Genomic DNA, 46743 nt, shown 5'->3' on the forward strand with positions numbered 1-46743 from the left:
ACTCCATTCGGGATTGCGTCCGGGGAGGGGGAGGGGGAGGGGGAGGGGAGGCAGCCGACTTGGGTGGCGTTCACCCCGTACGAACTAGGCCACCCCCACTGCCCCGTACCGAACCCGCGCCAGAGCCACTGCTCCGGCGACCGGCGCCACGTCGAGCAGACGCAGCGTCAGATCGGGGTGTGTGGCGCCGAGTCGGTTCCGCAGCCGGTCCGCGAGCAGGGGCTGGCCGAGGACCACGCTGCCGGCGGCCACCACGGTCTCGCCGACCGCGCCGCGTGCCCGAAGTCGGCTGACGAGGGCGGTCAGGTGGGCCGCGGCGTCGTCCACGACCGCGAGCGCGGACACGGAGCCCGCCTCGGCGGCCCGGAAGACAGCGGGTGCCGCCGGGCCCCAAGTGGCCGGAGTGGGCGAGTCGTTGACCGCTCTCGCCAGCGCCGGGGCGTCGGCGACGCCGTAGTGCGCGAGCAGTTCGGCCAGCAGGCCGTCGTCCGGACGCCTCTTGTCGTGCGCGGCCAGCGCCGCCTTCGCGGCCTCCCTTACGATCGCCGGCGCGCTGCCCTCGTCGCCGAGCACCCAGCCCCAGCCGCCCGCGAACAGGACCGTGCCGTCGGCGGTGGTGCCCACCGCGATGGAGCCCGTGCCGGCGATGACGCCGACCCCCTCGGTCAGTCCGGCGGCAGGGACCAGCAGGGCCCCGTCGTTGACCACCGTCGTGCGCACCCCGAGTGCCTCGAAAGCTGAGGTGAGGTGGGAGCAGTGCTCCTGCGTGTCGCAGCCCTGCGCGCCGACCCCGAGGGCGGCGATCTCGGCGCCCTCGGGCAGTACCGGCCGGACCCGGTTCAGCAGCCAGCGCGCCGCCTGTTCGACCGGAGCGGCCTCCCAGTCCGTGGACGGGACCTCGACGTCCACGAGCACCGTGCCGTCCGGCGCGGTCATCCGGATCGCGAGTTTGGTGCCGCCTATGTCGGCGCCGACGAGCACCTTCATGTGGCCGGACCCCCGGTCACCTTGATGTCGGAGTTGTGGAAGACGAACTCCTCGATGTCCAGGCCGCGGACCTCGGCGACCGCCTCCACGAGGATCTGCGCGACCAGGATCTCCATGACGGCGCGCTGCGCGGCGGGCAGCCGTGGCACCCGCACCGGATGCAACAGAGGCCGCTGCGCAAGGCGTTCGGCGGTCACGAGCACCACCGGGTGACCGGCGTCGACCAGGGTGTCGGCCACCTCGTGCTCGCGTTCGTCGCCGAACAGGACATGCACTCCACCGCCGGCCGACTCCATCGCGCCGTGCAGATACTGACGGGTGCTCATCCCGGTCGAGGGAATGCGCACGACCTCGCGGAAGAGCAGGGCGGACGCCTCGGCCGAGCCCACCGCGGGACCCGCGCCGACGAAGTCCGCCGAGGTGGCCGTGGTGAACAGCGGTGCCAGTGCCCGTACTTGCTCGGTCAGTTCCTTCTGCGTCGCGGCGAACAGCGCGCCGAGCCTGGCCCAGCCCTCGTCGACCGTGCCGCCGTCCCAGGCGTCGGCGAGCATGCCGAGCGCGGCGATCGTCGCGGTGAAGCCGATCGTGGACGCGTAGCTGTCCGGCACGCTGCCGATGTCCAGCACACCGGTCGCCGCGTCGGCGATCGGCGAGGGGGTCATGTTCACCACGGCGTACCGCAGCGACGGGTCGACGGACTCCAGCAGGGCGAGCGTCTCCGCGCTGCGTCCGCTCTGGGACACGCCGAAGACGGGGTGGCGGCTCCTGGGGAACGGCAGCGGATGGTCGCCCGCGCCCAGCCGCCAGGAGTGCACGCCCCGGCTGCGCAGGGACCACACCGGGGCGCACGCGGCGGCCAGACTGGCGCCGATGCCGACGAACACCGGTCCGGGACCGGAGAGCAGGCCGGCCGCGCCCATCGAGGCCACTTGGGGGCCCAGCCTGGCGATCGCGGCCTCCAGTTCCTCCGGCTGGGTCGCGCGGGCCGTTCGATAGGCGAGGTATCCGTCGCTCATGTCTGCTCCGTTCCGTCGTGGGTGCGCGTGGTCGGGTCCCACCGGGGTGGGATCGGGGGCACCTCAGGTGCGCTGCTCGCCACCCGGACGGGTGCGCCCAGGTCGACGGACTCCTCGACGGCGAGCATCACGTCGAGTACGTGGTACGCCAACTCGCCGCTGGCTCGCGGCCGTTGACCCGCGCGCAGGGCGCGGGCCAGTTCGAGGACGCCCACCCCGCGGTCGCTGGGGACCCCGACGGCGGACACCTTTGTCCAGGGGGCGCCGCGCTCGGTGGAGGTCAGCAGCCGGGTGTCGCCGTCGAACCCGCTGACCGGTACCTCCATGACGCCCTCGCTGCCGGTGATCTCGAACAGCTGGCGGCGCACCGGCGAGTCGAAGCTGTAGACGGACGTGCCGATCGTCCCCGAGGCGAACGTCGTCAACACGCTGACGTGGGTGGGTACTTCGACCGGGAACGTCGTCCCGGCGTGCGGCCCGGACCTGATCACCCGCTCGGCGCGCGGGCTCTGCCCGGTCGCGGACACCGACACGATCGGGCCGAGCAACTGGACCAGGGCGGTGAGGTAGTAGGGGCCGATGTCGAAGAGCGGGCCCGCCCCCTTGGCGAAGAGGAACTGCGGCCGTGGGTGCCACAGGTCGGGCCCGGGCCCCTGCATGAGGGTGAGCACCGTCCTGGGCTCGCCGATCGCGCCCTCGGCCAGCAGCCGGTGCGCGGTCTGCACACCGGGGCCGAGCACGGTGTCGGGCGCGTTGCCGACCACCACCCCAGCGGCGGCCGCCGCGTCAAGCACCGCACGGGCGCTCGCCCGGTCAAGCGCGAGCGGCTTCTCGCCCCAGACGTGCTTGCCGGCCGCGATGGCGGCCAGCGCGACCTCGGCGTGCGCGGCGGGCACGGTCAGGTTCACCACCAGGTCCACGTCCTCGCGACGCAGCACCTCATCCGTGCCGCCCCACGTCGGTACGCCGTACTTCTCGGCCTGCGTCCGGGCGCGATCGGGCACCAGATCGGCCACGGCGATGACGGCGAGGTCCGGGTAGCCGGAGAGGGTCTTCAGATACTGGTCGGAGATGTCTCCGGCGCCGACTATCGCGACCCGCACGGGCCCGTTCACGCGGCGGCCCCGGCGAGAAAGTGCGTGGCGTTGCGCTCGACCAGCGGCCATACGTCGCTGTGGTGGGCGACGACCTCGACGACGGGCAGCTCCACGCTCGCCGCCGTCAGCGCCAGCACCTCGTCCATCCGTCCGGCCGTGTCGACGCCGAGCACCGGACGGTCGTTGCCCGGTTCCCGCTCGTGCACCACGTGCAGATAGCGCACCCGGTCGCCCAGACGTGGCAGCAGCTCGAACACATCGGCGCCACCGACCCCGGCCCAGTACACGTCGACCTCCAGCACCACCGCCGGATCGAGGCGCGCGACGAGCAGGTCGTAGACCGGAATCCCGTCGACGCGCTGGGCGAACTCGAAGTCGTGATTGTGATAGCCGATCCGGATACCCCGCTCGGCGGCGGTCTCGGCGGCCGCGTTGAGCGTGTCGGCGAGCCGTTCCACGCCCGCCCGGTCGGCGATGCTGCCCGCGTCGACGTACGGCGTGATGACACAGCCGATACCGAGGGCCTGTGCCGCGTCCAGGATGTCCGTGACCTCGTGCCGGAGCACCGAAGCGTGGGCGGTCGCGGCACTCAGCCCGGCGTCGCGCAGCGCGGTTCCGAGCCGGTCGGGGTCGGAGAGGATGTCGTACGGCTCCGCATGCGTGAAGCCGAAGCTCGCCAGTCGCGTGAGGGTGCGGTCGAGGTCGGCGGGTCCGATGTCCTCACGCACGCTGTAGAGCTGGATCCCCAGCGGGGGTGCGGTCGTCATGTGCCGGCCTTTCCGTGGTCGTGCTCGTGGTGGTCGTGTCCGCCGGGGTGGCAGTGGGCGTTGGAGGCGGGGATGTCGACGGTGGGGTTGCGGTCGAAGAAGCCGTACGGCTTGAGCGCGAACCCGGTGGTGTCGACCGGCATCACCGGCCAGTCCTCGGGCCGTGGGAAGTGGGTGAGTCCGAAGGTGTGCCACAGGACGATGTCGGTGTCGTCGACGGATCGATCCGCGGCGGTCCAGTCGGGCAGTCCGGCGCCGCCCTTGTGCATGTTGACCAGGTCGCCCGAGGGGTAGTTCTCGTCGGGCGCGTAGGGCGTCACCCACAGGTGCCGGGTGGCGTACGTGGCCCGCCGGTGGATGTCGGAGTCCGCGTCCGCGAGGAGCAACGGGCGTCCCTCCGGGTGGAGTTGGTAGGCCACCGGGTTGCCCAGCCGGTTGGTGACCGACGGGTTGGTCACCAGCCAGGAGCGGTTGCGGGTGTTGTCGGCGAGGCGCTGGGCGCCCAACTCCGTGCGCAGCCGGGTGACCGACTGGGTGAAGCCGGTGCCGGTCGGGTTGTCCGGCCCGCGCGGCACGGCCACGGACTCCACCTCGTCGACGGCGTTGTCGGTGCCGTCGACCGTCATGTCCAGCCGGGCGCTGAAGAGATGCTGGTGGTAGGGGGCGCCGAGGCCGGGGGCGAGTTCGGAGGCGTACGCGTAACCGGGGCCGGGGTAGCTGGAGGTGAAGACGACCCCGGTCGCCTTGACCTCCAGCTCGATGGCGCCGTCGAGGGAGAAGTACCAGTAGAAGCCGTAGTCGTAGTTGCCGACCGTGGCGAAGAAGGAGACCACCAGCCGCCGGTTGCGGCGGGATTCGGTGGAGCCGTTCCAGTTGTCCGTGTGCTTCCAGAGGATGCCGGTGTCCTCCTCGTGGACGCAGATCGCCTGCGGGATCGTGCGTACGCCGCCGGAGGCGTCGGCGAGCACCGCGTCGAGGTAGGTGATGTCGCCGACGCAGTCGCAACCCAGTTCAAGGGAGTTGGCGAAGCCGCCGAGCAGGTACTCGCCGCAGTCGAAGAAGTTCTGGAACCAGCGCTGCGGGCTCGGGTCGCCGTACGGGACGACCATCTCGGCGAGCGAGGCACGGTAGACCACCGGGCGCCGGCGCCCCGCGTCTTCGATGGCGATGTTGTGCAGCACCAGGCCCTCGCGCTGGTCGAAGCCGACCTGGAGGGACCAACCCGCCCACTCCAGGACGCCGTTGTCGTCGACGGTGAAGCTGGGTCCCTGCGGCTGGGTGATCTCGATGGGCTTGAGACCGGCGCGCGGCGGAAGGCCGACCCAGGCCGGGTCGTGGAAGTTGCCGTCCTCGTCGGGCACCGGCAGGTCCGCGTGGTCCTCGACGGCCAGGACTTCGTGGCTGACCACGTCCACGACGACGGTGACGCCGTCCACCGGGTGCGCCCAGCCGAGGTCGTCCGGCGTCTTCTGCACGAAGGTGAAGCAGCGCTGGAGACGGCGGCCGTCCTCGCCGGGGCCTGCCACGCCGGCCGACAGCGGGTTGACCCGCAGCTGGGAGAGGTCCGTCAGGCCGCGACTGCGCATCGCCGCGAGCCACCGCTCGTCACGGTGCACGATCTCCTCGACGAGCGCGAACTCGGCCAGGACCACCGGGACATGGCCGTCCACGGTGACATCCAGGGCGCGGGCCGAGACGATCCGGTCCTCGCCCGGACAGACGGTCACGTCGTGCGAGAGCCCGGTGTGGAGGTCGATCAGCATGACGCGGAAGCGGCGCGGCGCGATGTCACCGGCGAGCAGTTCGCGCTTGTCCTGCTCGGCCAGGCCGAAGTAGGAGACATGGGTGTCCGGGCCGAGCAGTCCTTCTCGCTTGAGGAGGGCCGTGCATGCCGTGATCTCGTCGGGGCGTGGTGAGGCGAGCGCCCGGGCCAGGGCCGAGGTGTCGTGGGCGGAGGGTGGCGTTGTCGTGGTCACGGTGGCTCCGCTTCTGCGAAGGGGGTTCGGCGGGGGTGGGTTCGGGAGGGCGCCGGCTCAAAGCCCTGGGTTCCGCATGAAGGAGGTGCGCAGGCGGTAGCGGTCGCCCGCGTAGCGGATCGAGGAGGAGAGCAGCGGGCGCTGGGCGCGGTCGCGGACGATCTGCCGCATGTCGAGGACGGGGGTGCCCGCCGCGATGGCGAGGTGACCGGCGAGCGCCGCGTCGGCGGGGCGCGCCTCGATGGTGGTGTCGGCCTGCGCGAGCTCGAAGCCCGCGCCGGTGATCGTGTCGTAGAGGGAACTGACGGTGAAGTCGACCTCGTCGAAGCCGACGGCGATGTCGGCGGGGAGGAGCGCGAGGTCGACCGCGATCGGCACGCCGTCGAGCATGCGCACCCGCTCCAGGCGGAACAGCGGGGCGCCCGGGGCGATTTGGAAGGCCTCCGCCTCGTCGAAGCTGGCCGGGCCGCTCTCCTGCCGCAGTACCCGGGACGTGGCCAGCAGCCCCATCCGGTGCGCGGTCTCGGAGAACGACTCAAGGGTGTTGGGCCACTCCTTGCGCTCCGCGGCCGCGACGTACCAGCCCCGGCCCTGCGCGGAGCGCAGCACACCCTGCTCGACGAGGGCGTTCAGCGCCTTGCGCAGGGTGACCCGGGAGATGCCGAGCATCCCGCACAACTCGCGCTCGGGAGGCAGCCGCGAGCCGGGCTTGACCTCGCCGACGGCGATCCGGTTCACCAGCGAGTCCCTGGCCTGCATCCACAACGGCTCCGGATACGTACCGTCCAGGGCCGCCTGGGAAAGGGAGGCCTGCGAAGGGGCTGCCGGTCCGGGAGTCACCTGTCCGGGAGTTGCCTGTCCGCGAGTTGCCGGTGCGGGAGTCACCGGCTCGGGCCGCTGCGCGCTCATGGGTTCCGTGCTCATGCCGGGGCCTGGACCTTCTCCCACGTACCGGAGCGCATCGAGGTGTAGCAGGCGTCCAGTACACGGTTGACGACGACGCCGTCCTCGAAGGTCTCGCGGGGTGTGTCGCCGCGGGCGAAACAGTCGACGAAGTGCCGCATCTGCTGGCTGAATCCGTAGGCGCGCGCCTCTTCCGGCACCGGGTACACCCAGCCGGTGTCGGCGTCCGCCTTCTCTACGAGGTAGCCGGCCGGCCGTTCGATGAAGCCCCAGACCGGGGTCGACGAGGTGTCGGTGACCAACCGGCCTGCGCTGCCGACGAGTTCGTGCCGCAACTGCATGCCGCCCTTCTCGATCCACGACGACTCGACGGTGGCCAACTGGCCGCCGGCGAACTTCAGCAGCGCGATCGCCGTGTCCTCACCGGTGGTCCGGTCCGCGTGGGCGAGCGTCGCGCCCCACGCGAAGACCTCGGTGATCGGGTTGTCCTTGCCGAAGAAGTGCCGGGCGGACTCCACGGTGTGGCACCCCATGTCGAGCAGCGCGCCGCCGCCCGCGGTCTCGGCGTCCCAGAAGTGCGGGGCGTGCGGCCCGGAGTGGGCCTCGCGCGCCCGCATGGTCAGCAGGTCGCCGATCGCGCCCGCGGTGACCATGTCGTGGGCCTTGGCGATGTTGGGGGAGAAGACCGAACTCTCCGCGTAGCCGTGCCAGATGCCGGCCTCGCGGACGACGTCCAGGATCTGCGCGGCCTCGGCGCCGCTGCGGGCCAGCGGCTTGGTGCACACCACGCCCTTGCCGGCCGCGGCGACCGCCCGCACCGCTTCCAGATGGGCCTCGTTGGGCACCGCTACGACCACCAGATCGACGTCCGGATCGGCGCACAGGACCGCCATGTGGTCGTAACCGCGTGCGTCCGGGGCCCACTTGGCGGCCAGCGCGGTGGCCCGCGCGAGGTCGCGCGAGCAGGTGGCGACCAGCGCCGCGTCCCGTACGTCCTGGAGCGCGTCCGCGTATGTGTCGCCGATGAATCCCGAACCTATGAGACCGACGCCGATCACGCGTTCCTCTTCCCTCGTTCTGGTCTGCTAGTGGCATGCTGTGGTCTTCTCAATATAGACCACCTAATACCAATCGGCTGCGGTGCTCTTCATCACGCCTCCCTCCGTCTGTCCGCCCGTCATCGCGTCTCCAGCAGTACGTCGAAGGCGTGGTCCAACTTCTCGTCGACCGACCGCAGTTCGGGGTGGGCGTCGTAGTACGCCAGCACCTCCCGGGCGCCCTGCGAGAAGGACACCTCGGGGGCGAACCCCGGTACCAGGGACCGCAGTTTGGAGGTGTCGAAGAGCATCGAGTGCCGGAAGTCGTGCTCCAGCACCTCGTCCCAGCCGGGCACCTCCACGGCGATCGACTCGCTGGCGCGGTGCCGCAGCACGGGCTCGCGCACCCCGGCGGCCGTCGCGAGCGTGAGATGGATCTGGTCCCAGGTGAGGATGTCGCCGCTGACCACGTTGACGCTCTCCCCGACCGCGTGGTCCAGGCCCAGCAGCGCCACGAAGGCCCGCGCGAAGTCGCGCGCGTGCATGAGGGACCACAACGATGTGCCGTCGCCGTGCACCACCACCGGCCGGCCCGCCCGCATCCGCTCGATCGCCGTCCACCCGGCCAGCACCGGGATCACCGTGCGGTCGTAGGTGTGGAAGGGGCGCACGATCGTCAGCGGGAAGTCGGACGAGCGGTGGGCGTCCTCCAGCAGCAGCTCGCAGGCGATCTTGTCCCGCGCATAGCCGAACACCGGTTGGCGGCGCGGACTCGACTCCGTGATCGGCAAGTTGGGCACCGGCCGCCCGAAGACGGAACAGGTGCTGATGAAGACGTACTGTCCCGTGCGACCGGTGAACAGCTCCGGGTGCGCACGCACGTCGTCGGGTGCGAAGCCGACCCAGTTGACGACCGAGTCGAACTCCTCGTCGCCCAGCACCGCCCGCAGTGCCGCCGGATCCCGGACATCCGCGCGCAGTTGCCGCACTCCATCCGCGACCGCGCGGACCGGTTCGGACCGGGTCACGATCGTCACGTCGAAGCCGGTGGCGGCGGCTCGGGCGGCTGCGGCGGAACCGATCATCCCGGCACCGCCGAGGAACAACACCTTCATGTCCGCTCCTCCTTCGCCGCCGGGACGGACCCGCCACGGGAGAGCCCGCTGCCGACCAGGTGGTCGTAGGAGCGCCGGAGCGCCTCGAACGTGTCGATGTTCAGCCGTTCCAGCTCGACAATGTGCCAGCGCAGACCGGACGGTGTGCTCAGAGTGCGGGCCCAGTCGATACCGCCCTCGCCGATCGGCACCATGACGTCGTCCTCGTAGCTGACTGCCGGACCGTCCTTGACGTGCACGAAGCGCGCCCGCTCACCCAGCCGGGCCAGGACCGCAGCCGGGTCCGCGCCGCCCATCACCGCCCAGTAGGCGTCGAGTTCGACCAGCACCCGGTCGTCGAGCAGCTCCAGCAACAGGTCGTAGGCCTGCCGCCCGTCGAACTCCTGCGAGAACTCGGCGAAGTGGTTGTGGTACGCGATACGCATACCGCGCGCCGCCGCCCGTTCCGCGGCCTCGTTGACCCGCTCCACGCCTCGGCGAATCGCCTCGGGCGAGTCGAACTCCTCCCGTTCCATGCTCCATACGAGGACCTCGGCGCCCAACTCCTGGTTGGTGTCGAGCAGTTGCTCGGCGTCCGGACCCGCGGGGAAGGGCGTGTGCGCACTCGTCAGAGTTAGCCCGGCCGAGGCAATCGCGTCCTTGACCCGGCGCGGACCGAAGTGCTCGACCAGGCCGTAGGTCTCGACCCCGAGGTAGCCCAGGTCCGCCAACCGGGCCAGGGTTCCCTCCAGGTCCACTCGTGCCTTGTCGAGCACGGTGTACGTCATGACGCCGATGGCGGCTGTCATGTCTCCTCCTCCGGCCGGCCCCGTGAGCCGGCGCTCGTCGTCTCAGTCACGGCCGGACGCCCACAGCAGGGCCTGGCGGACCAGGGTGCGGACCGGGGGCTCGCCCCAGGAGCGCATGTCGTGGCCGAGCGCGAGGTAGACCACCCGGCCGGTCCCGAACTCCCGGGCGTACAGCACCGGAATGACCTCGCCGTCCGCCCGGTGGCGCTGTGCGAGCACCTTCACGTCGTCGTCCGCCAGCTCGAACTCGTAGTACTCGTCGAAGAGTTCGAAGTCGGTGACCCCGGCCGTGACGGGATGGTCGGCGACGATCTCGATCCGGTGCCGGCCCTCGTGGTGACCCGGGCCGTGTGAGAGGTAGCGGTTGCCGAGCAACTCGAACAGCGGGCGGTCGGCGGGGTCCAGGCCATCGCCCTGCCAGCCCATGATGTTCGCGCCGTGCACTCCGACCAGCCCCTTTCCGGACCGCACGGCATCCGCCAGCGCCCGCTGCTGGTCCGTCGCGAAGTGGCCGCCCGCGGTGTAGAAGAGGTAGACGTCCGACTCGGCCGTCTCCGGCCGTGGATCGACGAAGCGTCCGGTGCCCATGGCCCTGCGGGTGGCGAACCCGGCCTCGACACCGAGCTGCTGGAAGACTCCGGCGGCTGCGATCAGGTCGTGGTGGATGTCGTCGCCGTTCACGACGACCATGGCTCTCGGCGTCGAGAGATGGGACATGGCTCTCCTCGCGGAAATGTGGCGGATGACTGCTTCGGGGGCGCGCGGCGGCTCAGACCGGCTTCAGCCGCAGGGCGACCACCGGGTTGGGCACCGGGCTGAAGTAGGGGTTGTCCGGGCTGGGGAAACCGGTCGCCTTCGCGGTGCTCCAGTTGCCGTAACTGCCCCAATAGAACATCGGGATCCACGGCAGGTTGTCGACGAAGATCCGCTCGATCCCGTTCAGGATCTGCTGCCGCTGAGCGTCCGTGGTGGCCTGCGGATACTGCTTGAACAGCGTCGCGGCCTCGGCGTTGCGGAACCGCTCGATGTTCTGGAAGGTCGGCGTTGCCTTGCCGATCGGGTAGTAGAGGTTCGGATTGATCGTGTCGTTGTAGTACGAGAAGGCGCGCGGCGCGGAGTTGACCGGGTAGCCCATCGTCGAGTCGAAGTCACCTTTGCCGGTGCGGGTGTTGATGTCCGTGACCGTGGTGGTGTCGATGGAGAGCTTGATGCCGATGTCCTTGAGCTGGGACACCAGCACCTGCACCCGGGAGGCGATGTCGGTGTACGCCGACGGGAAGGTGATCGAGAACTCGACCCGCTTGCCACCCTTGCTGTAGTAGCCGTCGCCGCCCTTGGTGTACCCGGCGTCGGTCAGGGTCTTGTGGGCCTTGTCGACGTCCTGGACGAAGTCGACTCCCTTGTACTGCGGGGCGATCGACGAGGTGTACGCCGGCATCGGCAGCCCGGTGACGCTGGTGGCCGGCGGCGAGGCGGTGGCCGCGCCGACCTGCTTGCGGTTGACGCCGTAACTGATGGCCCGGCGCACCGCGATGTCACTGAGCGGCCACCGCTCCAGGTTGGGGATCAGCCCGTCCGTACCGGCAAGCGGCGCCCAGTAGTTGTTGTGCTTGCTGCGGCTCAGATAGGTCTTGTCGGCGTTGGCGATGTACGTGCCGCCCCAGTCGGCCTGACCTTGCACGAGCGCGTTGGTCATCGCCTCGTTGTCCTTGTACGCGACGAACCGCAACGTCTTGATCTGCGCCTTCGGCTGCCAGTAGTCCTCGTTGCGCACGAGCGTGAAGCTCTGCGGCGAGAACTGGTCCAGCTTGAACGGCCCGGTGCCGACCGGAGTGTCGTCGGTGTACTTGGTCGGGTCCTTGACCTTCGACCAGATGTGCTGCGACACGATCGGCGCCGACACCACATTGGTGAAGAACTGCTCCGACGGCTGCGCGAAGGTGAAGACGACCTGGGTCGGCGAAGGCGCGGTGACCGAGGCGATGTCCACACCCAGCAGGTTCAGCCCGGGGTTCTTCTTCAGCATGGTGTACGTGAACACCACGTCGTCGGCGGAGAACGGCTGCCCGTCCGTCCACTTGACGCCCGACTGCAGGTCCATCGTGAGCGTCTTGTTGCCGTTGGACCAGCGCCAACTCTTGGCCAGCCACGGGATGTCGTGGCCGATGTCGACCGTGTTGATCTGGACCAGTGGCTCGTAGATGAAGCCGCCCGAACCCTGCGAGGTGTACGTCAGACCCTGCGCGGTGTTGGCCAGGTACGGGTTGAACACCTTGGTCAGGTTGTCGGACTGACCGGCCACGGTGAGGGTGGCGCTGCCGCCCGAACTGCTGCCCCCGGACGGCTGACAGGCCGACAGTGCGACGGCGCCCGCGCCCGCGAGCGCTCCGGCGAGAAGACCGCGTCTCGTCATGCCTGACGCGAGCGGAGACTGTGAAGTGGTCACGTGCGTCTGCTCCTTGAACGTAGGGACAGCGAATAGAGCTCCGTACGGGCCGGCGGGGAGGCCCCTCGGTTCACGACGTGGGGGAGGCGGGAGAGTCAGGGTCGGCGGGGGAGTCGGGTGCGGCCGGGTCGACCGGAGCGGTCAGGCTCGCGACGGCCTCGGCGTTCTCGGCCCGCCGGGCACGGGCCTCGGCGTCGTCGGCGTACAGCCAGCAACGGGCGGTGTGGCCGGGGGAGATGTCGAAGGACGGGGGAGCGTCTGCCGCGCACCGCTCCATGGCGTACGGGCAGCGCGGGTGGAATCGGCAGCCGGACGGTGGGTCGATGAGACTGGGCGGCTGCCCGATGTCCTTGACCCGGTCGGCGCCCACTCGCGACGGATCGGGCGCGGACGCGATCAGCAGCTGCGTGTACGGATGCGCGGCATGCTGCGTGACCTCCTCCGACGGCCCGCTCTCGACCATCTGGCCGGCGTACATCACCGCGGTGTCGGTGGCGAAGTAGCGGGCGGAGGCGATGTCGTGGGTGACGTAGAGCATCGCCGCGTTGCGTTCCTCGGTGAGGCGGCGCAGCAGGTTGAGGACGCCGAGGCGGATGGAGACGTCGAGGCTGGAGACCGGCTCGTCGGCGAGGAACACCTCCGGGTCGGCGGCGAGCGCGCGGGCGATGGAGATGCGCTGGAGCTGTCCGCCGGACAGTTCGTGCGGGTACTTGGTGGTGAACTGCCGTGGTGGTACGAGGTTGATCTGGGTGAGCAGGTCGTCGATGACGGCGTCGCGCTCCTTGCCGCGCTTGCCGGGGTGGTGCAGGGCGACGGCGCGCTTGAGGGTGCCCGCGATCGTCGCGACCGGGTTGAAGGAGCCGAAGGGGTCCTGGAGGATCAGCTGGACCTGGCGGACGTGGTCGCGGAAGGCACGTCCGCGCATCGCCTTGACGGGCTCGCCGTGCAGCCGCACCTCGCCGCCGGTGAGCGGATGGAGCTGGGCGAGCAGCCGGGCGAGGGTCGACTTGCCGGAGCCCGACTCGCCGACCAGCGCGGTGATCCGTCCCGCGTACAGGCTCAGGCTCACGTCCTCGACGGCGTGCACGACCTTGCGCGGGGTCCCGCGCCGGGGGAGTCCGCCGCGTACGGGGAAGTGCTTGGTCACGTGGACGGCTTCGAGTACGGGCGCATCCGCCGCACCGCCGATTCCGGTGCCGCTGTCGGCCAGGGCCGTCGTCTCACCGCTCATCGTGTGTCACCTGTCGCGAGTTCGTTCATGGTGGTCCGGGCGCCGTGCGGACCGTGAGCTGTCACGTCCGTCTCCGGCGACCTGTCCTGCTCGTCGTCCCGGTGGAGAAGACAGGCCGCGAGCGAGGTGCCGCCTCCGGGGCCGGTGATCTCGTAGAGCGGCGGGACCTGTAGGGCGCAGGCGTCGAAGGCGTGCGGGCAGCGGGGCTGGAAGGCGCAGCCGGTGGGGAGTCGGCGCAGGTCGGGTGGGGAGCCGGGGATGCCGGTGAGCTCCCGCTTCGGGCCGCCGAGGGTGGGGAAGGACGCCAACAAGCCTCGGCTGTACGGGTGTTGGGGGCGCCGGTAGAAGTCGTCGGCCGCGGCCATCTCGACGACCTTGCCGCCGTACATCACGGCGATGGTGTCGGAGAGTTCGATCAGCAGCGAGAGGTCGTGGGTGATGAACACGACCGAGAAGCCGAGCCGGTCCTTCAACTCCATGATCTTCTCGATGATCTGGCGCTGGATGACCACGTCGAGCGCGGTGGTCGGCTCGTCCATGACGATGATCTCGGGGTCGAGCGCGAGCCCGACGGCGATCATCGCGCGCTGCCGCATACCGCCGGACAGTTCGTGTGGGTAGGAGTTCGCGCGGTCCGCCGGAATGCCGACGGTGCCGAGCAACTCGATGACCCGGGCGGCCCGTTCGGGCGCGGTCATTCCCGGCCGGTGGGCGACGATGACGTCCTCGATCTGAGCGCCGATCCGCAGCACCGGGTTGAGCGCGTGCATGGCCGACTGGAAGACGATGGACAGCTCCTCCCAGCGGAACTCCCGCAGTTCGGTGTCGTCCATGGCCAGCACGTCGACGCTCTCGCCGTCGGGCTTGGTGTAGTGGATCTCGCCCTGGGAGATCTCGGCCGGCGGCTTGTGCAGCCGGGTGATGGCGTACGCGAGGGTGGACTTGCCGGAGCCGGACTCGCCCGCGATGCCGAGCACTTCGCCGCGCCGCAGGGTGAACGACACGTCGCTGACGGCCGGGGTGCGGCCGCCCTCACCGACGTACTCCACGCGGAGGTTGCGTACATCAAGTACGACGTCGGTGCTGTCCTGGGTGAAGGGCTGCGGGGCCGTCCGGACCGGCGCCGGGCCCCGGTGCCTGACGCGGCGGGTCCGCTTCGCCGTCACCTGGCCGCGCTGGGCCTTCTTGGTGCCGATGCCGGCCTGCCGCAGCCGCGGGTTGATGAACTCGTCGATGCCGAAGTTGACCAGGGACAGCGCGGTGCCGAGGATCGCGATCGCCAGTCCGGCCGGTACGAACCACCACCAGGCGCCGGTCAGCAGCGCGCTGCCGGTCTGTGCCCAGTACAGGATCGTCCCCCAGGACCACTGGGTGACGTCGGCGAGGCCGAGGAACGCGAGGCTGGCCTGGGTGAGGATGGCGGCGGTCACCGTGCCGAGGAAGGCGGCGGCGATCACCGCGACCTGGTTGGGGAGGATGTCCTTGAGGATGATCCGCCAGGTGGGCTCGCCGGTGGCCCGGGCCGCCTCCACGAAGTCCCGCTTGCGCAGCGAGAGGGTCTGCGCGCGCAGCACCCGGGCGCCCCACGCCCAGCCGGTCACGGTGATCACCAGGATGATGCCGAGGGAGCCGCTGTGCGGGAGATACGCGGCCAGGATGATGGTCAGCGGCAGGCTCGGCAGCACCAGGAACACGTTGGCCAGCAGCGACAGCACCTCGTCGCCGATCCCGCCGACGTACCCGGCGGTGACACCGACGAGCACCGACAGGACGGTGGTGAGGACCGCGGAGCCGATGCCGACGAGCATCGATGCGCGGGCGCCGTAGAGCATCTGCGACAGGACGTCCTGGCCGTTCTGCGTGGTGCCCAGCCAGTGCGAGGCGGACGGCCCGGCGAGGGTGGTGTCGCTTACCGCCGAGGGGTCGTACGGCGAGATCCAGGGGGCGATCACGGCCAGCACCAGGAAGATCAGCACGATGACCAGACCGCTGAGGGTGAGCGGTGAGCGCAGCAGGCGCAGCCAGAGGCGGCTGGGTCCGCCGGAAGACTCCACGGAGGTGTCCGCCTCGGCCAGGGCGGCGGGTTGCAGGGCCATGGTCAGCTCTCCCTTGTCCGCGGGTCGAGGAAGACGTACGCGATGTCGGCGATGAGGTTGGCGACGAGCACCAGCACTGTGATGAGCAGGAAGATCGCCGACATCAGCGGGTAGTCGGCCGCCTGCGCGGCCTTGAAGAGCACCGAGCCGATGCCGGGGTAGTTGAAGACGACCTCGGTGACGATGGAGCCGCCGATGACGAACCCCAGGGACATCGCGAAGCCGGACAGCGAGGGCAGCATCGCGTTGCGGGCCGCGTAGGTGTACATCACCCGGCGCCGGGACAGGCCCTTGGCCTCGGCGAGGCGCACGTAGTCCTCGCTGAGCGTGGTGACCATCATGTTGCGCATGCCGATCAGCCAGCCGCCGATGGAGGCGACGGTGATGGTCACGGCGGGCAGGACCGCGTAGTTGATCGCGCTGCCGATGAAGCCGGCGTTCAGACCGATGTGCTGGTCCAGCGCGTAACCGCCGGACAACGGGAACCACTTGAAGGTGATCGCGAAGAGATACACCATGATGATCGCGAACCAGAAGTACGGGATGGACGACAGGAACGTCGTGACCGGCACCAGCGAGTCGAGCCAACTGCCGCGCTTCCAGCCCGCGAGCATCCCCAGCGTGGTGCCGATGACGAAGCCGAGCACCGTGCAGATGGTGATCAGGATCAGCGTCCAGTACATGCTCTGCCCGAGGACCGTGCTGACCTTCGACGGGTAGTACGCGTACGAGGTGCCGAAGTCCCCGGTGAAGATGCTGTGCCAGTAACTGACGTACTGCTGCCAGAGGTTCTGGTCGGACTGCCCGAACAGCACCCGCAGGGCGTGCACGGCGGACGGGCTGAGCTTGCCGTGGAACTGGTTGATCAGGTTGTCCGCCGGGTTGCCCGGCATGATCCGCGGGATGAGGAAGTTGAGGCTGATCGCGGCCCACGCGGTGAGCAGATAGAAGGCGGTCTTCCGCAGCAGGGTGCGCACCGGTCACTCCCCGTTCTGTACAGGCTGATCGGGACGACAGGCCCAGCGGGCGGCGCGCCGCACCAGGCGGCGCATTCCGGGCTCGCCCCAGATCCGCATGTCGTGGCCGAGTTGGACGTAGACGACCCGGCCGTCCCCGAACCGGCGGACGTGGACCAAGGGTTCGGCCCCGGCGTCGGTCCTCCGCCAGGCGACGACCCGCACGTCGGGTCGCGTCGCGAGCCGGTAGTGCTCGTGGGTCACCTCGAACGGGTCGATGCCCACGGTGAGTTCGTGGTCCGGGTCCAGCCGCACCTCGAACCGGCTCTCGTGCGGCCGTGGTCCGTGCGAGACGTAGCGGCTGCCGATCAGCTCGGCCAACAGCCGGTCTCCTTCGCTGAGTTGGTCCGGCGGGGAGGCGAGGACCGTCGTGGAGTGCAGGGCAACCAGGCCGCAACCGCCGCGCACCGCCTGCGCCAGCGCTTCGCGCTGCCCGGTGGTGAAGCGGCCCAGCGCGGTGTACAGGACGACCACGTCCGCTGTGGCCGAGCCTTCCAGCGCTGCGGTACCCAGGCCGGTGCGGATCGCGAACCCCTCGTCGGTCAGCGCGCTGTCGAGCGCGGAGGCCGCGGTGAAGAGGTCCTCGTAGACGTCGTCGCCGCTGATCACGGCGAGGGCCGCGGGCCGGCCGGCGCGAGTGGCGGGCCGCTCGGCGGCCAGGGCGGTGGCCCCTGCGGTGCGCGCGGTAAGCGTGCCCGCGTGAGGCACCGGGGCATGGCGGGGCCTGGGTATCTGCATGCGGAGGCTCGATTCAGTAGGTGGAGCGCAATTCACCGGAAGGGCTCCAGAAGCCCTCCGCCCGCCCGCTGGTCAGGGCGTTGTCCATCCGGTCCAGCGGCAACGGCACCCGCCGTCTGGACCTGCTGCTCTCATACGTGGCGAAGATCAACTCGGCGCCGCGCAGCGCGTGTTGGGCATGCAGTGCCGGTCGCCGGCCGGTGCGCAGGCACTCGACCAGGTCGCGGATCGCGTCGGCCGTTCCGGCGACGATCGCCGGATCGACCCCGCGGTCCCAGTGGCGCGGGTCGGTGTCGAACGCCGACTCCCGCACAAGGTCGTCCTTGCCGAAGCGCCGGAGCAGGGTGCGGGCACCGCGGATGTCGGCCCGCCCCCGGGTTCCCTGGACGATCAGTCCGAGGTCGTTCTCCAGATTGAGGACGGACGTATGGGGTTCGCGTCCGGTGGAGACCACTGCCCGTACCCCGTCCGCCCAGCCCACCTGCGTCAGTGAGGCGGTCTCGGTGAAGACGCCGTAGACGTAGCGGTCGACGGAGACGTCGATCTGGCCCAACACCCATTCCGGGGCGGTGTCCTGGCGGTGGAAGAGGACGAGGTCGAGGATGTGGGTGCCCCAGTCGAAGAGGTTGGGGCAGTAGCCCTCGACGGTCACCACGTCACCGATCTCGCCCTGCGCGATCCACTCCCGCGCCTGCATCTGTACGGGATCGAAGCGACGCTGGAGGTTGAAGGTCAGGACGACTCCGGCATCGGCCGCCTCGGTCGTCATGGCCAGGGCATCGCCGTAGCTGAGGGCGATCGGCTTCTCGCAGTGCACCGCCCGGGCTCCCGCCGCGACCGCCGCTCGCACGACATCGAGGTGGTGGGCCGGCGGCGTACAGACACTGACGATGTCCGGCCGTACCTCCGCGAGGAGTTCGCGGAAGTCGCGATGGACATGGGGTACGTCGAGTTCCGCGGCGAGTGCTTCGGCCGCGGCCAGGTCGATGTCCGCGAGGCCGGCCAGCGTCACTCCAGGGGCGGCGAGATGGCCGAGAGCGTGCACTCTGCCCTGCGAACCCGCCCCGACGACCACCGCGGAGAGGTTCTGATCTGTCGAGGTCCGTGCGGAGTCGACCATGACCGCCTCCCCTCCGTGGACATCCGATGGCGTGGTGGCACCCGATGGTGTGCCACTTGCATACCTCTTGCCGACATCCTAATACGTCGGCCGATCCTGTCTAGGGGTCGAACGGAAGGTAACGCGGCGAAAACTCGCCCTGTATAGCGGGTGTGTGCGCTTATTGCGGGTCAAAAGGGACGGCAAATTCAGCCATCAACGTCCTGTGCCAGTGCTTACCACTTAGAACCACTTGGCTACACTGACCGGCACCACTCGGACAGGAGACCCGCATGAAGTTCAGTCGACTCGTCGGCCCCCGCACCTCCGAAGTCGTCACCGCCGACGACCCGGTCCCCGCCGACGGGCAGGTCCTGGTGGAAGTCCTGGCGTGCGGGGTCTGCACCTCCGACATCGGGCCCTGGCTCACCCACGATCCGGCCGACGCCCCGGTCCGGCTCGGTCACGAGATGGTCGGCAGGGTCGCCGCCGTCGGGCGGGACGCGACCCGATGGCAGCCGGGAGACGTGGTGACCGGCCTGGGCGGCGACGGGTTCGCCACCCTCGCCGTGATGGACGCGAACGCCGTACTGCCCGTGCCGCCGGGCATCGAACCGGCGCACGCGATCGGCGAACCCGTCGCCGACCTGGAGGAGGCGCTGTCCCGCACCGGCATACGACCCGGCGCCCAAGTGGCCGTCGTGGGCCTCGGGTTCATGGGCCTCGGCCTCGTACAACTCGCGAAGCGGCACGCGCCCGGCCTGCTCATCGGCGTCGACCCCGATCCGGCACGCCGTCGCCGCGCGCTCGCTCTCGGCGCCGATCTCGTCTTCGCCCCCGACGAGTTGCCCGAGGAATACCGCATGCAGACCAGTCGGGCCACCGACGCCCGACCGGCGATCGTCCTGGAGGCGACCGGTGCCACCGGCGGGCTGAAGACGGCCGGCAGCATGGTCCGGCCGTTCGGCACGCTCTGCGTGGTCGGGTACCACCACACCGGCGACGCCATGATGGACATGGACCTCTGGTACAAGGCCGTCACCGTCGTCAACGGCTTCTGCCCCGACCGCACCCGCCTGATCGCCGCGATGCGCGACGCACTCGGCCTGATCGGCGAACGGCGCTTCAGCTACGCGCCGTTGATCACCCACCGGTTCGGCCTCGACGACATCGACGAGGCGTTCGGCGCGATGGAGGAGGCCGGGCCCGACTTCGTGAAGGGGGTCGTGCTGTTCTGACCGCGGTGACCGGTTCGGCCAACTCGCCGGACCCGCGGCGGGCTAGGACCGGGCGAACGACGTACGCAGCCGGTAGCGGTCGCCCGCGTACTGGATCGTCGAGACGAACAACGGCTCCTGCTGTGCGTTCAGGGCGAGTTGACGCATCACGAGTACCGGGTCGCCGGGCGCAAGACCCAACTGCTCGGCCGTGCGCTCGTCCGCCTTGGTCGCCTCGATCGTGCTGTCCGCGCGCACCGGCTCGATGCCGGCCGCCGAGAGCGTCGAGTACAGCGACCGTTCCTGGAAGTCGACCTGCTCGATGTCCGGGACCAGCGCGTGCCGTAGCCGGGTGAGATCGAGAGCTATCGGCACGTTCTCCAGAAGACGTACCCGCTCCAGCCGGAACAGCGCGGTGCCCGGCGCGATCCCCAGCTGCTCCGCCTCGTCGATGCTCGCCGGACTCGTGTCCGCGCGCAGCACCTTGGAGTGCGGCTTCAGCCCCATCCGGGTCGCGGTCTCGCTGAACGACTCCAGACTGTTGGGCCACTCCTTCTTCTGCGCGGTCTGCGCGACGTACCAGCCGCGACCGTGCGACGGATTGAGCACACCGGCCTCGACCAGACTGCCCAGCGCCTTGCGCAACGTCACCCGGCTGATCCCCAGCTGCTGGCACAGCTCACGCTCGGGCGGCAGCCGGCCACCGGGCTGCAGCACCCCGCGGTCGATCTCGCCACGGATCACGTTGACCGCCTGGATCCACAACGGCTCCGGATAGCCGGGCAGTACCGGGCCGGAGACCTCAGGTGAGTCGTTCATACGGTGAAGCCCCCATGGTGATCCACTCCGCTGGACAAGCGCGGATCACCTTAGCTTTACCTGCGATGCCGTGGCCAGGAGCCACCACGGGACCGGCGAACAGATCCGGTACGAGCGCAACACCCGTACCCGGAACCCACGCGGCCTTCGTCGGCCGGCACCGTCACAGGCTTCTTAAAGCTGCCACAAAAACGCCCTCCACTCTGGTCATCGAGGCGCCCGACGAGGCGTCCGATCCCACTCCACGCCCGAGGGAAGGCAGCGATGAGCACATCCAAAACGGTGGCCACCGAGCACAGGCGGCCACCCAGGGGGCCACACCGTGGCACCCTGCGGTTCGGCCTGGCCGATCTCCTCGGGCCGGCCGCCATCGCCTCGGTGGTCGCCGTCGTGTTCATCTGGATCCTGAACCAGGGACTGCTCAGCCTCACCACCGTGGACACGGCGATCGGCTCCCTCGGCCTGCTCACCGGACTCGTCTCCGCGGACCTCATGGTGCTCCAGGTGGTGCTGCTGGCCCGCATCCCCTGGGTGGAGCGCTCCTGGGGCCACGACCTGCTCACCCGACGCCACCGCTGGATCGGATTCGCCTCCTTCTGGCTGATGCTGGCGCACGTCGTGCTGTTCGCGGCCCAACGGGTCATGCGCGATCCGGCGGCGGCCGCGGACGAACTGTGGAGCCTGTTCATCACCGACTCCTGGATGCTGTTCGCGACGATCGGCACCATCGCGGTGATCATGGTGGTGGTCACCTCGGTACGGGCGGCCCGACGGCGACTGCGCTACGAGTCCTGGCACCTGCTGCACCTGTACGCCTACCTCGGCACCGCCTTCACCTTCCCGCACATGATCGGCGACGGCGCGGACTTCCATGCGGCCTGGGCGCGCACCTACTGGTGGACCCTCTACCTCTTCGCCGGGGGAGTCACCCTCGTCTACCGTCTCGCCTGGCCACTGTGGCGCTCGCTCTACCACCGACTGCGTGTCGAGGAAGTACGCCCCGAGGGAGACGGCGTCTTCTCGATCATCATGCGCGGGCACCGGCTGGACAGGCTGCGCACGGAGTCCGGCCAGTTCTTCATCTGGCGCTTCCTCGACGGCCCCGGCTGGTCCCGCGGCAACCCCTACACCCTGTCCGCCGCCCCCACGGCACGCCATCTCCGTATCACCGTCAAGATCGCCGGCGACGGCAGCGAACGCCAGGCCCGTCTCAAGCCCGGCACACGCGTCCTCATCGAAGGCCCCTACGGCACGCTCACCGCAAGGCAGCGACGACATCCCCGCATGCTCCTCCTCGCCGCCGGAATCGGTGTCACGCCCATGCGCGCCCTGATGGAGGACACCCCCTTCCGGCCGGGTGAAGCCGCCCTCCTGTACCGCTACACCGAGGCCGAGCACGCCGTGTTCGCCGACGAACTGCGGCAGATCGCAGCTGCCCGCGGTGTCGAGCTGCACTTCATGCCCGGCGCGCGCCGGGCGGACGACTCCTGGCTTCCGGCCGGGATCGGCACCCACATCGACGACGCCCAGGTGCTGAAGGAACTGGTTCCGGACGTGGCCGACCGCGATGTCTACGTCTGCGGACCCCCGGCCTGGCTGTCAGCCGTACGCAAGGCCACCAGGCGTGCGGGCGTCCACCGGGACAGCCTGCACACCGAAGAGTTCGCCTGGTGACCGGCGCACTCGGTCAATCCACCACCACACCTCCTTGGAGCACGTCATGCGACGTATCACCCTCTGGTTCACCGCCACCCTCGCCGTAGCCGCCCTTCTCTTCGCCTACCAGCTCAATCTGTCCGGAGTCGGCGGGAAGGGAGGCGAAGAGAAGAGCGACGCTCCCGCGGCAACGGCCCCCGCCAGTCCGGGCTCCGACTCGTCGGCCGCGCCGGTCGATCAGGCGAAGCCGGGCGACGACACCCCTGGCGACGGCGACCACGTCGGCAAGCCGGGCGAGAACAAGTAGCGGCGCCGCCTTCCGACTTGAGCGATGCACCCGGGGCCGCCCCCTGACGTGAGGGGGCGGCCCCCACCATGTGCGCCTCTCAAGCTGCCCGTTCGATCCGCCGACATCCCCGTCCCACCAGTAAGGCGAAGGTGCTCACGTGACGATCGCGTTCACAACATCCACTCTCTCGGAAACCCTGGCCTACCTCCGGCAGTTCACGCGGACCGCGAAGATGACAGGCGCCGTCGTACCCAGCGGATCGAGCCTGGCCCAGGCCCTCACCCGACATGTGCAACCCGGCACCCGACAACACCCCCGAACCGTGCTGGAAGTCGGGCCGGGAACGGGCGCTGTCACCCGTCACATCGCGCGCCGCCTCGGCCCGGACGACACACTCGAACTCGTCGAAGCCAACGCCCAGTTCGCCGCACGACTCAAGTGGCTTCTGCGGTACGACCCACAGTTGGCTCGGACGAACTCACGAACCCGCTTGCATCACGGCCTCATCCAAGACCAACAGCTCGGGCAGTACGACACCATCGTGTGCGGCCTCCCCTTCGCGAACTTCCCGCCCCGGCTGGTCGATGCCATCGCCCGCCAGCTCCTGACCTCCTTGAGGCCGGGCGGCCGCCTCTCCTTCTTCAGCTACCTCGGCGGCGGGGCCTTGCGGTGCGTCAACTCCAGGCAGGCTCTGTCCCATCGAGCGCTGCACGAGATCATCAGCCCCTACGTGGTGGGCAGCGAAATCATCCTTCCTAACCTGCCACCGGCCCACGTCCATCACATCCTGGCTCCGGCCCCGGTCACCTGCCGCTGCAGTCCGTATCAGGACAGGAGCGATTCCCATATACCGGAGCCTTCTTATAACAGTCTCAAGGAGTCGTCCTAGTGTCCTTTCAGGTGAGTTGCCGGCGGCTGCGCGTTCGGGGCGATTGCAACTCCTACTTCTTCTCAGAACCAGGATGCCTCTTCCTCACAGTCGGGTCGGCTACCAGGCGAAGACTTCGGTGACGGGTGGCGAGCTCGTGCAGTTCCTCTTTGAAGAGCTGGTCGGCAGCGCTGCTGTATCGGTAGATCAGGGTGGCCTCGCCGGGGCCGTATGCCGTGTCCTCCAGCAGGGCCCCGAGTGGAGTCACTCCAACACCGGCCGCTATGAGCAGCATCTTCGGCCAGCGACGTTCGCGGGACGTCATGGTGCCGTATGGCCCCTCGACCAACGCCCTTGTTCCGGGACTGAATTGTGCGGCACGTGCACCGCCGTCACCGGACTCCCGGATCGAGAGAACGGTGCCGGCGGTCGCCGCGAGCATCCACGGCTCGACGACATAGAGCTCGTAAGTGCGCTTGGGTGCGGTGGGCCAGTCGCGGGAGACTCGCTCCACGGTCTGTGCCGCGAGGTGCCCCATCATGAACCAGAACGAGGCGAAGCCGATTCAGCGGTGTCGGCGGGCGAGAAGGTCGTGCCCCCAGGCGCGCTCCACCCAGGGGATACGTGCCATGAGTACGACCAGGAGGGGCATGAGCTGGGTCGCGATGAGCGACGACAACAACCCCAGCATGCCGACCGTCGACTTCATGCCCAGCGGAAGCGGCAGCCCGTGATTCAGCAGCCACAGGCAAGCTTTTCGAAAGCTTCTCGCGTACCGGTCTACTTGTTCTCGCCCGGCTTACCCGTGTGGTCGCAGTCGCCGGGAGTGTCATCGTTCGCTTTTGTGGAGGCGGGGGCACAGGTGGCACTGCTCGGCGCGGTCGCCTTGTCCGCGGATCCACTGTCGCTGCCCGACGAACTGTCGTTGCAACCGGTGAGGAGAGCGACAGAGGCGAGCAGTGCCGCGGTACCCAGGGCGAATCGGCGCATTTTCGTGGTCCTTTCACGAGGTGACCCCACTGAGTGTCGCGGCTCTCTTTGTGGCGCCCTTAAGAGCCCGATCGCGCCTCGGTCGCACCCTCGGGGGGACCTCCCTGCCAGCGCTCGGCAGCAGCGTGTTAGCTTGCGGCCCGTTGATCGTGCAGGTTGTGCGTGAGTGGGGGCAGTTGATGAAATCGGCGAGATTCTCGCCGGCGATCGCCGCGTCGGTCGTCGGGGCGTTGGTCCTGGGGATGACCGGCGCGACCGTCTTCGGTCCCGTCGCGGTGGACTCGTACGCGGCGTCGGGTACGGCACTGCCGATCGCGCACTTCGCGCATCTGGTCGTGGACGCCCCGCACGGGCACCTGTACTTCAGTGGTGGCACCGGCACCGACGGCATCCTCGTCACCGATCTCGACGGCGGAAATCCGACGACGATCAGCGGCGAGCCCGGTGTCACCGGTCTCACCCTCTCCGCCGACGGATCCGAGCTCTACGCCGCGCTCCCGGACCAGGACGCGATCGCGGCGATCAGCACGGCGAACCTGACCGAGTCGGCGCGCTACGGCACGGGCGCCGACACCCACCCGGACTCGCTGGCCGTCGCCGGGGGCACCCTCTGGTTCGGGTACGGGACGACGGGTGCCGGTGGCATCGGGTCCGTCGACGCGGCCGGCACCGTCAGCCTGGGGGAGGACGCGGGCAGTTGGCCGGCACCCCCGGCACTGGCGACGACCCCGACGCCCTCCGGAGTCCTCGCGGCCGCCGCGCAGACCGGCGACACCACCGCCGTCGCCACGTACTCAGCCGAAGACGGTGAGTTGACCCGGCAGGCGGAGAAGTCGCTGCCCGTCCCCGAGTTGACCGACTTCGCGGTCACGGCGGACGGCGAGCACCTGGCGCTCTCGTCCTGGCTGCGCGCGAGCAGCAACCGCTACCGCGTCTCGGACCTGGCGGTGGACGGGCAGTTCGCCGAACCGCTGGCCGCCCGTGCCGTCGCCGTGGCTCCGGACGGCACCCTCGCCGGCTGCGGCTGCACCCCCGGATTCGAGGCGTTTCCGGAAACGGCCAAGGGCTACTACAACGAGTACGAGTTCGAGTCGGGGATGCGCCTTGCCCTGCACGGTCTCGCTTGGGCGCCGGACGGCAGCCGGCTCTACGCCGTGATCGTGGACGCCGCCGGCGGAACACCGTCACTGCTGACGGCACGTAACCCGGAAACCGCGTGGGTGAGGCTGTCAGGCAATTCGACGACCACCCCGCTCGCCCCCGGCGAGGCCTACTCGTTCCGTGCGGACTTCGACGCACCCCTCAGCCTCGCTGCGGGGGAGTCCATAATTCCCGGCACGGTGCGGATCACGCGCTACGACCAAGCCGATCCGAACGGTGTGCCCGTTCCGAGTCCGACGGCCACCCCGGCCCACCCGCCGGTCGACTACTTCGGTTCCTACGCTGTCTCCGGCACCGCTCCGACCTCCGGCCCCCTGAGCTTCCGCGTCGACTACTCGGGCAGCGGCCACTACGGCCCCGCCGCCAAGAACTTCGACGTTCCCGTCGCGAAGTACGCGCCCACCATGACGCTCACCGCCCCGGACACCGGGGGACGGGCCGCGCCGCTGACCGTCACCGGACGGCTCAACTGGCCGCACGCACACGTGAAGACCGGCGCCGTGCACGTCGTCAAGACGGACCTGGCACACCCCTCGGGGTACTCGCTGGGCACGGTACCCGTCGCCGCCGACGGCACCTTCGCCCTTCACGACACCCCGCAGACCGGCGGCGCGAACACCTACTCCTTCACCTACGACGGCGGCGCGTCCTACCTCCCGGTGACCGGGTCGCAGACGGTTCAGGTCTCCAGGTCCACCCCGGCTCTCAAGGTGACGACCGGCGCGAAGACCTACCACTCCGGCGCGACCGTCAAGGTCACCGCGCACCTGGGGACCACATACAACTCCCGGGTCGTGACGCTGTCCGCCCAGCCCGCGGGCAAGCCCCGGACCGTGCTCAAGAGCGGCAAGGTCGACGCGCACGGCAACCTCGCCGCGTCGTACAAGGTCACCCGCAACACCGTATTCAGCGCGGCTTTCGCGGGGGACTACCGGTACGCACCGCGCACGGTGACCGCCGGCGCGACCCTGACGCCGGCGGTCAAGACACAGATGCAGTACCCGTTGAAGACCACGCGCATCGGATCCACCACCTACCAGGTCTTCTACAAGTCCGAAGTCACCATGAGCTTCAACCTCCATGTCACTCCCCGTCAGTCCGACGGCTGCGCATCGGTGTCCATCGAGCACTACTCCTCGGGGGCCTGGCACCAGGACACCTCGCAGAAGTGCGTGTCCTTGTACTCCGACGGCTGGTACGGCTACAGCCGTGCTCTGAAACACTTCACGAGCAACGACCGTTACCGCGTCCGCGGCCTCTATGCGCCGCCGGCCACGGGCGCGCAGACCGGTGGTGCGCAGAGCGGATGGACGTACTTCACGGTCCGTCCCGGCACCCCGAAGTAGCTACCGGCGGCGAGTTCCTGGACGCGGTGGCGGCCGACGTTGCCGGTCGGCGCTGTCGGTTGGCCCACCGCGGCCAGGAACCGCGTACTCAACCGTTGTACGGCGCGGTGACATCCAGGACCCAGGTGACGCCGAAACGGTCGGTGAGCATGCCGTACAGCGGTGCCCACTGCGCGGGCTCCAGCGGGCTCACGATGGTCGAGCCCTCGGCGAGCTTGCCCCACAGGGCGCTGATCTCCTCGACCTCGTCTCCGCGCACGGAGACGAAGAACGGGTTCTCGCCCTGGTTCCAGGGGAGTTGCGAGGGCACGTCGTACGCCATGACGTGGAAGCCGTTGTCGCCGGCCACCTCGCCCCACATCACCCAGTCCGCCTCGCTCTCGTTCCGTACGGCGCCCGCGTCCTTGTAGGTGACCGTGACGGTGCGTCCGCCGAAGACGGACTGGTAGAAGTCCAGCGCCTCACGTGCGGTGCCCCGGAAGTTCAGGTGGGTCGTGGTCGTGACGGACATGATCTGCTCCTTGCCTCATGCGACGAATGTGCGCCGTCGGCAGTCGGACGTTGATGCCGAGCGGCCGCGGCTGCCGTGACCAGGAGGCGTGCCTCCCGAACGGCGCATGTGTCACGTTGGCAGAGGTAGAGGACAGGATGTGTCCGGTACTCCGGGGAGTATGGGGCCATGCACAAGACATCCGCCCGGCTGCTCGCGCTGCTTTCGCTCCTCCAAACGCCCCGTGACTGGTCCGGCGATGACCTCGCGGAGCGTCTGGGCATCACCTCGCGCACGGTGCGCCGTGACATCAACCGCCTGCGCCAACTCGACTACCCGATCACGACCGCCAAAGGACCGGCCGGCGGTTACCGCTTGGAGGCCGGCACTCACCTGCCGCCCTTGCTGTTCGACGACGCGCAGGCCGTGGCTCTCGTCGTCGCGCTGCAGACCGCGGCCGCCGGCACCACCGTCGCCGAAGACGCTTCCCGCGCCCTGGCCACCCTCAGCCAGGTCATGCCGCCCCGCCTGCGCCACCGCATCGACCTGATCCACATCACGGCGGTCCAACCGCCCGCGGCACCCGGCGCCACCCCCCAGGCCGACACCCAGGTCCTGATGGACCTGAGCCGAGCCATCAAGGCCCGCGAGGAACTCCGCTTCGACTACGCCCAGGGTCCGAGCACGTCAACCGATGACGCCCGCCGAGTAGAACCCCACCACCTGGTCACCTGGCGGCATCGCTGGTACCTGGTGGCCTGGGACCTCCACCGCGAGGACTGGCGCACCTTCCGCGTCGACCGCATCCGGCCCCGCACACCCACCGGCCCCCGCTTCGCCCCGCGCGACCTCCCCGGCGGCACCGTCTCCACCTTCGTCACCAGCCGGTTCCGCGGCAACGACGGCACCACCACCGACTGGCCCTGCCGAGGCGAGGTCATCCTCCATCTCCCGGCCGCCGAGGTCGCCCCCTTCGTCCAGGACGGAATCGTCGAGCAACTCGGCCCCCACCACTGCCGCCTCACCCTCGGCTCCTGGTCCTGGACCGGACTGGCCACCGCCATCGGCCGCTTCGACACCGACATCGAGGTCATCGGCCCACCTCAACTGGCCACGGCGTTCGGGGACTTGGCCGCCCGCTTCGCTCGCGCGGCTGCACCACAGGACCAGAGACCGTGAACCCGCCGCATGATCAGTACCGCGGTCGGTCCCGGTGAAGCCGGGGAGCCGGGGAGCCGGGGCCAAGCGTCGATGCTGCCTAGCTCAGGTCGCCCGCGAGGGTGGAGGCTCGGCCAGGGAACCTGAGTGAAAAGAGGTCGCGCTCCTGACAGACGCGCCGTAGCGTGCGCGCGTGGACGTTGAAGATCCAAAGGAAGTGGTCCGGCGCGGGTATGACGTGCTCTCGGAACACTATGAGCGGGCATTTGGCAGCGAGACGAAGTACGGACCGTGGATCGCGGAGTTGCTCGGCCGGCTCCCCGAGGCAGGCACCGTCCTAGACATCGGGTGCGGCACTGGTGTGCCCGTAGCCCGGTCCCTGGTCGAGGCGGGCCACCGTGTGACGGGCGTTGATATCAGTGAGGTGCAGATTCGCAGGGCCCGGGACCTTGTGCCGGGTGCCGACTTCATCCGGGCTGATGCCACGGCCTTGGAGCTCCAGCAGGGGAGCTTCGACGCCATCGTCTGCTTGTACGCCCTGATCCATGTTCCGGTGGAGGAACAACCGGTCCTGCTGGAGCGGGTCGCTTCCTGGCTCCGGCCGGGAGGTTGGTTCCTGAGCACCACCGGGCATCGGGCTTGGACCGGGACCGATGAGAACTGGCTCGGCGGCGGGGCCGCGATGTGGTGGAGTCACTCCGACGCCGCCACGAACCGCGCATGGCTGGTGCAGGCTGGCTTTGACGTGGTCCACGAGGAGTTTGTGCCCGAGGGAGACACCGGCCACGTCCTGTTCTGGGCTCGGCGCTCTCTGGGGTGACAGCGGCGGGCCGAAGGGAGCGGGGCGGCGACAACGGGCCCCTGATCGGGTGAGGTTCCGGGTTGGTGATCAAGGTAGTGGGCCGGCGCTCTGGAAACTCGGCGCGCGCCAGTAGGTGATGACACAGCAGGCCAGCTTCAGGAAGGCTTCATGGACGTCGTCCTGGATGTCCCAGCGGATCCGTAGACGGCGGAAGCCCAGCATCCAGGCGTTCGTTCGCTCGACGACCCACCGGACGGTGCCGAGCCCGGACCCGTGAGGCACGCCACGTCGGGCGATGACCGGTTTGATCCCGCGCTTCCACAGCAGGCGTCGTACTTGTCGTAGTCGCTAGCCCCGGTCGGCATGGAGCCGGTCGGGGCGATGCCTTGGCCGGCCTCTCTTGCCGCGGATGTGAGGGATGGCGTCGACCAGCGGACCAGTTGGGTGACGTCGTGGCGGTTGCCGCCGGTGAGCGCGATGGCCAGCGGGGTTCCGCAGCCGTCGGTGATCACGTGGTGCTTCAAGCCGGGTCGGGAGCGGTCGACCGGGCTCGGCCCCGTTTTGGGCCGCCCCGACGGGCCTGGTGGTGCGAGCCGTCGATCACCGCCCGCGACCAGTCCAGCACACCGGCCCGGTGTAGCTCGGTCAGCAACGCTTGGTGCGACCGGTCCCAGACACCTGCGGCGTTTCAGTCGCGCAGCCGACGCCAGCACGTCATGCCAGAGCCAAACCCGAGGTCCTGTGGCAGCCACTCCCACTGGATGCCCGTGTGAAGGACGAACAAGATCCCTTGCAGGCACATGCGGTCGCCCAACGGCAACCGGCCCGGGTATCGCCTATGCCTCTCCCGCACTGGCAACAGTGGCTTGATCCGCTCCCATAGGTTGTCCGCCAACAGCCACGGCGGCCTCATCCCCTTCCCCGCATTGCGACCAACGAGGCAACAGGAGAAGGAGACATGGCCCGACAGGGCTCTTTGTTTGAGCTCCTCTTAGTTGGCTTACGTTCCAGGGACGGATATGCGCTGCGTCTTTCGTATGGTCGGGCCGTCCAGGGGTGCCACGGAGTGAGCCACCGAGCGTCGATAGGTCTCCCGCCTCACTCGACTCCACGGCAATTCTTTTGCCCGGCGCTGCGACGGCTGCTCGGTTCAGGCTATGGACAGCCCATGGTCTACAGCTTGACCTCATGGGAAGCCGTAGCTGCCGCACGCCCGCGCTCACGGTTCCGCAATCTCGAGGGTGACCTTCGACAGTGGACAGCCCACGCACGTCAGCACGTAGCCGTCGGCTTTCTGCTGTTCCGTAAGGCAGTTCGGCTCGTTCTGGGTGACCTCGCCGCCGCGAAGTCGCACTATGCAGTCGCCGCAGTTGCCCACGGTGCAGGAGTACGGCATCGGCAGCCCGGCGGCGAGTCCCGCGTCGAGCAGTGTCTGGCCGGGCTCGACCACCACCGTGCCGACGGGGTGCCCGTTCTCCTCGACGACCATCTCCTGTGGCGCCGTCGCCGTGGTCCCCGTGTCCGCACTGCTGGTGTAACTCTCGTGATGCACCAGCTCGTTCGGGACTCGGAGCCCGGACAGGACGGTTCGGACGGTGGCCATCAGCGGCTCGGGACCGCAGGTGTAGTAACGGGCGTCCGAGGCCGGAGACAGGCCCGTGACCCAACGACGTATGCCGTCCTCGTCGAGGCGCCCGTCCCGGCAGGTCAGAACGTGGGTGACCGACAGCCGGTCGGGGTGTTCCTTCGCCAACCTCGTCAACTCGTCGGTGAAGATGACCTCTTGCGCGCTACGGCTGCTGTACAGCAGCGCGATCCGGTCGCGCCCTGACCGGTCGGTGAGCCGGGTGCGGATCATGCTCATCATGGGCGTCACGCCACTGCCCGCCGCGACGAGCACGACCTCGTCCGGCGGCTGCGGTGGGGCGTGGAAGGATCCCGACGGGCCGCGTACGGCGATGCGATCCCCGGGGCGGAGACCGTGGTGCACGTGCGTGGAGAACCGGCCGCCCTCGACATGCTTGACGGTCACCTCCAGCCGGGACGAACCGGGTGCCGACGAGGCCGAGTAGGCCCGCCGCACGGGGCGACCATCGATGTCGGCTACGAGCGTGAAGAACTGGCCGGGCCGGAAGTCGAACGCCCCCGCGCGCCCGTCGGCGTCTTCCAGTACGAGGGTGAGCGCGCTCGGCGTCTCCCTGCGCACCTCGGCGACGCGCACCTGGCGCAGAGTGTCTGCCCTGATGCCGATGCCGGTACCACCGTCGCCGTCCCGCTCGGCACGGCGTCGGCCCAGGACCTCACCGCGCCCCGCGTCGGCGCCGGTCTCGACATCCTCGTAACCCTCCTTCCGCAGCCCGGACGCGTACGCACGGTTGGCCACGAACCGCAGCAGCCTGGTCATGCCCGGGATGGAACCGAGCGCCCTGAGGAGGAACGCGGGCGGGCCGCCCTCCGTCTCGGCCGAACCCGCGGCGAGATGTTCGCTCGCCATCGCCATCATGTCCGGCATCGGACCCTGGTCGAGGTGCGCGCCAGGGATCCACAGGCGCGAGCGCACCAAGGGGTCGCTGCCGGTCACCTCGGCGTGTTCGACGTCGATGAGCAGTGCCAGGTGCGGGGGCATCCCGCGCAGCGCCATCGTCTCCAGCAGCGCAGGATCGTCGGTGATCGCGCCCCGGCCGTGGACCCGGAGCACACCGCTGCGCCCGGGAACGAGCGCGGCGAAGGAGAGCCGGTCGTCGTGCAGGAGGTTGTGGAGGGTGTCGGCGCGCTTGTTGCCCTTGCGGTCCGGGATGACCAGCGTGCGGCCGTCCAGGATCCGAGCGACCGCCTGCCGGTCGCCGCGCGGACTCGTGTCGCTTCCTCCGGACGTGTCCCACGTGGACAGTGCGAGGAACGGTGAGGCGGCCAGGAAGTCGGCGACGCCGGGGGCGGAGAGCGGCCCGTCCCCAGTGATCTCTACTGCCGGCTCGGCCGGGGTGGGCGGCTGCCACAGGCGGGATCTCAAGACGGCCTGCGCGCAGTGGACGTACGCCTCCTCGACGTCGACGATCGTCTCCGCGCCCTTCCGTGCGGCCACCGAGCCGTTGACGCGCAGGAGTTCGCCGACGCCGGGCAGGAGGAAGAAGAACGAGACCGGACCGTGCGGGTCACCGGAGTCGGGCAGTGAGAACGAGAACCGGGTCGGTGAGTGGACACGTACGAAGCCCGGCGTGCCGCCGATGAAGGTCGTCCTGCTGATGCCGTGTCCGTCCCGGTATCCGAAGGCCGCGATCGGGGATCGGGCGAGGACGGTCCGGCAGCCCTCGTCGAGGGCGCTGATCTGCTTGAGCATGACCACCGACGCCGGGCGGCCGACGGTCGCCTCGACCTCGTCCACCGTCGTCAGGTGGCGCAGGTCGCTGAACCTGATGGCGTTGTGCACAGGGTTTCCTCTCAGCCGGGGGCGGACCGGCCCAGACGCCAGTAGCCGAAGAACGAGATGTCCCGCTTGGGCACCCCACGGTCGTTGACCAGATGCCGTCGTACCGTCGTGGCGAGCCGGGACTCTCCCGCGACCCACGTGTAGAAGCGCCCGGAGGGCAGCGACGCGTCGCGCAGCGCGTCCAACGTCGAAGTGCCGGGCCGCAGTTCTTCGTCGTCGCGGCTGAACCAGTGGACGCGGACGCCGGCGGGCACGTCGAGAGACCGGATGTCCGCCGCGGTCGCCACCTCCAGGTAGACGTCCGTGGGCAGCGAGGGAGGTGTTCCGTCGAGGATCGACAGGATGGCGGGCAGCGCGGTCTCGTCCCCGACCAGCAGCTGTCCCTCCGCGTGCTCCGGCAGCCGGTACATCGTGCCGACGTCGAAGATCCCGGCCGGATCGCCCGGCTCTGCCCGGCGCGCCCACGACGCCATGGGCGAGTCACCGTGCAGCGCGAACTCGATGTCGATCTCGTCGTCCGCGGGCCGCACGCGCCGGATCGTCAGGTTGCGCACCCACGGTCGGACCGACTTCGGCAGGAGCAACAGCTGCGCGATCCAGGCGTCGTTCGAGACGGTCGGCATCCGCAACGCGGTCTGGCCCTCCCGAGGGAAGAACAGGCGAACCGCCTGATCGCCGCCCGCGACGACCAGATCCCGTAGGGCCGGTCCGCCGAGGGTGACGCTCGCGAAGCCCGGCGTGAGGAGCTCGCGCCGACGCACCTCCAGCGTGATCATCCTGCGTGACTCGGGCAGGTACACCTTCGGGATCACGGCCTGCCACCCACACCGAGTACGCCCTTGTTTTCGCAGCTCATGGCACTATTGTGAGCAATAGCTCAGCTCTTTGGCTACTCGCTTTTCGTGCCCCGAGGAGGCCTCCGAATGCCGTCGGACGAACGCCGTCTTCAGCCACGTCGCAAGCCTCGCCAGGTGCGCGCCGAGCTCACCCGCGACCGCATCCTCACCGCCGCTGCTCACGTTTTCGCCGAGTACGGCTACGCCGCCGGCACCACCAACCGCATCGCCGAACACGCCCGCATCTCCATCGGCTCGCTCTACCAGTACTTTCCGAACAAGGACGCGATCCTCGCCGAGTTGGCGGTACGGCACATTGACCGCGGCACGTGGGCACAGGCCGACCTGCTGGACCTGTCCGCCGGGAGCCTGGAGGCGACCGCGCGGGCGCTGGTCCGCGACGCGATCGACCATCACCGCGACGACCCACAGCTGCTGCGGATCATGGTCGAGGAGGCCGCGCTCTCGCAGGAACTGCTCGACACGATCGAACGGCACGGAAAGGCTCGCGTCGCTCAGGTACGCGATCTCCTCGCCCGGCACCCCGACGTCCGCGTGCGGGACCTCGACACCGCGGCCGAACTGATCGTGTTCACCGTGGAGTTGAACACGCACAAGCTCATGGCCGCACCGCAGTCCATCCCGGTCGAGACGTTCGAGAACGAGCTGGTGGACATGGTCACCCGCTACCTGCGCGGCGATCAGTAGTTCTTCGTCGGGGCGCAGAAGTCCGACGCGGCGGTAAACCAGTGGCGCCTCCGCGCACGAGCCTCGTAGCTTGTCCGCTCGTGACCGTCGACCCGCAGATGCCCCCGAATCGACGCGAGCTCGGCCGCGTCTTCAACGAGGTGCCGGAGCTCTACGACCGCGTCCGGCCGGGCTATCCCGAGGAGTTGTTCGCGGATCTCGTCGCCGTCACCGGCATGGACGAGAAGTCGTCGGTGCTGGAGGTGGGCTGCGGTACCGGTCAGACGACGCGCTCGCTGGCAGCAATCGGCGGTTCAGTGACCGCAGTTGAGCCCGGGGCGGACATGGCAGCGCTCGCTCGGCAACGGCTGGCCGACTTCCGCAACGTCGAAGTGGAGACGTCGACGTTCGAGGAGTGGGACGACCGCGGTCGACGCTTCGACGTTCTGGTGGCCGCGTCGTCGTGGCACTGGGTCGACCCGTCGATCGGCTGGCAGCGAGCGCACGACGTGCTCGCCCCGGGAGGCTGGACGGCGCTGCTCGGCAACATCGTCGTCCGCCGACCGGGAGAGCCGGAGGTGTACGCCGAGACCGCCGACCTCCACGAGCGGTTCTGCCCTGGGAACCCCGACTGGGGGCATCCGCCGCTGGAGGACGACGTGCGTGCCACCGACGAGGGTTGGGGCCTGGTCGAGGATCCCGGTGAGTTGTTCGGCCCGACGATCGTGCGCTGGTACCCGACCCTCCAGTGGTTCAACGGGGAAGGCTTCGCCGATCACCTTCGCTCGCTGTCCCTGTATCGGAAGCTCGACCACGACGTCCGCGAGCCGCTGCTCGACGCCATCGCCGAGCGCATCCGTACGCGGATGGGCGACCGGGCGGCACGCCGTTATCTGAGTGTCCTGCGCGTCGGACAGCGCGCGGTGCGATGAGCAGCCCTCTGCCGCCCGGCGGTGCCGCCTTCACTGCGGACGAACTGCATGCCCGGTGGGCGGATGCCTGGCGGCCGGAGCAGGTCGCGGAGCGGTTGGACGGGGTCAGCGCACCGTGGTGCGTCGCCGCCGGGTGGGCGCTGGATCTGTTCCACGGCCAACAGTCGAGGCCCCATGGAGATCTGGAGATCGCAGTGCCCGCGGCGGGATTCGCGGAGATCCGGGACCGCTTCCCCGAGTACGAGTTCGACGCAGTGGGGTCGGGACACGTCTGGGCGAGTGCGGGAGTTGAGGCGCTCGGAGCCACTCATCAGACGTGGTTGCGCGATCCGGCGACCGGCCAGTTCCTGTTCGACGTCTTCCGCGAACCGCACGACGGCGGGACATGGATCTGCCGGCGGGACGAGAGCCTGCGGCTGCCGTACGACACGATCATCGAGCGGACAGTCGACGGAATCCCGTACCTGGTACCGGAGTTGGTGCTCCTGTTCAAAGCGAAGGCACCCCGGCCCAAGGACCAGACGGACTTCGACGGCGCCTTGCCGCTGCTGAACCAGACGCGGCGCGACGCCCTCGCCGGATGGCTGCAGCGCATGCATCCCGGACATCCGTGGCTGGCCGAACTGGAAAGGCTTTGACGGCGGCTTCTCCGATACGGTCCGGTCCGACTCACCCGCCAGGCGGGAGGACCTCGATGATCTCGGCGGTACCCGCGACAGGTCGGGCCTCGTGCATGGTGATCACGTCACCGGGCTTCAAATGCCGCCAACTCTCGGGTTGCAGGGGAGCCAGTCGTACGTCCGCTGTGTCCCCGGGGCCGAGTTGCGCCGCGAACTCCACCCAGAGCAACGCGATGTTGAGGTCGTGGTGTCCGTCCGCGGTGCGGTTGCCGATGTCCCAGAGAGGTCTGAGCCGACCGTCGCCCGAGAAGGCGGCCTGCCGTCCGCCCTCGTCGGCACTCAGCAGAGTCAAGGTCGCGCGGATGGTGCCGTGTTCGGCTTCCCAGCCCCGCCACTGGCACCAACGGCGGGTCCGGTCCAGCATCATCTGCCGGGCGGCCTCGGTGAGTTTCTCCCAGAAGGCGAGGGGCGCCGGATGGATGTCCGCGATCTCGATGAGCACGTCGAGCGCCAGCTCCCATTCCTGAAGCTCGATGTCGTCGCGCACATCCCCGACCGTCTGGCCGTTGTCCGCCGCGGCGTCCTGGGGCAGGAGGTCGACGGCCTGCCGAATGAGTGTGAACGCGTCATCCATGTGCTGGATTGTCATCCGGTCCCGAACGCTTTGTCACAGGCGCCGGTGCAGGACGCGGAAGCGTGACTCGCCGGGACACCCCGATGTGCTGCGTCGACAGGGCCGGTGCGCTGCGTCTCGCGGGACGCGTTCGGATGCGCGGATCCGCGGGCTGGCACACTTTGTCATGTGAAACCCGTGGTGAAGAGAACGACGAGCGACTTGCGGCGGCACAACCGGTCCGTCATCCTCTCCGCGCTGTATGTGCAGGGACCCACCAGCCGGAACCGGCTGACCCGCGCCTCCGGCCTCAGTTCGGCGACGGTGAGCAACGTCGTCTCCCAACTTCTCGCCGAGGGGCTGATCGCGGAGGGCGGTTCGGAGGACTCCGACGGAGGCCGGCCGCGTTCCGTACTCGAGATCCGACCGGACTACGGCACCGTGATCGGTGTCGACATCGGCGAGACGCACGTCAGGATCGGTCTGTTCGACTGGACCCTGTCCGTGCTCCACTCCGAGGTCTACCCGATCGCCGACACCCGGCTCGACGCCGAGTCGGTTGCCGCGCTGGTGCTCCAGGGGATCGCCGAGGTGACCCGCGCCGCGGGCATCGACCCCGCAGAATTGCTCGGCATCGGCGTCGGCGTGCCCGGCGCGGTCCAGCCCGACCCACAGATCCCCGGGCGCACACTCGTGCACGCGCCGACGCTCGGCTGGTCCGGTGTCCCGCTCGGCGAGATGCTCGCCCCCGGCATCGAGGCACCGCTCATGCTGGACAACTGCGCCCGCACCCTGGGCCAGGCGGAGATGTGGCGCGGTGTGGGCCGGGGCGCCGACCGCGTGGTCACCGCGCTCATCGGAGTCGGCGTGGGCGCGTCCCTCGGTTCGGGCGTGGAGGGCGGGATCGCGGGCCTGGCCCCCGCCACGATCGAGTGGGGTCATACGGTGATCTACGCGGGCGGGCTGCCCTGCCGCTGCGGCTCACGGGGCTGCCTGGAGGCGTACGTCGGCGCCGAGGCCATCCTGCACCGTTACCAGTCCACGCTGGGCAGTCAGCCGTTCCGGTCCGCCGGGACCGAGAGCCGGTTCGCGGAGCTCACGGCACGGGCGGCGACCGACCCGGTGGCCATGGAGACCCTGGAGAAGGTCGGGGAGTACATCGGCATCGGGATCGGCAACCTGATCAACCTGCTCCACCCCGATCTCGTGGTGCTCTCCGGATGGGCCGGCTCGGTGATGGGCGGGGTGGTACTGCCCACCGTGCGCGAGACGGCCGAGCGGCACGCCCTGTCGTATCTGCGCGGGCGCACCCGCATCGAGGTCGGGCGGCTGGGCCAGGAGGCGGTGGCGATGGGCGCCGCCACCCTGCCGGTGGCGGACCTGCTGGCGACGAGCGGCCGACGGTCGACAATCGTTTCCGGGCTGGAGGCCGGCGCGGAGGCCTGGGCGTAGACCCAGGCGTAGACCCAGGCGTTTCCCGTTCGCGGTGCTCGCATCCGCACTGGTTGACGCCAATGACTGTCGCCTCTTAGTTTAAGTCGTAGCCAAAGTCTCCTGACCTCCGTGGAGTCTTCATGACGTCTCAGTTCCCCGCAGCCCGGCTCTACATCGACGGAACGTTCCGCCCGGCCTCCTCAGGGCGTACCGCCGACGTCGTGGAGAAGGCCACGGGTGCCGTGATCGGTACGTACGACCTTGGTGGGGCCGCGGATGTCGGACGGGCGGTGGCCGCGGCCCGTGCCGCCCAGCCCGGCTGGGCCGCGCTGAGCGCTCCCGAGCGCGCGGCCTGCCTCGGTCGCATGGCGGACTTTCTCCAGGCGCATTACTCGGAGCTGGTCGAGCAGAGCATGCGCGAGACCGGCGGGGTGCGGGACAAGGCCGAGGACGAGGTGTCCACCGGCATCCGGCAGCTGCGGATCTCGATGATCCAGGCGAGCGAGAACGCCGGCGACCTGCTGCCGCCGTACAAGGCGGGCAAGCTCTCGATGTCCCGGGCGGTGCCGCTCGGCGTGATCGGCGTAATCACCCCGTGGAACTACCCGGTCAACCTCGCCATGCGGGCGGTCGCGCCGGCGCTGGCCTTCGGCAACACCGTCGTGCTCAAGCCGGCCGAGCTCACCCCGATCATCGGCGGCCAGGTGCTCGCCGAGGCCGCCGAGGCGGCGGGCCTGCCGCCGGGCGTCCTCAACGTGGTGCCCGGCGACGGCCTCGACGCCGGGCACGCGCTCGCCGAGCATGCCGGCCTGAACCTGCTGGACTTCACCGGATCCCGTGAGGTCGGCCTCTCCATCGCCGCCTCCGCGGCCGCCACCCTGCGGCCGATCCGGCTCGAACTCGGCGGCAGCAACGCCTTCTTGGTTCTCGACGACGCTGACATCGACCTCGCGGCCTCGTGCGCGATGGTCGCCTCGCTCGAATACCAGGGGCAGACCTGCATCAGCGCGAGCCGCCACATCGTCACCCGGGCGGTCGCGGACCGCTATGTCGACGCCCTCACCCGCCGCGCCGCCGCCTTGCGCGTCGGCGATCCGATGAGCGGTACGGCGGATCTCGGCCCCCTGATCAGCACCCGCCAGCGCGACCGGGTGCACGCCCTCGTGACGGCGTCGGTGGAGATGGGCGCGGAGGTGCTCACCGGCGGCACGTTCGACGGTTCCGAGGGGCTGTTCTACCGGCCCACCGTGCTGGCCAAGGTGACGCCCGAGATGCCCGCCTTCACCGAGGAGATCTTCGGCCCGGTCCTCCCGGTCACCGTCGTGGACGACCAGGAGGAGGCGGTGGCGGTGGCCAACGGGCTGCCCATGCTGATGAATTCGGTGTTCTCCGCCGACCTCATACGAGGCCTGTCGGTGGCCGAGCGCTTGGACGCCGGCGAGGTGCACGTCAACGACGCCCACGCCCGGCACGGCGCCGACGACCAGATGGCGGGCTTCACCAAACGCCAGTGGATCGGCGTCCAACGCACTCCGCTCACCCTGCCGGCCTGGACCGCCGACCCCGCGACCCGTTGATGGCGGCTCGTAGGGCGTTGGTGGTGCGCGGCGGCTGGGAAGGTCACGCCCCACGGGAGTGCACCGACCTGTTTCTGCCCGCGCTGGCCGACGCCGGGTTCGCGGTCACCGTACGAGAGGACCTGGACGCCTACGCCGACGCCGACCTCATGGCACGTACCGACCTCGTGGTGCAGTGCTGGAGCGAAGGTCGGCTGACCGAGGAGCAGTGCGCGGGGCTCGTGTCGGCCGTCGAGGCGGGCACCGGCTTCGCGGGCTGGCACGGCGGTGTCGTAGCGACGTTCCAGGACTCTCCCGCGTACCTGCGCATGGTCGGGGGCCTGTTTCTGCACCACCCGGCGGAGTTCCTGGAGTACCGGGTCCGGATCGAGCCGGAACTCCGGGAGCACCCGATCGTCGCCGGGCTGCCCGACGCGACGGTCGTGACGGAGCAGTACTGGATGTTGACCGACGCGTTCAGCACGGTACTGGCGTCCACCACCGTCGAGCCGGGCGCCGCGGGGCAGGGCGAACGGCCGGTCGACATGCCCGTCGCCTGGACCAGGCAGTGGGGGAGGGGACGTGTCTTCTTCTCCGCCGTGGGCCACCGACCGGACGACCTGCGCGAGCCGACGATACGAGAGCTCACCCGGCGCGGCCTGATCTGGGCGGCACGGTGAACGAGGGGAAGCGGTACGGCGCACTGTCCGTATCGGCCTGATCTGTAATCCTTCGGTGATCCCGGCCGTGCGTCCCGGCGCGTACGGTGCAGGGGCCGGACGCCTTGCTTCGCGAGTCGCCCCTGTGTCCGCCACCAGGGGTGCACGGCGTCGGTGGAGAAATCGACTCATAAAGAAATCGACACATCGTGAATCGGTACGTAACTCGTATTGACCGCGCCTTCACTGCGACTTAGCTTAAGTCGCAGTCAAAGTAGGGACAGGTCGACTCGGGTCGGCCCTGGGTTCGGGTCACAGGCCCTCTTCTGGCACGAAAGTGAGACTGGCCAATGAAGACCAGATTCGTCGCAGTCGCAGGCGCCACGCTGGCCGCCACCCTGGTTCTCGCCGCCTGCGGGGGCGGGGACGGCGGTTCCGACAGCGGTTCGGCATCGAAGGGCGGCAAGGTCCGCCTCACCATGTGGGCCTGGGACCCGGGCATGGACAAGGTCGTCGCCCTGTGGAACTCGACGCACCCCGACATCCAGATCGCCCTCAGCAACCCGGCGGGCGGTGACCAGCTCGTCAGCAAGATGATCACCGCACACCAGGCCAAGACAGCCCCCGACATCGCGAAAGTCGAGTACCAGTCGCTGCCCGGCCTGGTGGCGAACGGCGTGATCCGTGACATCACCGCCGAGACGAAGAAGGCGGTCACGGACTTCGACGACGCGACGCTGGCCCAGACCCGTTTCCAGGGCAAGGTCTACGGCATCCCGCAGGACTTCGCGCCGCTGATGATGTTCTACCGGGCCGACCTGTTCAAGAAGTACGGCCTGAAGGTGCCCGCCACCTGGCAGGAGTACGAGCAGGTGGCCGCGCAGCTGCACACCAAGGCCCCCAGCGCCTCGATGACCAACTTCGATGCCGCCGACCCGGGTTGGTTCACCGGCCTCACCCAGCAGGCGGGCGCCGACTGGTGGACCACGGAGGGCGACTCCTGGCACGTGGACATCAACGGCACGGCCAGCGACAAGGTCGCCGACTACTGGCAGGGCCTGGTCGACAAGGGGCTGGTGAAGAAGAACCCCTCCTTCTCCCCGCAGTGGAACAAGGAGATGAACAACGGCACCCTCCTCACCTGGATCTCCGGCGCCTGGGCCCCGGCCCAGATCGGCGGCATCGCCCCGTCGACCAAGGGCAAGTGGACCGCCGCGCCGCTGCCGGCCTGGACGGCGGGCGACAACACCACCGGCATCTGGGGTGGTTCGGCCATCACGGTCACCGCCGACTCCAAACACCCCGCCGAGGCAGCGGAGTTCGCGAGCTGGCTGAACACCGACGCCAAGGCGGTGACGGCGCAGGTCAAGAACATCAACATCTATCCGGCCTCGACCTCCGGACGTGCCCTGCCGATCCTCGACCAGCCGCCGGCCTTCTTCCCGAACCAGCCGGACTACTACGCCCAGGTGAGCAAGGTGGCACCAGGCGCACGCAGCTTCTCGATGTGGGGCCCGAACGTCACGGTGACCTTCTCCGCCTACCGGGACAGCTTCGGCGCGGCGCTCCAGTCGGGCAAGTCGTTCACCGGCGCGCTCGACACCATGCAGAACAACACCACGGCAGGCATGAAGAAGCTCGGGTTCACCCTCCACTGACCCCGGCGACACGGTCGCCCGGCGCGCCTCCCTGACTCCTGCGCCGGGCGACCGTACCGGCATCAACCACCGAACCGGCCACTCATCCGATGGGGACGACACTTCGATGGCGACAAGCACTTCGCGGCGGAACCGCAGGGCGGGCCAGAGTCGGCTGCCCTATCTGCTGGTCCTGCCCGCGACCCTGCTCCTCCTGCTGTTCGTGGTCGCCCCCGGGGCCTACGCACTGCTCCTCAGCTTCCAGCAACGCAAGGTCAGCGGCGGCCTGTTGGGCACCGGAAGCAGAACGGTCTTCGCGGGTCTGGACAACTACTCCGCCGTGATCCATGACTCCGAGCTGTGGCACAGCGTGCTGCGGATGCTGCTCGTCGGCGCGATCACCGTACCGGCGACCGTGCTGCTCGCCCTGCTGTTCGCGCTCCTTCTGGACACCGCGCGGGCCCGGTTCACGCGATTCACCCGGCTGGCGATCTTCCTCCCGTACGCGGTGCCCGGAGTCATCGCCACGCTCCTCTGGGGCTTCCTCTACCTGCCCGCGACCAGCCCCATCGGCGGGCGGGACGTCGACTTCTTCGGCACCTCGATGGTCTACGTCTCGGTCGCGAACATCGCGGTGTGGGGCGCGGTGGGCTTCAACATGGTGGTGATGTACACGTCCCTGCGCGGACTGCCGCCGGAGATCTACGAGGCGGCAAGGATCGACGGAGCGTCGGAACTCCAGATCGCGCTGCGGGTGAAGGTCCCGCTGATCCGCCCCGCCATCGCCATGTGCACCCTGTTCACCGTCCTGGCCGCCCTGCAGCTGTTCAACGAACCGAACACACTCCAGCCGCTGTCGAACGCCATCTCCCTGACCTGGGTTCCCCTGATGAAGATCTACACCGACGCCTTCGTCGACTCCGACATCCATCTCGCGGCGGCCACCTCGATCGTCTTCGCGGTCGGCATCCTCGCCGTGTCCTTGCTCGTCGGGCGCCTCGCCCAGACCCGCTGGGGCGCCGCCGGAGCCGTAGGCAAGGAGCAGCGATGACGATCGACTCGCCCGCCCGCCCCGTGGCGCCCCAGCTGACCGCCACCCGCACCGAACCACCCCGCCGCCGAGGCATCGCCCTGCTGCCCACCGCCGTACTGCTCCTCGGCGCGGTCTACTGCCTGGTGCCGACGCTGTGGATCCTGATCGCGTCCACCAAGTCACGCAGCGAGTTGTTCTCGACCGCGACCTATCTGCCGTCGTTCGGCTCGGGGTTGGTGGACAACATCGCCGACCTCTCCTCGTACGACTCGGGCGTGTTCTGGCACTGGATGTTCAACAGCTTCCTGTACGCGGGGGTCGGCGGGCTCGTGGCCACCGCGGTCTCGGCGGCGACCGGTTACGCCATCGCCAAGTACGAATTCCGGGGCCGCAACCTGCTGTTCAAGACGATCCTGGCGGGCGTCCTGCTGCCACAGGTGGTCCTGGCCGTGCCGCAGTACCTGCTGCTGGCCCGAGTCGGCATCACCGACAGCTACCCGGCGGTGATCCTGCCCCAACTCTTCAACCCGTACGGCATCTACCTGTGCCGCATCTACGCCGCCGCGTCCGTCCCCGACTCGCTGCTCGACGCCGGGCGGATGGACGGGGCGAGCGAGTGGCGGATGTTCTCGGCGATCGGCCTGCGGCTCATGGCCCCCGGGCTGATCACCGTCTTCCTGCTCCAGTTCATCGTCATCTGGAACAACTTCCTGCTGCCCTTCGTCATGGTGACGAGCGACGACAAGTTCCCCCTGACGGTCGGCCTCTACAGCCTCCTGCGCCACGGCGCCAACCAGGCATCCCTGTACTCCCTGGTGATCACGGGCACGCTGCTGTCCGTGATCCCTGTCATTGCGCTGTTCTTGTCTTTGCAGCGGTATTGGCGCATCGACCTGGTGACTGGGGGACTGAAGTGAAGTGACCGACACGGGTCGGCGACTTCGGCTTCGGGGTAGTCGCTTCAGGCGTTCGTGCCGAGGGCGACCCAGTCAAGTACGGATTCCAGGAGGACATGGAGTTCTTGCTCGGTTCGGAGGTCTCGGTGCTCCGGACGGTGGTCACCGGTGCTGAGGTCCGCGAAGTCGAGTTCGGTTTCTCCGGTGTTCCAGACGGTGATCTGTACGATCCGGTGGTCGGCCTCGACGGTGAGCCATGCGCTGGCTTTGAGGCGGCCGTCTCGTGGCGAGTGCCGCAGCTCGGTGGTCATCCCGCGTGCGCGGAGAGGCACTTCGTTCTTGGCGGACCATGTCGTGAGTGCGACCGGGAGGTTCGGCGGTCGAGGGCCGCTCTCGGCTGTCGGGTAGGACGCCTGGTAGGCGAGGCGTTCATCGGCCTGGTCGCCGATGTGGGCAAGGCAGTTGTCCAGGTCGAGGAACTCTTCCCAGGCCGGTCGTCCGCTTGCCGCCGCCAGTCTGGCGACGACCAGGTCTTCGAGTTCGGGGACGCGCTTGTTCTTCCAGATCTTGTCGGCCAGGCTGACCAGGAGGTCTTCCGTGCCGATGTCGTCGGTGGTCCAGGTGGCGTGTGTTGCGGCGAAGCGTGCCATGGCGGAGTCGATGCCGTGGGTCATGAGCAGGTCGCGGCCGGCTGCTTCGTGCTGTGAACCGGGGGCGGACAACTCGGCGGTGTGCAGCGTCTTGCCGATGTCGTGGGTGGCGGCTCCGAAGAGAACGGCCTCCGGATTGATGCCCAGGTCGAGGTCGCGCGCGGCGATCCATTCGAGGAGTTGCCCTGCTACGTCGTGGACTGCCCGCAGATGGGCGACCAGGCGGGGCGGAGCATCGACCTTGTGGAGCAGGTCGGCTGCTTCGATCGGCAGGGGACGCAGTGGGGGTTGGTCGGTGTCCTGGAGGGCGATCGACAGCACTCGCGAGGTCGTCACCGCGACAGGGTAGCTGTTGCAGTTGCTGTGGGGGTGAGGGCTTCAGGGGCGCTTCCAACTCTGCGGGCTGACAAGGTGGTTGGGATGATCACTTGTTAGCGTGTGCCGATGGAAGATCTGGAAACCGTGGCTTGGCCGCCTGAGCCGATCAAGACCGAGAGGCTCGTGCTCCGGGAGTCCGAGACCCGGGACCGTGCGACGTTCATCGAGCTGCTTGCGTCAGCAGAGGTGCACACCTATCTCGGTGGGCCCCGGCCGCGTGACGAGCTTGAGCGCGAGATATCCGAGGTCCCCGAGCGGCGGCCCGGGAACTTCGTCGTGGAACTCGACGGGGCGATGATCGGCCTGATCCTGCTCAGGAGGGCGAAGGGGCATCGGTGCGCGGCTGCCGAGGGGAAGGCCGATCTCGGGTATCTGTTCCTGCCGCGGGCGTGGGGATTCGGGTACGCCTCCGAGGCGTGCACGGCGGCACTGGACTGGCTCGCCGGCCAGCTTCCCGGTGAGCCGGTAGTGCTTGCCACCCAGAGTGCCAACGTCGGTTCGATGCGGCTCGCGGCGAAGCTGGGGTTCACCGAGGTGGAGCGGTTCGAAGCCTGGGGTGCCGAACAATGGCTCGGCATGTGGTCGCCGGGCACGGCGTCGGGTTGAGGGTGCGACGCCCGGACGGCCCCCTGTCCCACGTACGTCAGCTTGCCGTTTGCTCGGTGGGGAAGTCGGCGCTGAGCGTCACCTCCCGCCAGCCGTCGAACTCGGACCTGAGCGAGCCGAGCCTGGCGGTGGCGATGTCGTATGCGGCCCTGCCCAACAGCAGGCGGAGTGGGGGCTGTTCGGCCGTGACCGCCTCGATGACGGCCTGGGCGGCGCGGGCCGGGTCACCGGGCTGGTGGCCGTAGGTGGCCAAGGTGCTCATGCGTCGCGTGCCCGCGGTGGCGGCGTAGTCGGCGATGGAGGTCGAGGACTGGCGCATCGAGGGACCGGACCAGTCGGTGCGGAACGCGGCGGGTTCGACGATCGTGACCTTGATGCCGAGCGGGGCGACCTCGGCGGCGAGGGACTCGGAGAGACCCTCCACGGCGAATTTGCTGGCGTGGTAGTAACCGGTGGCTCCAAAGGCGACCAGGCCACCGAGTGAGGAGATGTTCACGATGTGGCCGGCGCGACGGGCTCGCATACCGGGCAGAACCGCCCTGGTGGTGTCCACCAGACCGAAGACGTTGGTGTCGAACAGGGCGCGGACCTCGTCGTCCTCGCCCTCCTCGACGGCCGCGAGGTACCCGTAGCCCGCGTTGTTCACCAGTACGTCGATCCGCCCGAAGGCGGCCTCCGCCTCGGCGACCGCGTGTGCGGTCTGCTCCGGGTCGGTGACGTCCAGCGCGAGGACTAGGGCGCGTTCCTCGTGTCCGGCGATCAAGTCGGCGGCTTTGGCGGGGTTCCGGGCCGTGACCACCGCCCGCCATCCGCGTTCCAGGACGGCGCGGGCCAGTGCGCGGCCCAGGCCGGAGGAGCAGCCGGTGATGAACCAGACGGGGGACGCGGGCGAGACGTGAGAGTCAGGGGAGGTCATGCGGGATGTGTCCTTCGTAGTGAGCGTCCGGGAATTCGGTGAGGGTGAAGCTGCCCAGCAGGGCCAGTGACTGTTCGGCGGGGCTGCCGGGTTCGGCTCGGTAGACCACCAGGTGCTGGCCCGGCGCGCTGTGGACGGAGAACGTCTCGAAGTTCAGGGTCAGTTCGCCGACCACCGGGTGGTGAAAGCGTTTGGCCGAGGCCGTCTTGGCCCGGACCTCGTGGCGGGCCCACATGCGGGCGAAGTCGTGGTTGCGTACGGAGAGTTGGCCCACCAGCTCCTGCAGCCGCTGGTCGTCCGGGTCGGGGTTGGCGGCCCGCAGTGCGGCCACGCAGCCCTGCGCCACAACGGCCCAGTCGCGGTAGAAGTCGCGTGCGGCGGGGTTGAGGAACATCGCCGTGATCAGGCTCGTCTCGCTGCCGAGCCACGAGAACAGCGCCTCGCCCAGGGAGTTGACGGCCAGCAGGTCGAGGTAGCGGCCGTAGACCAGAGCCGGTGTGTCCGGCCAGGCGTCCAGCAAGGACACCAGCTGCGGGCCGGCGTACTCCCGGACAGCCCGGGACTGCCCGCGCTGTGGCGGATCGACGAGTGCGCGCAGGTAGGCCGCCTCCTCGTCGGCCAGCAGGAGTGCGGCCGCCAGCGCCCCGAGTACCTGGGGTGACGCGGCCATCCACCGGGCCCTGGTCGCCCACGACCCGGAGGCGGCACGGGCGGCGGCGGCCGCGCATGTGGGCGAGGTGGAGCAGTGGCTGCGG

The 46743-nt window shown here is 69.3% G+C and carries 43 protein-coding genes and 2 pseudogenes; 17 read left to right on the forward strand and 28 right to left on the reverse strand.

The features are described 5' to 3' along the window. Positions 1-84 precede the first annotated feature (84 nt). The 17 genes and pseudogenes from ACWDR3_RS29790 to ACWDR3_RS29870 form a co-directional block, all read right to left on the reverse strand. Positions 85-987 (reverse strand): N-acetylglucosamine kinase, encoded by a 903-nt coding sequence (locus ACWDR3_RS29790; RefSeq protein WP_450355665.1) that lies wholly within the window; start codon positions 985-987, stop codon positions 85-87. Further along, positions 984-2003 (reverse strand): SIS domain-containing protein, encoded by a 1020-nt coding sequence (locus tag ACWDR3_RS29795; protein ID WP_450355666.1) that lies wholly within the window; start codon positions 2001-2003, stop codon positions 984-986. Before ACWDR3_RS29795 ends, ACWDR3_RS29790 begins: the two co-directional genes overlap by 4 nt. After that, entirely contained in the window at positions 2000-3118 is a 1119-nt protein-coding gene (locus ACWDR3_RS29800) for a Gfo/Idh/MocA family protein (protein WP_450355667.1), read from the reverse strand. Before ACWDR3_RS29800 ends, ACWDR3_RS29795 begins: the two co-directional genes overlap by 4 nt. Beyond that, positions 3115-3867 (reverse strand): sugar phosphate isomerase/epimerase family protein, encoded by a 753-nt coding sequence (locus ACWDR3_RS29805; protein ID WP_450355668.1) that lies wholly within the window; start codon positions 3865-3867, stop codon positions 3115-3117. The genes ACWDR3_RS29800 and ACWDR3_RS29805 overlap by 4 nt, the downstream gene beginning before the upstream one ends. Further along, complete coding sequence (locus tag ACWDR3_RS29810) at positions 3864-5843, reverse strand: primary-amine oxidase (protein ID WP_450355669.1); 1980 nt, start codon at positions 5841-5843, stop codon at positions 3864-3866. The genes ACWDR3_RS29805 and ACWDR3_RS29810 overlap by 4 nt, the downstream gene beginning before the upstream one ends. 57 nt (positions 5844-5900) lie before the next feature. Next, positions 5901-6767 (reverse strand): GntR family transcriptional regulator, encoded by an 867-nt coding sequence (locus ACWDR3_RS29815; RefSeq protein WP_450355670.1) that lies wholly within the window; start codon positions 6765-6767, stop codon positions 5901-5903. Then, entirely contained in the window at positions 6764-7804 is a 1041-nt protein-coding gene (locus ACWDR3_RS29820) for a Gfo/Idh/MocA family protein (RefSeq protein WP_450355671.1), read from the reverse strand. Before ACWDR3_RS29820 ends, ACWDR3_RS29815 begins: the two co-directional genes overlap by 4 nt. Positions 7805-7923: 119 nt before the next feature. Beyond that, positions 7924-8898, reverse strand: coding sequence for an NAD-dependent epimerase/dehydratase family protein (locus tag ACWDR3_RS29825; RefSeq protein WP_450355672.1), 975 nt, complete (start codon positions 8896-8898; stop codon positions 7924-7926). Beyond that, positions 8895-9686 carry a sugar phosphate isomerase/epimerase family protein gene (locus ACWDR3_RS29830; RefSeq protein ID WP_450355673.1) on the reverse strand — a complete coding sequence of 264 codons (792 nt, stop codon included), beginning with the start codon at positions 9684-9686 and terminating at the stop codon, positions 8895-8897. Before ACWDR3_RS29830 ends, ACWDR3_RS29825 begins: the two co-directional genes overlap by 4 nt. A gap of 42 nt (positions 9687-9728) precedes the next feature. Continuing rightward, positions 9729-10403, reverse strand: a complete 675-nt coding sequence (locus tag ACWDR3_RS29835) for a ThuA domain-containing protein (protein ID WP_450355674.1) — start codon at positions 10401-10403, stop codon at positions 9729-9731. Between the two features lie 52 nt (positions 10404-10455). Continuing rightward, a complete protein-coding gene (locus tag ACWDR3_RS29840) occupies positions 10456-12132 on the reverse strand; it encodes an ABC transporter substrate-binding protein (protein ID WP_450355675.1) in 1677 nt (558 codons plus the stop codon). A 70-nt stretch (positions 12133-12202) separates the two neighbouring features. Continuing rightward, entirely contained in the window at positions 12203-13363 is a 1161-nt protein-coding gene (locus tag ACWDR3_RS29845) for an ABC transporter ATP-binding protein (protein ID WP_450355676.1), read from the reverse strand. After that, positions 13360-14412 (reverse strand): ABC transporter ATP-binding protein, encoded by a 1053-nt coding sequence (locus ACWDR3_RS29850; protein ID WP_450355707.1) that lies wholly within the window; start codon positions 14410-14412, stop codon positions 13360-13362. The genes ACWDR3_RS29845 and ACWDR3_RS29850 overlap by 4 nt, the downstream gene beginning before the upstream one ends. A gap of 81 nt (positions 14413-14493) precedes the next feature. After that, positions 14494-15459: pseudogene (locus ACWDR3_RS29855) on the reverse strand (ABC transporter permease); the annotation flags it as partial. Between the two features lie 2 nt (positions 15460-15461). After that, positions 15462-16436 (reverse strand): ABC transporter permease, encoded by a 975-nt coding sequence (locus ACWDR3_RS29860; RefSeq protein WP_450355677.1) that lies wholly within the window; start codon positions 16434-16436, stop codon positions 15462-15464. 3 nt (positions 16437-16439) lie between these two features. Then, on the reverse strand, positions 16440-17213 hold the full coding sequence (locus ACWDR3_RS29865) for a ThuA domain-containing protein (protein ID WP_450355678.1): 774 nt from the start codon (positions 17211-17213) through the stop codon (positions 16440-16442). Positions 17214-17226: 13 nt separating this feature from the next. After that, complete coding sequence (locus ACWDR3_RS29870; protein ID WP_450355679.1) at positions 17227-18333, reverse strand: Gfo/Idh/MocA family protein; 1107 nt, start codon at positions 18331-18333, stop codon at positions 17227-17229. A gap of 272 nt (positions 18334-18605) precedes the next feature. Here ACWDR3_RS29870 and ACWDR3_RS29875 point away from each other — a divergent pair, with 272 nt between their 5' ends. Next, entirely contained in the window at positions 18606-19550 is a 945-nt protein-coding gene (locus tag ACWDR3_RS29875; RefSeq protein ID WP_450355680.1) for a zinc-dependent alcohol dehydrogenase, read from the forward strand. A 42-nt stretch (positions 19551-19592) separates the two neighbouring features. Here the strand turns inward: ACWDR3_RS29875 and ACWDR3_RS29880 are convergent, their stop codons facing one another. Continuing rightward, positions 19593-20348, reverse strand: a complete 756-nt coding sequence (locus ACWDR3_RS29880; protein ID WP_450355681.1) for a GntR family transcriptional regulator — start codon at positions 20346-20348, stop codon at positions 19593-19595. A 264-nt stretch (positions 20349-20612) separates the two neighbouring features. On the opposite strand from ACWDR3_RS29880, the gene ACWDR3_RS29885 reads away from it, so the two are divergent. The 3 genes from ACWDR3_RS29885 (at position 20613) to ACWDR3_RS29895 (ending at position 23182) form a co-directional block, all read left to right on the forward strand. Continuing rightward, entirely contained in the window at positions 20613-22022 is a 1410-nt protein-coding gene (locus tag ACWDR3_RS29885; protein WP_450355682.1) for a ferredoxin reductase family protein, read from the forward strand. 46 nt (positions 22023-22068) lie between these two features. Beyond that, positions 22069-22311, forward strand: coding sequence for a hypothetical protein (locus ACWDR3_RS29890; RefSeq protein ID WP_450355683.1), 243 nt, complete (start codon positions 22069-22071; stop codon positions 22309-22311). A 139-nt stretch (positions 22312-22450) separates the two neighbouring features. Then, on the forward strand, positions 22451-23182 hold the full coding sequence (locus ACWDR3_RS29895; RefSeq protein ID WP_450355684.1) for a class I SAM-dependent methyltransferase: 732 nt from the start codon (positions 22451-22453) through the stop codon (positions 23180-23182). A 52-nt stretch (positions 23183-23234) separates the two neighbouring features. Here the strand turns inward: ACWDR3_RS29895 and ACWDR3_RS29900 are convergent, their stop codons facing one another. Both ACWDR3_RS29900 and ACWDR3_RS29905 read right to left on the reverse strand, forming a co-directional pair. Continuing rightward, the gene (locus ACWDR3_RS29900; RefSeq protein WP_450355685.1) at positions 23235-23702 is read right to left on the reverse strand and encodes a hypothetical protein; all 468 of its coding nucleotides are present in this window, start codon (positions 23700-23702) and stop codon (positions 23235-23237) included. A 239-nt stretch (positions 23703-23941) separates the two neighbouring features. Continuing rightward, complete coding sequence (locus ACWDR3_RS29905) at positions 23942-24151, reverse strand: hypothetical protein (protein WP_450355686.1); 210 nt, start codon at positions 24149-24151, stop codon at positions 23942-23944. Positions 24152-24330: 179 nt separating this feature from the next. Between ACWDR3_RS29905 and ACWDR3_RS29910 the strand changes: the two genes are divergently transcribed. Then, positions 24331-26658, forward strand: coding sequence for a YncE family protein (locus tag ACWDR3_RS29910; RefSeq protein ID WP_450355687.1), 2328 nt, complete (start codon positions 24331-24333; stop codon positions 26656-26658). 88 nt (positions 26659-26746) lie between these two features. On the opposite strand, the gene ACWDR3_RS29915 is transcribed toward ACWDR3_RS29910, so the two are convergent. After that, positions 26747-27169: a VOC family protein gene (locus tag ACWDR3_RS29915; RefSeq protein WP_450355688.1), complete on the reverse strand. Its 423-nt coding sequence runs from the start codon at positions 27167-27169 to the stop codon at positions 26747-26749. 168 nt (positions 27170-27337) lie between these two features. Here ACWDR3_RS29915 and ACWDR3_RS29920 point away from each other — a divergent pair, with 168 nt between their 5' ends. Together ACWDR3_RS29920 and ACWDR3_RS29925 are read left to right on the forward strand one after the other, a co-directional pair. Further along, entirely contained in the window at positions 27338-28327 is a 990-nt protein-coding gene (locus ACWDR3_RS29920; RefSeq protein WP_450355689.1) for a helix-turn-helix transcriptional regulator, read from the forward strand. A 172-nt stretch (positions 28328-28499) separates the two neighbouring features. Then, positions 28500-29126 (forward strand): class I SAM-dependent methyltransferase, encoded by a 627-nt coding sequence (locus tag ACWDR3_RS29925; RefSeq protein WP_450355690.1) that lies wholly within the window; start codon positions 28500-28502, stop codon positions 29124-29126. 69 nt (positions 29127-29195) lie between these two features. On the opposite strand, the pseudogene ACWDR3_RS29930 reads toward ACWDR3_RS29925, so the two are convergent. From ACWDR3_RS29930 to ACWDR3_RS29940, 3 genes and pseudogenes are all read right to left on the reverse strand, one after another. Further along, positions 29196-30021, reverse strand: a pseudogene (locus tag ACWDR3_RS29930) (IS5 family transposase). A 306-nt stretch (positions 30022-30327) separates the two neighbouring features. Next, on the reverse strand, positions 30328-32535 hold the full coding sequence (locus tag ACWDR3_RS29935; protein ID WP_450355691.1) for a 2Fe-2S iron-sulfur cluster-binding protein: 2208 nt from the start codon (positions 32533-32535) through the stop codon (positions 30328-30330). An 11-nt stretch (positions 32536-32546) separates the two neighbouring features. Then, positions 32547-33347: a siderophore-interacting protein gene (locus ACWDR3_RS29940; protein ID WP_450355692.1), complete on the reverse strand. Its 801-nt coding sequence runs from the start codon at positions 33345-33347 to the stop codon at positions 32547-32549. A 111-nt stretch (positions 33348-33458) separates the two neighbouring features. Between ACWDR3_RS29940 and ACWDR3_RS29945 the strand changes: the two genes are divergently transcribed. The 3 genes from ACWDR3_RS29945 to ACWDR3_RS29955 all read left to right on the forward strand — a co-directional run bounded on the left by ACWDR3_RS29945 (position 33459) and on the right by ACWDR3_RS29955 (position 35628). Continuing rightward, positions 33459-34079 carry a TetR/AcrR family transcriptional regulator gene (locus tag ACWDR3_RS29945; RefSeq protein WP_450355693.1) on the forward strand — a complete coding sequence of 207 codons (621 nt, stop codon included), beginning with the start codon at positions 33459-33461 and terminating at the stop codon, positions 34077-34079. 80 nt (positions 34080-34159) lie between these two features. Beyond that, positions 34160-34990: a class I SAM-dependent methyltransferase gene (locus tag ACWDR3_RS29950; protein ID WP_450355694.1), complete on the forward strand. Its 831-nt coding sequence runs from the start codon at positions 34160-34162 to the stop codon at positions 34988-34990. Further along, positions 34987-35628: a nucleotidyltransferase domain-containing protein gene (locus ACWDR3_RS29955; protein WP_450355695.1), complete on the forward strand. Its 642-nt coding sequence runs from the start codon at positions 34987-34989 to the stop codon at positions 35626-35628. The genes ACWDR3_RS29950 and ACWDR3_RS29955 overlap by 4 nt, the downstream gene beginning before the upstream one ends. Before the next feature lie 31 nt (positions 35629-35659). Here the strand turns inward: ACWDR3_RS29955 and ACWDR3_RS29960 are convergent, their stop codons facing one another. Beyond that, complete coding sequence (locus ACWDR3_RS29960; RefSeq protein WP_450355696.1) at positions 35660-36244, reverse strand: hypothetical protein; 585 nt, start codon at positions 36242-36244, stop codon at positions 35660-35662. A gap of 180 nt (positions 36245-36424) precedes the next feature. On the opposite strand from ACWDR3_RS29960, the gene ACWDR3_RS29965 reads away from it, so the two are divergent. From ACWDR3_RS29965 to ACWDR3_RS29990, 6 genes are all read left to right on the forward strand, one after another. After that, positions 36425-37675 (forward strand): ROK family protein, encoded by a 1251-nt coding sequence (locus ACWDR3_RS29965; RefSeq protein ID WP_450355697.1) that lies wholly within the window; start codon positions 36425-36427, stop codon positions 37673-37675. A gap of 122 nt (positions 37676-37797) precedes the next feature. Next, positions 37798-39234 (forward strand): aldehyde dehydrogenase family protein, encoded by a 1437-nt coding sequence (locus ACWDR3_RS29970; RefSeq protein ID WP_450355698.1) that lies wholly within the window; start codon positions 37798-37800, stop codon positions 39232-39234. Next, positions 39234-39893, forward strand: a complete 660-nt coding sequence (locus tag ACWDR3_RS29975) for a ThuA domain-containing protein (RefSeq protein WP_450355699.1) — start codon at positions 39234-39236, stop codon at positions 39891-39893. Before ACWDR3_RS29970 ends, ACWDR3_RS29975 begins: the two co-directional genes overlap by 1 nt. 329 nt (positions 39894-40222) lie before the next feature. After that, positions 40223-41530, forward strand: a complete 1308-nt coding sequence (locus ACWDR3_RS29980; RefSeq protein WP_450355700.1) for an ABC transporter substrate-binding protein — start codon at positions 40223-40225, stop codon at positions 41528-41530. A 106-nt stretch (positions 41531-41636) separates the two neighbouring features. Next, positions 41637-42560, forward strand: coding sequence for a carbohydrate ABC transporter permease (locus ACWDR3_RS29985; protein ID WP_450355701.1), 924 nt, complete (start codon positions 41637-41639; stop codon positions 42558-42560). Beyond that, complete coding sequence (locus ACWDR3_RS29990; protein WP_450355702.1) at positions 42557-43459, forward strand: carbohydrate ABC transporter permease; 903 nt, start codon at positions 42557-42559, stop codon at positions 43457-43459. The genes ACWDR3_RS29985 and ACWDR3_RS29990 overlap by 4 nt, the downstream gene beginning before the upstream one ends. A 44-nt stretch (positions 43460-43503) precedes the next feature. Here ACWDR3_RS29990 and ACWDR3_RS29995 read toward each other — a convergent pair whose 3' ends face one another. Further along, a complete protein-coding gene (locus ACWDR3_RS29995; protein WP_450355703.1) occupies positions 43504-44424 on the reverse strand; it encodes an HD domain-containing protein in 921 nt (306 codons plus the stop codon). A gap of 108 nt (positions 44425-44532) precedes the next feature. On the opposite strand from ACWDR3_RS29995, the gene ACWDR3_RS30000 reads away from it, so the two are divergent. Beyond that, the gene (locus ACWDR3_RS30000) at positions 44533-45072 is read left to right on the forward strand and encodes a GNAT family N-acetyltransferase (protein ID WP_450355704.1); all 540 of its coding nucleotides are present in this window, start codon (positions 44533-44535) and stop codon (positions 45070-45072) included. 37 nt (positions 45073-45109) lie between these two features. Here ACWDR3_RS30000 and ACWDR3_RS30005 read toward each other — a convergent pair whose 3' ends face one another. Next, positions 45110-45988: an oxidoreductase gene (locus ACWDR3_RS30005; RefSeq protein ID WP_450355705.1), complete on the reverse strand. Its 879-nt coding sequence runs from the start codon at positions 45986-45988 to the stop codon at positions 45110-45112. Beyond that, positions 45975-46743: MmyB family transcriptional regulator (locus ACWDR3_RS30010; protein ID WP_450355706.1), on the reverse strand; the 769-nt coding region annotated here is incomplete at its 5' end. The genes ACWDR3_RS30005 and ACWDR3_RS30010, both read right to left, overlap by 14 nt.

Source organism: Streptomyces sp. NPDC001002 (genome assembly GCF_053599215.1).

Excerpts from the sequence above, each read along its gene's own strand:
- ACWDR3_RS29975 (WP_450355699.1), top strand. The coding sequence starts at position 39,234 with ATGGCGGCTCGTAGGGCGTTGGTGGTGCGCGGCGGCTGGGAAGGTCAC.
- ACWDR3_RS29885 (WP_450355682.1), top strand. The coding sequence starts at position 20,613 with ATGAGCACATCCAAAACGGTGGCCACCGAGCACAGGCGGCCACCCAGG.
- ACWDR3_RS29875 (WP_450355680.1), top strand. The coding sequence starts at position 18,606 with ATGAAGTTCAGTCGACTCGTCGGCCCCCGCACCTCCGAAGTCGTCACC.
- ACWDR3_RS29990 (WP_450355702.1), top strand. The coding sequence starts at position 42,557 with ATGACGATCGACTCGCCCGCCCGCCCCGTGGCGCCCCAGCTGACCGCC.
- ACWDR3_RS29835 (WP_450355674.1), bottom strand. The coding sequence starts at position 10,403 with ATGTCCCATCTCTCGACGCCGAGAGCCATGGTCGTCGTGAACGGCGAC.
- ACWDR3_RS29795 (WP_450355666.1), bottom strand. The coding sequence starts at position 2,003 with ATGAGCGACGGATACCTCGCCTATCGAACGGCCCGCGCGACCCAGCCG.
- ACWDR3_RS30005 (WP_450355705.1), bottom strand. The coding sequence starts at position 45,988 with ATGACCTCCCCTGACTCTCACGTCTCGCCCGCGTCCCCCGTCTGGTTC.
- ACWDR3_RS29870 (WP_450355679.1), bottom strand. The coding sequence starts at position 18,333 with ATGGTCGACTCCGCACGGACCTCGACAGATCAGAACCTCTCCGCGGTG.
- ACWDR3_RS29805 (WP_450355668.1), bottom strand. The coding sequence starts at position 3,867 with ATGACGACCGCACCCCCGCTGGGGATCCAGCTCTACAGCGTGCGTGAG.
- ACWDR3_RS29880 (WP_450355681.1), bottom strand. The coding sequence starts at position 20,348 with ATGAACGACTCACCTGAGGTCTCCGGCCCGGTACTGCCCGGCTATCCG.
- ACWDR3_RS29825 (WP_450355672.1), bottom strand. The coding sequence starts at position 8,898 with ATGAAGGTGTTGTTCCTCGGCGGTGCCGGGATGATCGGTTCCGCCGCA.
- ACWDR3_RS29980 (WP_450355700.1), top strand. The coding sequence starts at position 40,223 with ATGAAGACCAGATTCGTCGCAGTCGCAGGCGCCACGCTGGCCGCCACC.
- ACWDR3_RS29865 (WP_450355678.1), bottom strand. The coding sequence starts at position 17,213 with ATGCAGATACCCAGGCCCCGCCATGCCCCGGTGCCTCACGCGGGCACG.
- ACWDR3_RS29960 (WP_450355696.1), bottom strand. The coding sequence starts at position 36,244 with ATGGATGACGCGTTCACACTCATTCGGCAGGCCGTCGACCTCCTGCCC.
- ACWDR3_RS29890 (WP_450355683.1), top strand. The coding sequence starts at position 22,069 with ATGCGACGTATCACCCTCTGGTTCACCGCCACCCTCGCCGTAGCCGCC.
- ACWDR3_RS29910 (WP_450355687.1), top strand. The coding sequence starts at position 24,331 with ATGAAATCGGCGAGATTCTCGCCGGCGATCGCCGCGTCGGTCGTCGGG.
- ACWDR3_RS29845 (WP_450355676.1), bottom strand. The coding sequence starts at position 13,363 with ATGAGCGGTGAGACGACGGCCCTGGCCGACAGCGGCACCGGAATCGGC.
- ACWDR3_RS29830 (WP_450355673.1), bottom strand. The coding sequence starts at position 9,686 with ATGACAGCCGCCATCGGCGTCATGACGTACACCGTGCTCGACAAGGCA.
- ACWDR3_RS29900 (WP_450355685.1), bottom strand. The coding sequence starts at position 23,702 with ATGATGGGGCACCTCGCGGCACAGACCGTGGAGCGAGTCTCCCGCGAC.
- ACWDR3_RS29815 (WP_450355670.1), bottom strand. The coding sequence starts at position 6,767 with ATGAGCACGGAACCCATGAGCGCGCAGCGGCCCGAGCCGGTGACTCCC.
- ACWDR3_RS29985 (WP_450355701.1), top strand. The coding sequence starts at position 41,637 with ATGGCGACAAGCACTTCGCGGCGGAACCGCAGGGCGGGCCAGAGTCGG.
- ACWDR3_RS29920 (WP_450355689.1), top strand. The coding sequence starts at position 27,338 with ATGCACAAGACATCCGCCCGGCTGCTCGCGCTGCTTTCGCTCCTCCAA.
- ACWDR3_RS29905 (WP_450355686.1), bottom strand. The coding sequence starts at position 24,151 with ATGCGCCGATTCGCCCTGGGTACCGCGGCACTGCTCGCCTCTGTCGCT.
- ACWDR3_RS29955 (WP_450355695.1), top strand. The coding sequence starts at position 34,987 with ATGAGCAGCCCTCTGCCGCCCGGCGGTGCCGCCTTCACTGCGGACGAA.
- ACWDR3_RS29945 (WP_450355693.1), top strand. The coding sequence starts at position 33,459 with ATGCCGTCGGACGAACGCCGTCTTCAGCCACGTCGCAAGCCTCGCCAG.
- ACWDR3_RS30000 (WP_450355704.1), top strand. The coding sequence starts at position 44,533 with ATGGAAGATCTGGAAACCGTGGCTTGGCCGCCTGAGCCGATCAAGACC.
- ACWDR3_RS29970 (WP_450355698.1), top strand. The coding sequence starts at position 37,798 with ATGACGTCTCAGTTCCCCGCAGCCCGGCTCTACATCGACGGAACGTTC.
- ACWDR3_RS29790 (WP_450355665.1), bottom strand. The coding sequence starts at position 987 with ATGAAGGTGCTCGTCGGCGCCGACATAGGCGGCACCAAACTCGCGATC.
- ACWDR3_RS29915 (WP_450355688.1), bottom strand. The coding sequence starts at position 27,169 with ATGTCCGTCACGACCACGACCCACCTGAACTTCCGGGGCACCGCACGT.